Origin of the sequence: Herbidospora solisilvae (assembly GCF_009901565.1) — a bacterium.
GTDB classification, from domain to species: Bacteria; Actinomycetota; Actinomycetes; order Streptosporangiales; family Streptosporangiaceae; genus Herbidospora; species Herbidospora solisilvae.
Genome location: NZ_WXEW01000003.1, coordinates 555,799 through 613,116 on the forward strand (window position 1 = coordinate 555,799; position 57,318 = coordinate 613,116).

Consider the following 57,318-nt stretch of genomic DNA (forward strand, 5'->3'; position numbering starts at 1 on the left):
GAACACATCGTCGTCCAGCACGGCAAGGTCGTCATGGATCCGGAGACCGGCTCCCCGATGGCCGACCTCGCGCCCCGCCTGGCAGCGCTCGACCGGCTGCTGCGGATCTCCGAACGCCGGTCTTGCCTGCTCAGCCTCGATGCCATCGTGAAGTACGACGTCACCGTCACGCAGGTCGACCCCACCGACCTGGAGATCGTGCAGATCCTCACAGAGGCCCGAGTCAAGGACGCCGTCGAAGAGGCCCGGCTGCGAGGCGAGATCCAGTGAACATCTACATCGAAGGCGGCTGGCTCGCCAGCGTCATCAACGAATGCTTCGCCCTCCGCGAGCAGGCGGCCGAACCGCTGGAGCCGCTGAGGGGCATGCAGGCGCTTCCGCTCCTGGACGGCTGGTCCGCGCTCATCGCCGCTCACCACCTCGCCGACCCGTGCATGGCTCCAGCCGAAGGTGGGGTTCTGGTCATGCGATAACGGACGACGATCTCTCATGTTATGTGACTCTGATCACACCGAGATCGCTCCGAAAGGCCCCTGACTTCCCCGTATTACACGCTGTGTGCATTTTGTCGCATGTGTCGGATTTTGTCCCTCTTTATCTTTCCCTTATCTCCATGCATGATCACGCTGGCATCTGACGGTGCCTGTGGTGCATAGGGGTGTTGCGTGGTCAGAACGCAGGGCAGGGTCGTCGCGACGGCGATCGCGGTCGTGGTATCAGTATTCGTCTCCACGATCGGAGTACCCGACGGGCTGGTCACAGCCGCTTCGGCGGCCGAGCTTCCAGAACCCATGAAAGAGACGTCCGTGGGCGGCACGCCCGTCCCGGTAGTCCCTGAGGTCAAGGGGGCCGAGGACGTGCCGCCACCTCCCAAGCCGCCGGTCGTCGCGATGCCCAAGGCGGGCATCGCGGACGTCGCGGTGCCGTCTGGCAGTCAGGAGGTGGACACTCCGGGGCTGCCGATCAAGATCGGTGCGCCTCGGCCCCTGCGGGGAGCCATCGGCGGTGTTCGGGTGAGCCCTGAACAAGCCAGGAAGAAGGCCGCCGTCGTCCCCGCGCCTGCGAAGGTCCGAGTTGAGAACCTCGGTGAGACCGCGGCGAAGAAGATGGGCGGCCGGGGGATCGCGATGCGGGTGACTCGCGCCGACGGCGGCACCGGCACGGCTCCTGTCACCGTCACCGTCGACTACTCGGCTTTCCGCGGCACGGCTCCGGCGCGGCTGGCCCTGGTCGAGCAGCCGGCCTGCGTTCTGGAGGCCGCCCTCACCGATGACTGCCGCTCGAAGGTCGCCAGAGAACGCCGCCAGTTGCCCGTCGTCAACAACACCAAGGCTGGGACGCTGACTGCCGCCGTTCAGGCCGGGTCGGGGCAGACCGTGCTGATGGTCGCCCAGACGTCCGCCGCCACTGACGGCTCCGCGGCCGGTTCCTTCCAGGTGACGGACCTTAAGCCGTCGGGAAACTGGCAGGTGGGCCTGTCCGGTGGCGCGTTCTCGTACTCGTACCCGATCACAGTGCCGCCGCCGCTCTCCGGAGAGGCACCGAAGCTGGCGCTCGAATACTCCTCGACCGCCGTCGACAGCTTGAGCGGTGGAACCAACAACCAGTCGTCAGTGGTCGGTACCGGCTGGGACTTGAGCGTGGGTTTCATCGAGCAGGCGTTCACGTCCTGTGGAGACCGCTGCTGGCAGTCGGGGTCGGCGGCGGAGCCGTACAACACCTCGCTGGTGGACCTGACACTGTCGCTCGGCGGGCGATCGTCCAAGATCGTTAAGGACAATACGACGGGAGGATGGAAGACCACCGAGGACTTCGGCTGGAAGATCGAGAAAATCCAGACCGGCGCTCCTTCGGGTCAGCCTTACTGGCGCATCACGGCTCAAGACGGCACCACCTACCGCCTGGGATATCGGCGAGACGCCAGCCTGCAGAACCCGTTCTTCGCGATCAGCGAGGGCGAGCCCTGTCATGACCTCTACGTCCCGCCCGGCGAACTCGCCGACGAGGTCTGCTACGCCCCCTATCGCTGGATGCTCGATCAGGAGACCGACGCCCGGGGCAACGTGATCGAGTACAACTACCAGCGCGACAGCGAGACCTACTGCTCGACCCGCATGTACTTCGACGACTGCTGGCTGAGCTATGACCGCAGCGCGTTCCTGTCGTCGGTGACCTACGGCTCGAACAAGAACGTCGCAGGATCGGCGCCGACCTCCCGGGTGCTGTTCGGCTCTGGACCGCGGCATTTCAACGGCGAAAACGACGCGCCCGTCGAGGAATGCGGCCCCACCCAGCCGATGTGCGGGGATGGCCCGAAGTTCTACCTCGACAAACGGCTTACCTCGATCACCACCGAAGTCGCTGACGGCACGGGCTGGGATCAGGTGATGCGGTACGACTTGACGCATCGCTGGATGCACACCTCCGGCGGCTGGTTCACCGAGCACCCGATCCTGTGGCTCGACAAGATCCAGCAGACCGGCAAGGCCGGTGGTGCGGCAGAGGTGGCGCTTCCCGCCCTCAAGTTCTCCTCCGTGCTGCTGGACAACCGCGACAACTATGACGTCCTGGAAAATACTCGGTCGGAGTTTCCGCGCATCAGCTCCATCACCAACGAGATGGGCGGCCGGATCGACGTCTCCTATGGCCAGCCGACCGGGTGCACGCTGAACACCGAATCCTCTCCACAGACCATCGACAACGCCAACGAGGACTGTTACTGGAGCTACGAGAGCCACTACACCGACGCGGCCGGCAATTATCACGAGGAGGGCGGCGTCTGGAACAAGTGGGTTGTCACCAAGATCGTCGAAAAGGACCTGGTGGGTGGGTCTCCTGATCTTGTGACGTCCTACCAGTACGTCGGCCGGCCCGCCTGGACCATGGAATCACTCGACTCCGATGTGGGCTTCTTCTACGGAGGCTGGGGCCGTTATCGCGGGTACGGCACCGTGCGCACCGTCAAGGGCGCCGGAACCGATCCGGCGGGGTACAGCGTCACCAGTTCGACGTTCTACCGGGGCACGTACGAGGACCCCACCTACAACGGCACACCGCGGAACACCCAGATCACCGACTTCGAGGGCAACTCCTTCCCCGACCGCAACAAGCTCGCCGGCAAGCCTCTCTACGAGCAGACCCTCAGCGTGCTGACCATGAACGGCTCCACGCCGGCCACCTTCGCCGAAGAGGAAGGCGCCAGGTATGAGTACCAGATCGTCACGACCGGGAACAGCACCGGACTCGACGACCCTGCGTACGTCAACACGACCAAGGAGGTCGGCCGGGAGAAGGTCACCGCGGGCTGGCGGTACACCGAGAAGGCCACCACCTACAACAGTGACGCGCTGCCGATCCGCGTCAACGACTACGGCGAGCGCGGGGTTGCCTCCGACAACACCTGCACCGCGGCCACTTATGCCAAGAACATCGCCAACAGTGCGTGGATGATCTCCTACAAGGCTTCGGAAGAGAATCGCAAAGGCGACGACTGCACTGAGGGTGATTTCTTGGGCCGTACTGTCACCCTCTACGACGGTGCCACCAGTGAGGCGGCAAATATCCCTACAGAGGGCCTCTCAACGGAAACCCGCGTCTACACCAGTCCGACTGCCTTCACTTCGACGAAAACGACTTATGACGAGTACGGCCGGTCGACCTCATCGACCGACCCGCTGAACAAGACCATGACCACCACCTACAGTCCGGCCATCGGCTGGCCCACCGGCGGCGTGACGGTCACCAACCCGCTCGGTCACACCACCTCAACCTGGGCGAACCCCGAGTTCGGCCAGCCGATCGGCCTGCGCAACGAGGCCGGGTATGACACCAACATCGACTACGACCCCCTCGGCCGCACGATCGCACTGTGGACCCCCGCCCAGCCCAAGGTCGCCGGTGGGCTGCCGGCGGCCACGGTGACGTATACGATCCCCGTCGACAGTTCCGGCGTGGTGAACGGCCCCGCGCATACCGCGTTGTCGAAGATCCAGACCGCGACGTCGTACGTGACCACCTACACCTATGACGACGGCCTGGGCCGCACCCGCGAGACCCAGGTCGCCTCGCCTGCGGGCGGCCGGATCGTCAACGCGACCGTCTACGACGCCCGCGGCCTGACCTCGGCGACCAGCGGCGCCGCACACAACAGCGCCGCACCCGGGAGCGGCCTGCTGAACGCGGCGATGACGACACTGCCCCAGTGGACCAAGCAGACCTACGACGGCGTCGGCCGCGTGGTCGTCTCGGCCGATATGACCGGCTCCAGCGAACTGCGGCGCACCACCACGAACTACTTCGGCGACAAAGCTGAGGTCATCCCGCCGGTCGGCGGTAAGACTGTCAGTTACACCGACGCCGAGGACAAGGTCACCAAGATCGAGGAGTGGCTGACCGGAGCGGGCAGCGCCCCAGCCGCCATGCAGGGACCGGTGGCAGCCAAGGCGGACACGGGTCGCACTCTGCTCGCGGACCGTACGACCGACGACTCCCAGACCTTCCGCAACTCCGACGGCACGTTCACCACGGAGTTCTCCTCCGGCCCGGCCCGAGTGCGGCAGCCCGACGGTGGCTGGGCGGCCATCGACACGACGCTGGTCGAGGTCGGTGGCGTGTTCAAGCCCAAGGTCGCCGCAGCGACCGTTGAGATCTCGGCTGGCGGGAAGGGAACCCTGGCTCGCCTGGAAGGCCTGTCCGGCGAGCGGTTCGCCGTTGAGTGGCCAGGCACGCTACCCCAGCCGCAGGTCAAGGGCAACGTCGCGACCTACGCCAACGCCGCCGGACCCGCCGCCGACCTCGTGGTCACCGCGTTGAGCAACGGCTTCCGGCACGACGTGGTGCTTCGCGAACGGCCGACCGGACCGGTCGAATACCGCTTACCGGTATCCGCGCAGGGCATGACCCTCGCCAAGTCGCGCGGGGGCGGACTGGTGCTGCGGGACGGCGCGGGCAAGGCCGCAGTGTCGGCCCCCGAGCCGGTGATGTGGGACGCGTCGGGAACACGGGCGCGTACCGGCAAGATCGCGACTGAGGTCGTGAACGAGAACGGACGCCAAATTCTGGTGCTCCGCCCCGACCTTGCCTTCCTCGCGGACAAGGCGACGAAGTATCCGGTCACCGTTGACCCGACGACCACGCTGCCCGTCCTCACAGACACCTACATCGACAACTTCGACAGCACGGGCGCGGACTTCCAGTCCGACACCACCCTGCGGGCCGGCACTTTCGAACTCTTTCCCGGATTCAAGCTGTTCCGGCGTTCCTTCCTCCGTTTCAACACCACGGCCCTGTCGGGTGCCACGGTGACCGCCGCCACCCTGAGCCTGCACCGATCGAGCGCCACCGGATGTGGTGACGCCAGCGCTGGGATCCAGGTTCGGCGTATCACCGGCAGTTGGACACCGAGCAACCTGACCGCGGAAAACATGCCCGCCTTCACAACGAGTGGCCAGGTCACCACCAACGACTCGGCGACCTGTGGCGCGGCCGGCGCCATGACATGGAATGTGCTGCCGTTCGCGCAGGCATGGGCCTCCGGCACCGTCAACAACGGCATCATGGTGCGGAGCGTGGACGACGAGTCGACGACCCGACCCGTCTACGAGCGGGTGTTCCACTCCAACGAGACGACGGCCGGCGCGCAGTACAAGCCCGCTCTCTCCGTGACCTATAGCGTCACCTCCTCGCCCTCGGTGGCCGACCTTGCGGTCGCCCCCTACCGGACCATCTCGGGTATGACCACCGCGACCTCGCTCACCCCCCAGCTCGCCGCCATCGTCAGCGACCCCTACGGTGGCCCGTTGACGGGTGAGTTCGAGGTCGAGCACGACCCGTCCGTGCCCGCGCAGGGCACCGGCCAGATCTGGACGGGCAGTGCCTCGGGCATTGCATCGGGGGAGTCGGCCGCCGTCGTCGTACCGGGCCTGCAGCAAGGCTGGCTCGTCAGATGGCGGGTCCGGGCCACCAATCCCAGCCAGTCGACGAACTCCGCCTGGTCCTCCTGGCAGACCTTGCGCGTCGACCCGACAGTCGCACAGGCCCCGACGTCCACACCGATCGCTCACTGGAAGTTCGACGGCGACGGCGGCGACGCGACTGGCACATCCGGCCGGACCGCGACGCTCGGAGGCACCGCATCGTGGACGACCGGTGTCTTCGGTGGCGCGCTGGCCGCGACCGGCGGCGCCAACAGCGCCTCGACCCAGAGCTGGGTGATGCGCACCGACCAGTCGTTCACGATCTCGGCCTGGATGCGGATCGAGAACATTGGCGGCTGGTTCGACCCGATCCGCCAGAACGGCACCAACGTGCCGCCGTTCTTCCTGGGCGTGAACCCCAACAACCAGCTCCAGATGGTGCTCAACAACACCGACGCCGTGGGCGCCATCGCGTATGGCGCCTGGGCGGGCAGCTACCCAACCAAACGCTGGTTCCACATCACCGGCGTGTACGACCGCGCCAACGGTCTTGTCCGCGTCTACCGCGACGGCGTCGAGCAGGGCAACAACACCGTGCCGATGCTTGGCTTCCAAGGCAACGGCCAGGTCAGGTTCGGCGCCAACTACAACGGCCAGATCGACGACGTCCGCATCTACCAGAAGGTCCTGACCGCCACCGAGATCGCAGCCATCGCGGCCGGTTCGCCCGCCCCCAACAGAACTCCGGTCGCCGACCAGTTCGCTACCACCGGCACGAACACGCTCACCCCGACCCTGGCGGCGCGGGTCTCCGAGCCGGGCGGCCAGGCGCTGCGGGCCGAGTTCCAGGTCGAGCACGACGGCACCCAGGTCTGGACCGGAGCCAAGGACAACGTCACCTCCGGCAGCACCACCACGATCCAGATCCCGTCGGGAAACCTGCAGGACGGGTGGGAGGTCCGCTGGCGGGCCCGCGCCGTCCGCGGCGACACCTCCTCGGCGTGGGGTGCCTGGCAGACCTTCACCATCAACACGCCCAAGCCCACCGTCAGCGCACTCCAACTGACCCCCTCCACGGTGGTCGGCGGCCAGACCGTCACCTCGACGGTCACGCCGCAGCTCAAGGCCACCGTCACCGACCCCGGCGGCGCTGCCGTACGGGCCGAGTTCGAGCTCGAGCAGCCCCACGGCACCTCGGCCTGGACCGGGAACGTGGCCACGGTCGCCTCCGGCGCCCAGGCGTCGATCACCGTCCCGAGCGGCGAACTGGTTGACGCGGTCGCGGCGCGCTGGCGCGTGCGGGCGGTGAACCCCAACGGAAACATCACCGGGACGTGGTCGTCGTGGCAGGACTTCGCCGTCGACACTCCCGACCCGGTGATCAGCAACCTCCAGACCGACCCCTCGATGGTTTCCGGTACGGAAACCATCACCCAGACCCTCACCCCCACCCTGCGCGCGACCGTCACAGATCCCGCGAACGGCCAGGTCAAGGCCGAATTCGAGCTGGAACACGACGGCCAGCAGATCTGGACCGGCGTCTCCGGCGACGTGGCGTCGGGCGCGGTCGCGTCCGCGGCGGTGCCCTCGGGCGCACTGACGAACGGCTGGACCGTCCGCTGGCGCGCCCGCGCCGTGACGGTCTCCACCGCGGCGGCCTCGGCCTGGTCAGACTGGCAGACCGTCAAGGTCCAGACCGAGCCGATCGACCCCGACCCGGCCGTCGGGACCCTGGAGATCACCCCCTCTGAGCTGGTCACTGGCGAACGCGTTGCCACCAGCGTCACCCCGACCCTGAAGGCACAGGTCAGCGACCCCGCCGGGGGCACCCTGCGGACCGAGTTCGAGATCGAGCACAACGGGGCCCAGATCTGGGCTGGCGCCGATGATGCGACCCCCGCCGGCCAGCAGGCCTCCATCGCCGTCCCAGCGGGAGAGCTGACCGACGGCTGGACCATCCGCTGGCGCGCCCGCGCCCTCAACGGGACCATCGCCTCGGACTGGTCGGCATGGCAGGATGTGCGCATCGATCGCCCCGACCCGGCGGTGAGCGACTTCTCCTTCACTGAGTCACTGACGCCGGAACTCAAAGCGAAAGTGTCCCACCCCGACGGCGGCACCGTGACCGCCGAGTTCGAGCTCGAACACGACCCCTCGGCACCCGCCCAGGGCACCGGCCAGATCTGGGCCGGGACGGACAACGACGTGCCCTCAGGCGAGACGGCGTCGGTGACAACCTCACCGCTGACGGAGGGCTGGAAGGTCCGCTGGCGGGTCCGGGCCGTGACGACCGACGCCGGGACGTCGGCATGGTCGGCGTGGCAGATTTTCACGGTGACCGACGAGACGTCCATCCCGGTTGTCACCGGCGCCCGGACTCAGCCTGCCGACTTCCGCTCACTTACGCCTGCGTTGATCGCGAAGTTCTCGGTGCCGCAGGGGCAGGTGGGCGGCGAGTTTCAGGTCGAACACGACCCGGCCGCCACCGGGCAGGGGACCGGGCTGATCTGGTCGGGGAGCGTCAGCGCGGCCGTCTCCGGTAAGGATGCAGCGGTGACGGTGCCAGCGGGCCTGCTGCAGGACGAGTGGAAGATCCGCTGGCGTACCCGTGCAGTTCGGGGTGCGACGGCTTCGGAGTGGACCTCTTGGCAGACCGGGACGATCGACGCGCCGGCTTTCTACACCACGACCTTTGAGTACGACCTGCACGGCAACCTGATCAAGCACACTGACGCTCACGGCAATGTGCGGACCTTTACGTTCGACCTGGCGGGGCACCGGATCGCAGGCACCGATCCGGACGCGGGTGACTCCACGTCGGGCTATGACGCGGCAGGCCAGATGATCTGGGCCGTGGACGCCAAGGGTCAGAAGGTCTCCTACGTCTACGACGACCTTGGGCGAAAAACGTCGATGTGGTCCGGTGAGCCGACGACTGGAACGAAGATCGCCGAGTGGCTGTACGACACGGTCCAGGTCGGCAAGCTCACGTCCGCGACGCGCTTCGTGAATGGCAAGCCCTACGTCGACGCCTTCACGGCCTACGACACCATGGGCCGCGCCATCGAATCGGCTCTCACGATCCCGAATGACGAAGGGCTGCTCGGAGGTACCTACGACTTCAGCACGACGTTCCTCCCGTCAGGCCAGATCGGGAGCATCACGATGCCGGAAGTCGGCGGCCTGCCGGAGGAGAAGATCACCTCGACTTATTCCAACCTTGGCATGTCCCAGGGGCTGACCTCCGACTTCGGGAGCGGCTTCACCTATGTGAAGTCCACCACTTACTCAGCAACGGGTTTCCTCTCAGAGCGGGAGTATGGCCCTACCGGTAAGATCAAGCGGTCGATGTCCTGGGACGCGGGCACCGGCTGGCTGACCAGGTTGACAACCGACAACGACACCGCAGCATCGGGCCTCGCTCAGGACGATCAGTTCTTCTACGACCCATCAGGGCAGATCACCCGGGTCCTCGACGGAGCCTCCGCTATTCAGGGTTCCACGATCGGGCAGTCGGAGTGTTTCTCCTACGACGGTCTGCACCGCCTGGCCTCCGCGTACACAACCACCGGGAATTTGTGCGCGACGGCACCTGATGGCCTTGGCATCAACCCCTACAGCGAGAGCTACGCCTACGACGGAGTGGGCAACATTACGGCTTTGACAAAAGACGGCGAGACATCGACCTACGCGTATCCGGCGGCGGGCGATGGTCGCCCGAATGCCGTTCGCACCATCACGTCGCCCGATGGTATGGACATCTACGGGTATGACGAGGTAGGCCAGCTCATCAGCCGTACTGATGGCACCTTCGAGTGGGGCGAACAAGGCCAGCTTCTCAAGGCGACGGTCGACGGCGCCGACACGTCTATGGTGTACGACGCCGATGGTGAACGCCTGCTCAGGCGTTCACCGGGGGGCAAGGTGACCCTTTTCCTCGGCTCGATGGATGTAGAGGTCTCGGGTGATGAGATCAGCGCGACCCGATACTACTCCTCTCCGGATGGCGCGACGGTCGCTCTTCGCTCGTCGGAAAACGGCCTAAAGTGGCTTGTTTCCGGCCTTCACGGAAGTGCTCAGCTTGCGATTGACGACGTCAGCGGCACGGTCAACCGGGAGCGTTACCTCCCCTTCGGTAAGCGCCGTGGGGTCGATGACCTGCCCTTCACTGACAGAGGTTTTCTCGGCAAGGTCGAGGACGACTCGACGAGCCTGACGTATCTTTCGGCGCGATATTACGATCCAAGTCTCGGCAAGTTTATCTCCACCGACCCGTTGCTCGACCGTCGGCGTCCCCAGTGGGCCAACGCGTATGCCTACTCAGGTAATAATCCCATCGGATTGTCTGACCCGAGCGGTCTGGCACCTGACCGTGGAGCGGGTGGGGGAGGCCTTGCAGCTCCTGCTTCCGTCATGAATGCGCTTCCCAGTGAGGCAGCCAAAGCAGAATTCAACAGATTATGGCAGAAGCGTCAGCAGGAATATTTGAAGAGTACTGACTATCGCGATGCCATACGCGCGGAAACCACTCGGGAAGCGCAAGCGCTACGAGCACTGCAAGCGGCTCAGATGGCTTACGACGTATGCAGTCAAATGGATTGCGGCGATAAGGCTTGGACGGCGTCCGTCAATGAGATCTTAAATGCGAGAAACCTTGACGATGTTCCCCTTTATGGAGAGGGGGTTCGCCCGTCCGGAAAGAAGCCCACTGTGCGTTGTCGCAGTAGCTTTCAGCCTGGGACCGGGGTTCTGATGGCGGATGGTACCGTCAAGGCAATCGAGGATATCGAAGCTGGCGACCGTGTTCTATCTACGGATCCCGTAGAGGGAACGACTCGCTCGGAGACCGTGGTCGCGCCGCTCAGCAGTAGGGGAGAAAAGAAGCTGGTCAGGCTGTACATTCGGGATGATGGTGCCGAGAAAACTCGGGCTTTGGTGGCCACAGATTCACATCCGTTTTGGGTGGAGAGTCTCGGCAGGTGGCTCCTTGCTAGTCAGTTGAAACCTGGCATGGAACTGCGCACCTCATCCGGATCGGGTGTTCGGATTGGATCACTCCAAGAGTGGTCTGAGATCAATCAACCAGTACACAACTTGTCCCTAACGGGTAACAGCACATATTATGTGCTGGCAGGCGATGATTCAGTCCTGGTACACAACTGCGATGGGGAGGTTCACTGGGTAAACGAAAACGCGAACATGCCCGCTGACGCCCGAAAATACGACAGTGGTGCGATCGGATCGCGGGCCGGTCTGGCGCCGGCCCTCCAGTACTATAAAGTCGGCGGCACTAAGCTCAGTCAGGTCAAATTCGACGGTTATGATGCTGCCAATAAGGTCATGATCGATCGAAAGACGGCCATCCCAATGAGAAATAAGACCTATGGCCAGGCGCTTAATCAATCGCAGGCGTTGGAGCAGAACGGAATGACAGGGGTTTGGGAAGTTCCGAACGCTCGTGAGGCGAAGAGGGCGAGAAAGATAATGTCCGACCTGGGCATCACCAATATCACGGTTAGGATTGTTCCGTTTTGAGCGATGTCAAGAGAGTGCTTGCGAGAGCACTCATGAGTCTCATGATATCAATCGAGCTAACTGAGGACGATGACATAGATCCGGATGTGGCCACGGATATCACTGAGCCAGTTGCTTATTTGCTCACTAATGTGACTGACGAAGTCAAAAGGGAATTGATCCTCCTGTTTTCGGAAGTTGCCGAGGAGGAGAGCTTGCCGGCTAGGCACAGTATGGCTCTAGAGTTTTCTGAATACCTAGGGCTGTTGTCGTTGGAATAGAATTACGCGCCAAGCCGATGCGCATGGGGGTCCTTCCCGTCGCCCGGGGCCGCTGGGCGAGGGAGAGGAGATGTGACACCCACTGGCGGGAGACGCCGGTCATGGCTCCGATCTCAGCGGCGGTGTATCCGCTGGCGACCAGTGCGGCGATGCCGGGCAGCCGGGGATCCAGCCGGCCGAGGTCCTGCACCGTGTCCGACAGGTCGACGACGGCGCCGAGGTCAGGGGCGTCGGCCGGGACGGCGTCGAGGTGGTCGGCGAGGTCCACCACGGCCGGCTGTTGACCGCATCGGCGGGATCCGCTCCGACTCCGCATGCCGTCGATCTGCCGGTGGCGGATACGGAGGCGCAGGTAGCCGAGCAGGTCTCGGCGGGCCGGGTCGAACCCGGAGAGTGCCTGCCAGAGCGCCAAGGTGCCGTCGCTGATCAGGTCGTCCCAGTCGCTGTTGCGGGGCGACGAGAGGCGGATGGCCTGCTCGCGAACGAGGTGTTCGTGCCCCCGGATGGCGTCGTCCATCGACCGATGGCAGGGGCAGGGCCCCTCCGTGACGTCCCCCATCGTCGTGCTCCCGTTGCAATCCGAGCCCTCTGTGTCGATCTCCCACAAGAGGGACCATGTGTGTGCTGCGGGAATTGTAGGGTTTCAACAGGTTAGGCGGGGTTCGGGTCCCAACCGCCCGATCTTGACCACTTGGGGGTCATGTGGATGGGCCGTCCCTGGGTGAGCTGGCACGACGGATCGGGGACCTGACGACGCTCATCACGGGGCTGGTGACGCGTACGGAGTACGCGGGTGATCGCCGATACGACGACCGCCGATTCAACGAGGTGGAGGCCGACATCGCAGCCATCAAGGCCGAACAGGCCGACCTCCGGAAGACGCTGGCCGATGGGCTGAAGGCGCTGCGCGCCTCGCTCGACGCCGCCCAGGAGAAGCGCGGCGGGCACTTCCGCCAGGCGATCTACAGCGGCATCTTGCCGAGCATCTTCGTGCTGATCACGGTGGTCGTCACGATCTGGACGTCGAGGGGGTAGCGATGGTCCGGCACGCGCTCCGGCGGCGGAACTGGCCGCTCGTCGCCATCATCCTGACCTTCATCACCCTGGCGTGGTACGTCTCGTCCCAGATCCGCTCCCTGGCGGATCAGCTCCAGCAGGCGGAGGAAGACCGAGTCGTGCTCGCGCAGCAGGTCGAGCAGCTCGGCGGCGTGCCGCGGGTGACGCCCCCGCCGGGCCCACAGGGTGAGCCCGGTCTGCCCGGCGCTGCAGGTGAACCAGGCCAGCCGGGGCCGCGGGGTTCCGCCGGGCCGAGTGGTGCTCCTGGCCAGGCGGGGGAACCCGGTCCTTCGGGTCCGTCAGGACCTCCCGGCATCCAGGGTCCGTCGGGGCCGCCGGGGGAGCGCGGCGAACCGGGCCCGGCTGGCGAGCGCGGGCCACAGGGCGAGCGGGGCGAGCAGGGCCCACGCGGTGAGACTGGGCCGCCGCCGACGTCGTGGTCCTACACCTGGTTGGGAATCACGTACGGATGCACGCCGGATCAAGCGGGGTCAACGAACTACGTGTGTAACCCGTCGTGATAGCTGACCTGGGCGGGCTCAGCGCCTCAGGCCTTGGGGACTGTGGGGTCGTAATCGGGCCATTTGCCACATAAACCGCCTCGTAGCACATAACGCACGATAACCATGAGGCGATTGATGCTTGCGTGTAAGAATTGTTTAAAAGTGCCAGAAAAGGTTGCAGAGGAAGTAGTGTTCCGTGTTGAGTTATCTCGGCAATCCCGGGCAAACGCTCCATAACGGGACGTGATCTCGTTGTGGATCCTGGGGTCGAATTCGCAGACGGCAGATCAGCACACGTCAAGGAATGGAGAAATGTGAAGACGCTGTTCAAGCGCCTGGTCATCTCTGTGGCCACAGCCGGAGTACTGACGTCCGGAATGGTCGTTCTAGGCACTTCGGCGGCCATGGCGGCACCGTGCGGTCTCAGCTACACGACGGGGGACTCGCCGTACGGGCCTCTGAAGATCGTCTACTACACGATTCGTAATTGTCACTCCTTCACTGTCAAGCGCAAGCTGGATCTGGCTGGGACCACCGATGAAGGGTGCATAACCCTCCGTCCCGGAGCGGTCGTGTCAAGATCGCGCATTATCGCGGGATGGGCGGGCGTTAGAGGGCTGAAGGCCTGCTAAAGCCTCGCGCTGACGCGTAAACGCAAAAGGCTGAATCTCATTCGGCCTGCTCAATGGGTGCCGCTGCTGGGGGCGTTCGTGCTCAAGGCCGCACTCTTGGTCAGTGAGAACTGGCTGAATGGAGCCGGGCCCCAGTAGGCGACGCCTACAAGGGCCCGTGAGCGGGGAACCCCGGTCTTAGCTATGGCAGGCGGGCCGGGGCTTCCTCATGTCTGAAGGTACACGCTTCACGGCGCTGTATGGCGGTGAGCGTCGTTCGTTGGGGTGATGATCGCACGCATTCGAACACCACCCCATAACTAGAAAAATCTTGGATGCTTGGAACACCCAGACCGAACCCCATTCGGCAGTAACAAGCCAGGCGGACGCCGCGATACACACGCCATGCAGAAACGGAGACTCATACCCAGCATAGCCCGCGCCTTCGTATACGGCCTCCTTGCAGCCGTCGTCATCTTCGGCCTGCCCTACCTCACGAACGACGACGGCACCCCGCTGATTCCGGCCCCAACCTGGCTGATGGTCCTCATAGGAGCACTCATCTTTGCAGTGGGCCTCATTTTGGAATTAACTGCCGAGACATCACACAGACTCGCGGACCCAGCGCAGATCTTGCGCGAGCGCATCACCAACGTAAACAGAGCTTTCGACGACGCCGTGAACCTCATGGCCGACCTCCAGGCCGAACTGACTCGACAACAGGTCGCGCACCAGGCAGTCATTGCCGCCGCCGAGAAACAGAAGCGCCTCCTCGAAGTCGACCTGGAACAAGCTGAGAAGATCAACCAGCTCCTTCGAGGAGACGCCATCCGAGCCCGCCGCCGCGAGATCGCCCTCTTCGCCGCCGGCATGCTCTGCTCAATCCCCATCGGCTTCGCCGTCAACTGGCTGAGCTAGCCTGGCCGTCGCCAGGCCCCGGCCAATCCACCGCCTCAGGGGGTTGTGATGATTACGCGCCCGGTCGCCGCGAGGTTGCCGTCGTTGTCCGCTTCGTTGCATCGGCTGGTGCCACAGGTGCCGCCGGATGTCCTGATCGACGGGCCGGCGCGCTCTATCTGTCATGAACGACATGAACCCGCTCTCCGCTTTGCCGCCCGAGTTGCTCGCTGAGATGGGCCCCGGGGAACGCCTCACATACCTGTTGGCCTTGGACGAGGACCCGCCACCAGTGCCCTGGTGGGCCGCCATGCTGCTCGCTACTCGAACATAGTCGCAGGTCAGTTACATTGTGGCGTGGCAGTCTGGCGTGGGCCTCGCGGTATCGAGGTGGAAGTGATCGTGCTCGGCAAGGCCGCGCGCCTCCGCGTCACCCAGGTCCTCGGCGGCCGGCGCTGGCACGTCGCCAACTGCCGAACGATCCGCGAGGTTGAGCAGCACGTCGACCTGGCAGACCTGGTCGAGGTCATCGCGTTCCCGGCCGGGGCCACCCTAGGCGATTAAGTGATCAATTACTTTGGTCGGTAATTCCGCATATAAGTGGATATGTTCAGACTCGGGCGCTTTTCGTATGGCGGCGCAACTGCCGAGTCCGATGATTCAAAAGCGGGTATATGGTGTTTGATCGTGAACACTCTTCGCGATCAAGGGATCTCGACGACCGATAGCGAGATCCTCGAACACCGGGTGTTGTTCATGCTCGATGAGCACGAACGCAACCACCCGGGGACGGCCCCTCGACTGGGGGAGCTCGCCGAGGCGGCGACGGACGAGCCGACGCTCTGGTCGAGCATCGACGACCATGGGGCGCTGGTCATGTCCACCCTTGAAACTCAGGGTCTTGTGCGTGTGGGCCGCACCATGGGGCCGCCGTCATCCCATGCCCTCCGACTCCTCCCTCTCGGGAAGACGGAGGCAGCACGCCAGAAGCAGCAGCGGGAATCAGTCGCAGCACGCAGGAATGCAGGCCGTTGCGCCCTGCTTTTCTGGCTCTATAACGAGGACGCGGCAGGAAACACGGGGCCGGTCGAGTTCACGCGCTTCTTGGAGTACCCCCTCTCTTACTTCTGGGGATTCAAGCTGGACGCAAGTGACGTCGAACACTGCGTGCGTTGGCTCTCGGAAAAAGGTCTCGCCACCATGGTGGCCGCCTGGGGTAACGGTGGAGGAATCGCCCACATCACAGTCGAGGGCATCGACTGCATCGAACAGTACAGCGGAGAGATCGGGGCATACATGAAGGGGCGATCTGGCAGCGGGCAGAGCATCTCCATCGGAGACAACTTCACCGGCCAGTTCGGAGCGGCCCACCAGGGGTCGGTTCAGCAGACACAGAACCAGAAGGTCGACGTCGAGGGGATTTCCAAGGTCCTCGGAGGCATTCGGGCCGGCATCCCCGCGCTGGGGTTGGACGCCGAAGACGCCGCCGAACTCGAAGGCGTCATCGTGGACATCGAAAAGCGTGGCGGTTCCGGTGAGCTCGACGCGCCCACTGCCAAGACGCGCATGGAGCGCGTGAGGGAGATCGTCGGCCGATCGACCACCGCCCTCGGGCCAACCTTCGTCGCTGCCGCTGAAGCGCTGATCACGAACATCGGTGCATGACCCGACGACGAAACACCAGCTCACAACCAGTGTCGCCCTCAGACCGCCAGCAGAAACGCTGACGGTTAATGGCACGGAAAGGCCCCGGCCGGAACGAATCCCTCGGCCGGGGCACGGCTAAGGCCGTAACATGGAACTGTGCAGCACCTTTAGCAGGGCGCTGGATCAGTCAGAATCGATCACCTCCAGAGAGCACCTCAGGAGCGACGACGATCTGACAACTCGTCGGCTCGGCGGGAACCGAGCTCGGCGAGAGCAGGGCATACAGCGCGGCTCCAACCGCGATGAGCCCAGTGAGGCGGACGGTCGCGGGCGTGCTCCTCAGAGCCTCCCGCACCGTCCGGCCTCCCTCCTGAACCGCAGCAACAGCCGCATCGGCCGGCTGCTCACCTGGCGGCGCTCCTGTCTCCTCCGCTGGTCTGACCAGCGGAGACTCCTCAGAATCCATCGTCGGTACGATTCCCTTCCACGACGTCGTCAACGGCGTCGTAAAGTTGCTGCGCTGCCCTAATACGCGAAAAGCGCCCCGGCGACCCCTCTTCAAAACGGCTGTCCGGTCAGCCAGAAGAGAAATACGCACGCAGCGCTTCTTTCTTATTAAGTTGTATTTAACCCCGGTTACTGCAGGCTGACCTGACCCTATGACCGGAAGGGCCTGCCTGTTTCCCGTTCCCTACAGGCAAGGTCTCACCACCTCCAAGTGTGCCACACCCGTCCCCATGCTGCGCGCCGAAAACCCTTACCTCGTCGGCGATACCGCCAATACCAAGATCAACAACCTTTGGGAGGGCGACGCCAACCGCACACGCCGGACCCGTATGGCCGGCCCTGAGGCACGCCAAAACCCCGCCCCCACGCAGTCGGCGCGGGCGGGGCATCGTGTTCTCCATCTCTCGGTGAGGGCTGTCACTCGTCTGTGGCGAGGCGGCTGACCATCTCGTCCAAGGAAGGGAGCCGGTTGATGGCGTCCCTCTGTCGCTCCATGCGCCGTTCGTAGTCGTGTTCAATGCCTTCAGGTCCGGCGTGCCACAGCACCTTGTGCATGAGCGGAGCTGGGTCGGAGCCCATGAGCGGGACGTATCTCTCGCGCAGGCCCATCACCGCCGCCGGTGGCCATTGCGTGTAGAGCACCATGACCTGTGTCATCCGCGGCATCAGTGCTCGGCCAACGTGCCGGGCGGTCGACGGCATGACGCCGTTGCATGATCGGCAGAGCAGACCCCGGACCAGTCCCGTCGAGTGGTCATGGTCAAGGAACAGGCGCTCGTTCGTTAATCGGCATGCGGCACATCGGCCGTCGTGCGCGGCGCGGAAGGCAAGCTCTGCGTCCTCCCGTTCTTGGGTGCTCAGGTCCGGCAGCGCGTTCCGCCAGCGCAGATAGGCAATGACGTTGTGGCGCATCAGGCCGGCCCGCTCGCTGGGGTGACCTGCAGGAGTCCACCCGGCTGGAGTTCAGGGATGTGGCGGTAGAGCGTGGCCCGCGATACGCCGAGGAGCTTCGCGATGCTCGACACGGTTTCCTCGGGCTGGGTCAACAGCCGGCGGGCGCGCGCGATCGTCTCTGCGTCCATAGCGCGGGGTCGACCGAGCTGCTGCCCGCGAGCGCGTGCGGCCGCGAGGCCTTCCTTGGTGCCCTCGACGATGAGTTCGCGGATGAACTCGGCGAGCGCGGCGAACACGTGGAAGACGAGCCGGCCGCCGGGGGTGGTGGTGTCGAGCGCTTCGTGGAGGGACCGGAAGCCGACGCCGCGGCGTCGGAGTTCGGCCACGATGGTGATGAGGTCCTGGAGGCTGCGGCCGAGCCGGTCGAGGGAGAGTACGACGAGTGTGTCGCCGGGCCGGAGGTAGTCGAGGCACGCCGCCAGCTCGGGTCGGTCGGTGTTCTTGCCGGAGAGCTTGTCGAAGAAGACGCGGATGCAGCCGGCCTTGGTGAGCGCGATGTCCTGCCGGTCGAGGTTCTGCTCGCGGGTGGAGACCCGGCCGTAGCCGACGAATGTTCCGGTGAGGTTGATCGGTTCGGCGAGGTTGAGATCGTCGGGCGGATTCATGGCTCTCCGGTGTCGCTCGAAGGGGGGTTGTGGGCTTCTGAGACATCAAGATTTCTGAACACGTCTGTGAAACACGGATCGGGCCTCGGATGGGCTCCGGACAGAGCCGCGCGGATCTTGTCCGGAAACGGTCGATTCCGCACAAGATCGAGTCCGTCGGGTCACTCCGTCCGTCCGGGTGGGAGCGCCCGATAGTTCCGTGGGCGACGGACCGAAGCCGAGCCCGGCTCGGATTCATCGACACGTTCGGCCTCAACTCGCACCGGGCCCCCGCGCCGGGAGAGCAGCACCTCGAAGACAACCCGTCCGCCGCCGCGGCGGTGCTCCAACGTGGTCGGCCCCCCGACGGCCAGATCGGGGTGGCTTCGAAGGTGGGGGAGAAGGATGGCGACGATGTCGCCGACCTCGTCGGGGTCGTCAGACATGATGCGTACCTGGGCCATGACGGTCGCCTACTTCCGGTCGGCCATGACCTCGACGTCGTCGATCAGCGGCTCTGCGTGCGCCTGCTCGGTCAGGAACGTGTGGACCTCGCGCCAGTCGGCGAGGGGGTGAACCTTCTTCGAGTTGGCGATGGTGCGCCAGCCAGCCAGTTGGCACCGCCACGTGCTGCTGTCGGAGTCGGGGTACCAGGTGGTTCCCACTTCGATGTGGTCGGGGCCTTCCACGAGGAAGTGGACCTCGGCGAAACCGAGCTCGTCCAGCCAGTCCGGGCTGCTGTGCTTGACGGTCACCCGGGGGAGGCTGCGCCCGGCGTCGATCGCCTCCTGGATGGGGGTCGGGAGTAATCCGGTGGTCATCAGGATCCGTTCGGTTGGGGTTACATCTCGGACAGGGTGCGCTGCACTGCTTGCTGTGGGCCGCCCTGGGCGCCCCGCCCGGCCGGCCTCCGAGAGGTGGCCGGGAGGGGACCCGGAGCGACCGCCGCTACGCGGCGGCGGGAAGCTGCTTCCGCTGCTGCTTCTTGCCGCCCTCGTTGACCTGGTCCTTGAAGTCGGCGCCGGGCCGGAACTTCGGGGCCCAGCTCTCGGCGACCTGGATCGGCTCGCCCGTGGAGGGGTTGCGCCCGGTGCGGGCCGGCTTGTGCGCCATCTCGAAGGCGCCGAAGCCGGTGATGGTCACCTTGTCGCCGTTGGCGACGGCCTGCTGGATCGTGTCGATGACGGCGTTGATGGCTTCGGTCGCCGTCTTCTTGTCGCCGACGCGGTCGGCGATGGCGTCCACGAGTTCCTTCTTGTTCATGTTGTTCCTTCCGTGGTGGTGGGTGGTGGGGAAGTCGGTGGGTGTGCTGGCACCTACTCGGCGTCGTCGTCCTCGAAGTCGTCCTCGAAGGGGTCGGCGGAGATCGGGCTGAATCCGCCGCCGAGGCCCAGCATGGCCAGGGCGTCCTCGTTGGATTCGGGGCGATAAGGCGTGGTCATGTCGATCTCCTGTGGTGGTCGGGGTGGGTGGCGTCGGCTTCGGCCCCCCGGACACCCGCCCGGCCCGGGGAAGTGGGTCAGGCGGGTCTCCGCAGGGTCGGCGCTTACGGCAGGGCGTACAGGCCATGGCCTTCGCGGACGACAAGCTCCTGGTCGGCCAGCGCGCCGAGGGCGTTGCGCACCGAGCCGAGCCGGACGGCCTTGCCGCCGTCCTCGGACACGGCGGCGAGCACCTCGTCGGCAGTGGAGGGGCCCTCGAAAGCGGCGAGCGCGGCGAGCACCCGGTCTTCCAGACGGGACGAAGGCTTTCGCTTGCCGTTGGCGAGCGGGGGGACGGCCTTCGCCTCCTTCTCCGTCTCGTCCCTGAGTTCGGCGCAGAGTTTCTCCATGGCGGCCGGGTCGTTGCGTGCGGCGTAGGCCGCGCCGGCGGCGTCGCGCGAGGCGTCTTCGAGGCGAGCCGGCTCACCGGGCCCGTACAGCGCGAGAATCTCCGGGTCCAAGCCGGGGGTAGGCGCGATCGAGCCGATCCGGAAGTGCCGCATCATCGAGGTCGGGTGCGGGCCGGACAGCAGGTAGGCGGTGCCCTGCGTTCCCGGTGCGTCGTCCTCGTCCTCGGCGGCCGGGTCGAACTGGCTGACGAGGGTGTGCGGCCGGAGCGTTTTCGGGATCGGCATGAGCTGGGCGTCGGCCGGGAGCAGGCCGTCCCCCACGAGCTGACGCATCATGCTGCTGCTCCAGCGGAGCAGGGTGACCTCGCCCTCTTTCAGCATCGCGCGCAGGGTGTCGCTGCCGCCGAGCTCTTCCAAGTGCGACGCCTGGGCGTCCAGCTCGACGCCGACGCCGACCGAGCGGCCGGTCCTGCCCAATTCCTTGATGAGCCTGGTCGCCTCCTCGCGGTATGGCGAGCCCCGCTCCAGCAGGCGGTTCGCCTCGTCGATCCGCACGGAGATCAGCGGGTCGGGCTGGCCGATGAGGAAGGCGTTGCGGCCGAGCGCCTTGTAGCGGCGTTGCCGCTCCTCGGCGATGGCGACGGCCGCGCGCAGCATCAGGATCGCCTCCTCCTGCGTGGTGGCGTGCCAGTCGACCTGACCGGCCGCCTCGGGAGCGGACTGGCCGCCCTTCAGGTCGGCGAACCAGGAGACGATCCGGTTGCGCTTTTCGCACGCCAGCACGTACTGGACCACCCGCGACTTGCCGGCCCCGGTCGTGCCGAACACGAGGGCGCGCTGGGCGGAACCGGTGGACGGGTCGAACAGGCGCCGGCGGGCGGGACGCCCGTTGTGGTAGCGGCCCACGACGATCCGGCCGTGCCGGTCCATCAGCATGTCGTCAGGGGAGGGAGGCGGCATGACGGCCAGCGGGTTGGCCGGATAGATCGTCACCAGCGCCCGGCGGGAGTCGTCGGTCTCCACGACCACGCGGGTCGGATCGTCGACCCCCAGCGCCGAGCACAGCTTCCTCAAGTCGTAGCTGATGACCTGACCTTGCGGCACTTCGAGCGTCAGCTCGACGACGTCGCGGATGGCGGCGAGGTTCACGAGTCCTGCCCTCCCTGTCCGCCAGGCTGGCCAACCCGAACGCCCGTCAGGACGGCTCCGGGCATGGCGGCCGGGGCGATGCGCTGGGCCCAGACCGCCGCCGGATCGCGGGTCTCCGCCGCAGCGCCGATCGTCAGGGATCGGACACCGGAACCGCGGCCCGGGATGGGCTTAACCGCGATCTGCTCTTCGGGGACGTCGGTGAGCGCCGACAGGGCGCGGATGTTGACGTCGGGTACGGCCGTGCCGGGCATCGCGGCGCGGATGACGGCCCTGATCACCGACTCGCCGATCCACTCGATGTCGTCCAGGAAGGTCCCGGCCGCTGGACCGCCGTCGACCGCGACCTTCCGCGCCCACCACGCCGCGACCGGGTGCTCGTCGACCGGGCCTTGCTCGATCGGCAGCGACGGCCGGAGCCGGGGCGGGGGAGGGGCGACCATGTGGCGGGCGTACCGGGCCGGGCGAAGCACCCACGTGCCGGTCACCCAGACGCCGAGGCCGAGTGCTTCCAACCAGTACGGGCCGGATAGCAGGAGCAGGCCGGCCAGGCTGACCCCGGGTCCTGCGTAGAGGGCGGTCGCGGCGGCCCGCTGGTGCCCGTCGGTCTTCCAGACCCGAAGCGTCCACAGGCCGCCCGCGAGCAGCGCCGCGTCGGCGAGCAGACTCACGCCGGTCAGCGAGTCGGTGAACATGCCGATCGCCGCCGCGGCGGCCCCGGCCAGGGTCGTCACCCGGCCCACCGCGCTGCGGATCGTGTCCAGGCGGCGATGGGCCCGTGTCACGATCTCCCACTGCGGGACCGTCACATCCACCCGCGGTAGGGGTGGGGGCGCCGACGGTCGGCGTTCGAGGGTCACGGCAACCTCCTCAGCGGTTGGAGTAGAAGCGGGCGTCGGCCATGGGGACAGGCATCGTTCGGGCGGCCTCGGCGACCGTCCCGTAGTCGGCCTTGTGCGCATCCGACGTCCGGATGAATGCGGCGGCGAGTTCCTCCGCGGCTTCGGCCATCGCGTCGGCGTCGGCCAGCACCGACCGCATGACGGCGGCGGCGTCCCGGTGCTCGCCGATGGTGTCGACGTCGACCTCCAGCGCGGCCATCTGCTCGGCCAGCCGATCGGTAGAGGCGGCGCAGCCATCGACGTACCGGTAGGTGGCCCGCACCTGCTGGCTCAGGCCCTTCAGCTTGAGGCCGGCCATCGCGAGCTGGACCACGAGGACGGTGAACTTCACTGCGTCCTCGATGAGGCTGCCGCCCGCTGCGACCGCGTTGCCCGTTGAGGCTCTCTCCATGTCCATCGGGGTCTCCTACTCGCCGTGGTATTCGCGTTCGGCGGGCCGGGTGTGGCCGGCGTCGCGGACGGCGTCGGCGAGCGGTCGATGCCGTGCTTCGGCGTTGGCGCCGGCGGTCCGGATCGCCTCGGCGGCTGCGGGCAGCTTGGCGGCGATGGTCTCGGCCTTGGCTTTGACCGTGAGGGTGATCTCCATGAGGGTCGTCACCATTCCGGCCAGCACGCCGGGCACCTTCAGCTCGACGACCTTGGCGTGGAGCATCTCCAGGCGGGTCATCAGCAGCTCGCACCCGGCGACGGTCGCGCGGGCCTCGTCCACTCCGGCCGTGATCTCGTCGGCCATGTCGGCGTCGGCGTCGATGACGTCGTAGACGGTGAGCTCGGCGTCTCCGTACTGCGTCGGCTTGACCGGCGTGGTGGCCATGCTCGGCGTTCCTTCCTGGTGGTGCGGCGTCTCGGCGGGGGGCAACTGCAACTGGGACGGCTCCAGCGCCTGTCGCTGCGTCGGCTCTGGCCGCACGACCTCCACCTCGACCTCGAAGTGGTCGGCCTGGTCGGTCCACGGCGGCGGCCGCATCCACTCCTCCCACGGCCGCCACGACTCCTGGTCGCCGTCGCCGCTGGGCCCGGAGTCGACGATCGGCTCCTCTTCTCGGCGCCGACGCCACCGTGCCAGCCAGTCCGGGGTCGCCCGCCACCACCGACGACGGCGGCGCTCCGGGCCCTGCTCGCGGTTGGACTTCCGTCGCCCGTCGCGTTCGCGGCGGCGTTCCCGGCGGTCACCGGACGACTCGCCGCGGCGCCGGCTCCTGAACCATCGCTTCTTCTTGCCGGTGGTGTCCGTCTCGGCCTTGGCCCGCTTCCAGCGCTTACGACCGGTGAGTTCCGGCTGGGCGTCGGCGTTGGCCGGGTCCTTGGGCGCCGCCTTCCATCTCCACCTGCCGCTCCCGGCCCCGGGCTTGTCGCCGCCGCGGCGCCGCTTCTTGTCGCGCTTCTTCTGGTCGCTCTGCTCTGTGGTGGTGTCCGGCGTCTCGTTCTGGATGCAGGGCTCAGTGTTGGCGCGCTTCAGCTTGCGGCGTGCCTTCTTCCGGCCGCGCCGCTCTGCCTTGGCGAGCTTCCGGGCGAGCGACTTCGACTTCGAGTCGCGCTCCTGAGACTGCCGCTTACCGTCCTTATCGGCCTTCGGCGCCGGGCCACCGCTCGGCGAGGCAGCCGGACGGCCGGGCGGGCGCCGATCCCCGGGACGGCTCGACGGCCCGGTGCCGCCTCCGCCGCCACTGGGTCTGCGCCCGGACGGCGACTCCTGGCGAGAACGCGACGTGCCCCCGGCGCCGCCCCCTCTGGGAGCGCCACTGCCGCCGCTGGATCCGGAGGCGGACCGGCCGCCAGCCTTATCGGCATTCGCCCGCGCACGGTCGGCCTGCGCCTGGCGCTGCCGGGCCCGATGCCACATCCCCTGCGCCGCGGCAACACCCATCGCGGTGACCAACGCCATCGCGAGCTGCACCGTCTCCCGGGCGGTCGGATTGTCCGGGTCCTCCATGGCCACCGGGGAGAAGGCTCCGTCGTCCTCGGCGAGCTCGCGCGGGCTCGGGACCGCGGGCAGGGTGAGCGTCGGCGGGGGTGCCATCTCGTTGGCCCACGGCAGCTCTGGCCACGCGTCGGCGGGACGCTCGCCCCCGGCGAACGGGCGCGGGCCCGGCGAATCCGAGGTGTCGAACGAGCTCGGCATGAAGACGCGCGGGAAGTTAAAGACGTTGGCGCCGCCGTTCTCGTCGTCGTTTCGGGTCATCTCCTCCTCCTTCCTGGGTGTTGCTCTGGGTGACCGGATCGGGGATACTCGCGCGTCGCGCGTACGCGCGTCGCGCCTTACGCGTACGCGAGGGCCTCGCGGCGGATGAACATGAAGATGCGCTTCACGCTGCGTGACGCGCGATCTCTGCGCGCTCCCGCTGCTCGGCCCACGTCGCGAGCAGCGTGGCGAGCTCGTGCATCGCCTGCTGATCGCCAGCGCGCTGAGCCCGTCGGGCCGCCGCCCGCGCCCGGTCGAAACACACCTGGGCGAGAGCGGCGTCCGACGTCACGCCCTGAAGTCGGCTGTTCCAGAACTGCGCCAGGTTGTCGAGTCGGCGGCGGGCGGCGGGCGACAGCTTGGTCACGCGGACCTGCCTTTCTTCTGGATGAGGTCGAGGAAGCTCTCGTCGGCCGCCGGCCGGGCCGCTGGGCGTGCCGACGGCCTGGAGCTGCTGCTTCGCGCGGGCTGGGCCGGCGACTGCGGGAGTGCCAGCCGCCGACTTACTCGGGCCTCCTTGGCGGCGCGGCGCCGGGCCGGAACCTCGTGGTAGTTGCGCCGGTAGCGGGCCTCCAGTTGGAAGGTCGCCCTCGCCGCGTCCTCCATGAATCCCTGGATGTCGCGGAAGGCGGCGACCGTGCGACGGTGCCGCCACCCGGCTTCGGCCGAGCCGTACTCCTCGGGCGGGTTGGCCTCCCACATGGCTTCGGCTTCCCGGCGGATTCCGGCGATGTAGTCGGCGTACTCCGTCAGGGCCCGGCGAATCTGGGCGGTGAGCGTGGCCACGGCTTCCGGGCTTTTCAGCATGTCCCCCGACCACTTGTTCACGCCGGACGCCTCCCCTCGGCGATCAGACCGGGGCTGGACAGCAGCGCCATCGGGACCGCGCCCACGGGCGGGAGCTGCCCGTGCCGGTCGAGCTCGTGCCGCAGGTATATGAGCGGGTCCGCCTCCCCGAGTTGGGCTCCCGCGACGGCCGCCCTGGCGGCGGCCAGGAGCCCGGCGTGCTCGGCGGTGAGCAGAGCGAGTCGGTCGGCGATGGTCATCGCGTTGACCTCGGGCATTAGATGTCCTCCTCATCAGAGCAGTCGCAGACGATCCACTCGTCGTGCCAGTCGTAGAGACCCCGGCCGGCCAGGTAGACGATCAAACCGGCCAGGGTGACGGGGATACCGAGCAGCGGGTGAGCCCCGTAGAAGGCGCAGGCCCAGGTGACGCAGATCAGCGCAGTCCAGAACTCCCACCAGGCGGGGGCGTGGTGCAGGGCGAGTAGCCGCCAGAGCGTGTAGTGCGGGAAGAAGGGCATCACGCACCTCGCCGACTGCGGCGCTGGTCGTGCAGGGCAAAGTACTCGGGCGTCCCGAACTCGGGGCAGGAGCACGGGGCCATCTGGCAGAGGACGCACCGGATGTGCGAGGCGTCCAACGCGCCGGAGGTGTAAGCGTCGAAGTCGGGTGACCATTCGGCGCCGAGGGCGGCCAGGATCTCGATCGGATTCACCGGACACCCCCAGCCGCCAACACCGGAAGTGAGCACTGGGCGATCAGGGTCTCGGCGAAGTACCGGAAGATCTCGGCGACCACAGGGGCGCCGAGCAGGTCCACCCACGACTCCGCGCTGAGACCGGCGGCCTGGGCGTACTGGGCGAACGTGGTCTCGTAGAGGCGGGCTTCGGGACCGAAGTCTGCCTCCATCTGGCGCGGGATGGCGTTGACGGGGCGGTCGCCATGGATGTCGAGAAACCTGCCGTCGGGGGTGACGACGCCAGCGTGCGCCCACATCCACTCCCCGTTCACGAGCTGGTCCACCATGCCGAGTGGCCAGCCGACAAGCTCGTGCATTGCGGCAGCGAGATAGAAGCACTTGGCGAAGCCGAACAGTTCGACCGCATCCTCGTTGATAACGCCGGGGCGGATCCAGAACTCTTTCCAGCCATACCGGCAAGAGGGCTCGTCCATCGTGAGGGTGATGGACACGTCGGTCAGCAGGCGACCGGCAGCGAGGCGGCTCAGCTCGGGGTAGCGGGAGTTGATGTTCATGCCGAGGCCGCCTTCTTGCTGGCGGGCGTGAGGGCCCGGCGGGTGCGCCCGTCGAGTTCGGCTTCCCACTTCGCCCGCATGGTGCGCCCCCAGGACTCGGCGCACCCTCCGGCCTTGGCGAGTTCGACGCCGCTCGGGATGCGGCGGTCCTCTTTAACCACGCGGTCGAAGTAGGCCTTCATGGCGTCAGTGGCGTTCTGGCTGACGGGCTCGGTGACGGGGGTGTCGCCCCGGAGGGCCGCGATGACCTCGTCGGCTTCCTTCTCGGCGTCGCCGCCCGTCACCCCGACCGTCAGGTGCCCGTCAGTGACGGTCCGGGTGACGCTCTCGGTGACGGCGTCGGGCTCGATCGGGGGCACCAACGCCATCCGGCGCGTCACCTCCTCCGCCACCCTCCCCGTCAGTTCGTCCGTCATGGGGCGGTCGAGACTTGCCCACGGCGGGACAGCGACGCGGTCGACGAGCGTCGCACCGCCAAAGAGCGCATCGACCTGAGCGAGCATCGCGCGCTGCATCGTCTCGTCCTGGGCGAGGCCGGTGTGCTCCACGGCCTGGTCGATGCGGCGGTCGAGCTTGGCCAGCGCGCGGGCGACCTGCTTGTCGGAGGCCCCGGCCGCCTTCAGCGTGCGGGCCTTCTTCGCGGCTAACGCGACCCGGGTCAGGCGACGGTGAGCGTCCACCTGGGAGGCGGTGCGGTCGGACGACTCGGCAAGTCCGAGGAAGACCATCGCGCGCTCGGGGGTGAGCCGCCAGTGGATGCGGCTCTTGCCAGTGAGGCGGGCCCGCTCGATCGACATGCCGCGCTCCCACAGCCAGGCGGCGATCAGGGGAGCGGCGATACGGAAGAGAACCTCGGGCAGGCTGTGGGCTTCGGTCGCGGCGAGTACGGCGGAAACCGCGGTGAGGATCCAGACGGCCAGGCCGTCGATGCCGGCGGGCCGCTTCTCGCGCATGTTGCGGCGGGCCCGGATCGCCGACGTCACGACGGCGATCTCGACGAAGGCGAACATCAGGGCTCGCAGGGCCCAGTGCACGTGGGGGAGGACCTGCTCCAGGAACGACCACATGCCCTGGCCGGCCACGATGGTGGCGATCGTGGCCGCGACCATGGTGAGCCGGTCTTCGATCGGGTTGTCCGCCTGGCGGGCCTTACGGCGCTCCGCCTTCCGTGCGTCGGCCTCGTCCTTGAGGCGCTGCTTCTCGGCGCGGCGCGCGGAGTCGAGGGCGATACGCGCCTGCTCGGCCCGGGTCGCAGCCTCGGCGGCGACCGCCTGAGCTGAGGCCTTGGCGGCTGCACGCTCTTCACGGCTGCGCACGAGGGGCCGTCGGCCCGTGCTCGCGGTTTCGTGTGCGGTCTGAGTCATATCTCCGCGTCCTGGACGGTTGCTTCGGGGTGCGGGAAGGGCTAGTGGCCGTGACCCAGGCGGGCCTGTCGGATCTCCTCTTCGACCTGCCAGATCTCGCGCGAGATCTCCCGCGCGGCGTCGAAGCGGCCGTTGGCGAACAGATCGCGGTGGTGATCGGACAGCGAGTAGAACTCGGCCTCCAAGTCCGCGATCTGGTCGGTGCGCTCGTTCTGCGGCACGGCTCTCTCTTTCTCGGTTGGTGACCCGCCCGCCACCGGGTGGGGCGTCCAGTGACGGGCGGGGATCAGTGGGTGATCTGTTGAGTCGGGGAGTTGAGCGATCGGCCGCCCGAGGCCACGAGCCGCAGCCGAGGCGCGGCCGCCGGTCGCGGAGCCAGGCCCAATGCGACGTCGACACGGGCGGACAGCCCGAGGACGGCGTCTCCGAGGGCGATCACGCCCGCGAGCATCTCGGGGCGGACGATCCCGTCCGCGATCAACTGCCGTGCGTCGGCGATGGCGGAGGCCAGTTCGCTAGGTTCGCGCATCAGGCAGACCCGCCTTCTTTCCGGGACTGTCCATGCGCAGAAGTGCTTCAACCTCGGGGCGGTCCATGCGCAGAAGCGCTTCAACTGCCGACTGGCACACCCGGTAGTGCTGGCCGCCGGGGGTTTGGAAGCCGCGCAGCTTCCCTGTCCGCACCCACTCGATGACGGTGCGGGGCCGGACGTCGAAGATCTTGGCAACAACGCCGGGCTTTAACAGGCGCTGGCGCCGACGCTCCAAGGGGACGCCGCTCACACAAACCCCCAAATCAGACAACTTGTAGGTACTTGCGTGTACTGCCTAGTTCTCCGTGTTAATCAACCGTGCTAGCACGGTTCTCATGGAAGCGTGAACGACTGGGCCGCGCTCTGTCAAGTGGCCCGTGTAGAACGGCGGGCTAGCACGCTAAATTCGTGGGGAGTCCGTGACCGAGGAGAGCGATGGCCAAATACCGCCAGATACGCGAGGATCTGCGCGCTTTGATCGAGTCGGGCGAATACGGGCCCCGCGCATTGCTCCCGTCGTTGACCGACCTGACCGCGCGATATCGCGTGGCCAGGAACACCGCGACGCAGGCACTGAAGGAGCTGGAGCAGGAAGGCCTGATCCAGTCCGAGGGTGGTCGAGGCTGGATCGTCAGGCCTCGGCCACGCCCTCGACGGCATGGGATAGACCGGTACTCGCGAAGCACGTGGGCGGCAGGCAAGGCGATTTTGATCGCTGAGACCGCCAGCCAGGGCATGGTCGCCCGACAGCAGATTCGCGAGCTCGCCGAGGTCGAGGCACCCGAGGTCGTCGCGGTCCGTCTCGGCATACCCGTCGGCACCACCGTGTGGGTCCGGCGGCGAACCACGTTCATCGAGGACCGTGCCCACCAGCTTGCGGACTCCTACTACCCGCTTGACCTCGTCGAAGGTACGGCGATACGCCAAGTCGACACGGGGCCCGGCGGCGGATTCGCCCGTCTCGAAGAGTCCGGGGAGCGCCTTGACGAGATCAACGAAGAGCTCGCAGCGCGCATGCCGACAAGCCGGGAAGCGATAGACCTGTCGCTTCCACCGGGGACGCCCGTCGTTGAGTTAATCCGGACCACGTACGACATCTCCGGCCGCGCCGTCGAGGTCATGTGGTCGATCATCGCGGGCGACATGTCGAGCTTCAGCTACCGATTCAAGATCCCGGACTAGGGCGGCCGTGCGAATCACCTACGAATCCAGGCCAGCGCCTGATCGGCGGAATGAGGACTTCGTCATCGGCGGGCCGACATGGGTCGCCGTCCTCGATGGCGCCACCGCCCCGGCCGGAGTCGACTCCGGGTGCGTGCACGACGTGCCCTGGCTCGTCGCCCAACTGGCGAGCGACATCGCCCGAGGGATGACCACTCGCCGGGAGGCAGCGCTCGCCGACATCCTTGAGCAGGCCATCCGGTCCACCACGGCCGCTCACAGCGACACCTGCGACGTAGCGAACCCCGACTCGCCGTCGTCGACCGTCGCGATCGTGCGGCGGCGCCGCGACCTCGTCGACTACCTGGTGCTGTGCGATTCCCCGATCGTGCTGCGCCGGAGCGACGGCACCCTCACGGTGGTCGACGACGACCGCACCGACCACCTGCCGGGCGGGCGGCCGTACAGCCGCGAACTCGTCAGGTCGCTCCGCAACAGACCCGGAGGATTCTGGGTCGCGAGCACTCGACCGGAGGCAGCCCGAGAGGCGCTGACGGGCACGATCGACGCCAGCCTCGTCACCGGGGCACTGGTGATGACCGACGGAGTGTCCCGGCTGGTGCAGTGGTTCGGAAAATCCTGGGGCGACTTGGTCGACACCGCCGAAGGCCTCGGCCCGGCCGGTCTCATCGAGCAGGTCCGCGAAGCCGAACAAGGTTTCGAGCCGCCGCATCGCGCGAAGCGACACGATGATGCCACGGCCGCCTGGGTGGTGTGGCCGCCGCTGACGGGCTGACGGCAGCCATCCGGCGGCGTACCGTCGAACACATGGCCAAGGATGACGACCTGCCCCCGATCTGCGGCACGTGCATGGGCGCTGGCGGGGAATGGGTGGACCGCAACGGGAACGGGCCCAAGCAGACCGTCTGGGTCTCCTGCACCACCTGCAGCGGATCGGGCCGCGTCTCGTGACCGACCCGATCACCTGCCCAGAGTGCGGCGGGGCGAAGGGTGACCGCCTCGGGCGGCTGTTCCTCGCCTGCCGGTTCTGCCAGGGCCGGGGCTGGGTTGGCGGCGAAAATGAGCCTGCCGAGCCGACGCCCCCGCCGGCGCACCGGCCGCCGGCATGGGCGCATCGATCACTCGTCGGCACGGGCCTGTGCGGGCATTGCCTAGGTGCGGGCCAGGTGTTCCTGCTTGGCGGTGGGGACGGCGTCCCGTCCGCCGCACGTACGGCGCCGTGCCCGACCTGCGCTGCTGCCTGATCGGCCTAGCCTGCTGTTCAGAGGGCGGTGACCGACAGGACCCACGGGAAGGGCATCAACTGGCCACGCCCGCTTCGATCTCACGAATGTGGCCGCTGGGAACACATTCAGCCTCCGTGATCCGGCCGTCTTCGTCGAGTTCTATCAGAAGCGTCGTGACGAGTTTGAAGGCGACATTGAAGTCTTTGGAGGGCATGCCTTCCCGATCGATGAAACTCGCTGTAACACGCTCGCTAATGCGCCAATCGACGGTGGCAGCAGCCCATAGCTTCCCGTCAACCTGATAGCCGATGATCTTATGAACGGCAAGAAGATTCAGCGTCTGCTCGCCCACCCTTGACGCGACGTATCCCCTCCCCGTCAGGCCAAGCCCCGATATTAGCTGGAAGAAGGCCTCACTTCCTGTGAGGACGCGACGGAGTGCCTGCCGTACTGGTTCAGCGGCACCGATCGCATTCCGCGTAGGTACACGGTCATGCTGCTGGGCAAACTCCTTCAACAGAGATTCGATACCGCAGCAGTAGTGAAAACTTGTTGCACCATCTCCAAGGTAATCTCGAAGATCCTGCTGCAACTCTGGGAAGAGAGAGTTGGCGCCGAACGCCTTTTTGTCCATGGACACGAAGTAGACCGGATCGTCGGAGCTTCGGGCGGCATCGATGGCGGTAAGCCAGATCGCGACATCGCGGGCACCCTCTCCTTTTTCGCTCCACTCCCGGCTCGCAGGTGGTCTCCGACGCGCTTCACGTATGAGGGACTGCATGGCGGCCCACTCCGGCGTTGGGAGAATGCGAAAGGTAGCCCTCAAACTCTCGGCGTAGCTCGCCTCAGCAGCCGCAGAGTCGAGGGGCGGGACCTCATCGCTGTTAGGCCAAGGCAGCTTCGCCCGGTAGACCCGCAGTGCTTTCTGGGCGTTGTGATGAAGTGTCTCAAGATCGTGTGTAAAGCGGGCCAGATGTTCTTCGAGAACTATTTCAGGGAGCGCAAGCTCCAGGCCTGCGTGCTTCGCCACGACCTTGAGCATGCTGAGGAACGGCCCGTTGGGAGGCTTGGCTTGGACCAGTTGGTTCGTGTCGAGGACGATCATGGTGGGATCCTAGGGCGAGAGGCCTATTCTGTAAGAGCACTTCACAGGTAGATAGGGCTAGGCGGGTTCCTAGGGGATCGCCCACTCGCCTTTCTCGCTGGCGAAACCGGTATTCAGGGCGAACTGCAGCTTGGCGAGTTTGGCGCCATCCGGCACCTCGAACAGCACTACGCCCTTGCGTGTATCCCCCGGATTGGCCGTGATGGAAGAGAAGACCTCGCCTTCCTTGACGTCCCCGAAGGTCTGCGAGTACTGCTGCCCCTCTGCGTCGATCAGCTTGAGACCGATGCTGGGTGCGTCGGTGTAGACGGCCGTCCCGGTGTTCTTCAGTTGCATCTCCACCGCCACCCAGCGGGCCCCCGCTTTGGGCTTGATGAAGTCGTTTTCAGACGTGGCGGGGTCGAAGATCTGCGTCACGGCGGCGTCGACCTGCACGTCGGAATCCAGCCCCTGCAGGGTGATCGCGGAGCCGATGGCCGCCGGGCCATCTCCTGACGCGTCGCCGGCTGGCTGCTCCTCTGGTGCGGTAGCAGCGTCGGAGGGCGGGGCGGTTGGCTTGCTGGTGGCCGGGCCGCGGTTTGGGGTTGCCAGCGTTTCCCGACCTGCGGTCTCGGTGTCGATGTTGAGGACGACCGCGAAGCAGCCACCCACGACGAGAACGAAGACCACTGTGGAGATCATGAGGATGGCCGCCGTGTTACTCCGCTTCGGGGGCGGCGGAGGTGGCGGGTACCCATACCCGGGAGGCGGGTAAGGCTGCTGGCCGTACGGCTGCTGCGGCGGAGGCTGCCACGGCTGAGGTTGCGGCCGGTTTGGGTCGTGAGGGCCCGGCTGAGTCATCGCGGGACTCCATGATCAGGGGACTCGGAACGTTCCTGTGACGGATGGTGCGCCTTGCCGGGTTACCTCGGCCATCCTGGGAGACCAGATCGTTAGGATCGCTGACCTGCGGACATGCCGATTTCCCATTTACAAGCGGCCCGCGCTCAGAGTTCAGAGGGAAGTGACCTCGACAGTCCACGGGCACGGCGCCGACACGTCGAGGACGTATATGCCCACCTCCGTTCGCTGCACGCGCCTGTCGATCTGGTCGCCGAGGTCGTCGACCAGGCCGGCCACGAATCGCGCCCCCTCCAGCAGGGTGATGCTAATCCCGCCTGCTCCTTCCGGGACCGCGGTGCCGGAGCAGTTCAGCGTGTAGTGGAGCTCCCACGGGCCCGCCGTGGTGAACGGGTCGGTCTTCCCGGCGGCGCTACCGGAGGCCGAGAGGCGGACGCCGGCGACCTCGGGGAGGGGAGTCGGCGGAGCCTCCTCGACGACGGCAGTGGGCTGGTCGGGTTGAGGCGTGGAGACGGCGGCCTGAGGCTCGGCAGGGGCTACTGCTGGGGACGTGGGGCTGAGGGCGACCGCGAGCGCGGCGATCCCTGCGGCGCCAAGGGCTATGACTCCGACTGTGATTCCGGCCAGAGGCGCGATCTCAGACCAGCGTGCAGGCATGTGAGAGAGACGCGGGAACGGCCCTGGTCGATGGCGTCTGTGGCCCGATTGTGATGCCAGGCAAAGTGTTGGTGTTTTCTGACCTTTGAGTGACCTTCTCGCGGCTCTGAACACGGGGCACGAGGGCGGATGCGGGACCTTGCATGCCAACACGGCGGCTGACGTGCCGCCTCGGCTTGAGGCGCTGGCGTGTGCGGCGGGGCTGAGCCGGGAGGCGGTGCACAGCCAGTTGGCGGCAGCGCTGGATGCGGTGATCCACGTGGTGCGGGACTCCGGGACGGGGGTGCGGCGGGTGGCGGAGATCTGTTTGTTGCGGCGGGGGGTGGGTGGGTTTGTCGAGGCGGTGCCGGCGGTTTCGTTCGACGGGCGGGGCGGGGTGCGGGAGGGGGCGGCGTTCGAGGCGCTGCGGGAACGGTGCCTGGGGAGGTGAAGCGGGCCTTCCGGCTTGTGGCTGCGATTGGGATCGGGTCTGGGGTCTTTCTTCGTTACGGCTTCGCCTGGTCGGCACCGCCCGCCGCGTCCGGATCTCCTCTGCGAACGGCGGCAACCGGCCGCTGTGGTGCTGCTCCGCTACGGCGGCAGGGTCTGCGCGGAGCCAGGAGGCGAGCATCGACGGCCGGGCCTTATCGATGTTCATGGCGGTCGTCATGGAGGCCCCGCGTGTGCAGCGTGGCTTATGCGACGTGGCTTTTGCGCGTCAGCTGTGCAGCGTGCTGGCGGGGCGTTCGTCGGGTGGCGTGGCGTTGGCGCGTGGACTAGCGGCGTAGCGGCGTTGCCTATGAGGCGAGGTCTGTGCCGCCTGGTCCATAAGGCGTGGCGTTGGGGCGTCGCTGTGCAGCGTGGCCGATGCGGCGTCTGTCGTGCGGTAGGGCGTACGCGGCTTGGCCTTTGGACATGCTATGGGCGGTTCCGGTCTGCGCGGTGGTTAGTGCGGGCCTGCGCCGCCCGGTGTTTGGGGCGTGGCCTGAAGGCTGGGTGTTTGCGCGTGGTCTGTGGGCGTGGTCTGTGCTCCGTGCCTTGCGTGGTCTGGCGGCGCCGGTCTGGGCGGTGGTTTGTGCGCGTCTGCGCCGCCCGGTCCTTAGGGGTGGCCTGCAAGCCCTGATGGTTGCGGCCCGGTCTGTGGGCGTGGTTTGTGCTGCGGCTGTGGAGTGACCGCGGCGGTCTGCGCGGTTGCTGCGGCGTAGGTCTGTGTGTCCCTCTGCAGCAGGGTCTTTGGGCGTGACTTGTATGGCGTGGCCTGGAGCGTGGCCTGCGTCGCCTATGTGCGGGGCCGGTGCGCGCGGTTCGGCGTGCCTATGAGCGAGGTCAGTGCGAACGGCCTGGGGCGTGTCTCTGCGCCAGATGGGCGTTGGGCGATTGGAGATGGCGTGATCACGTTGTTGGTTGGGTTATGCGCCGGGCTGGCGGTTTGGGTGTGGTCCGGGCCCTCGGTTCCCGAGGTGCGGCTGGCGCAGTTGACGCGGGAGGCCGGGCCCGGATTCTCTTTGCCCGACCTGCTGAAGGCCAGGCGGTCGCGTAAAGGGCTGGTGCGGGCCTGGCGGGGTGGAACCGTTGAGTTGTGTCAGGCGATCGTGGCTGAGCTCGCGGCCGGGCGGACCCCTGGTGAGGCGCTTTCCAGGGCCATCGGTTCCATCGAGGGACCGCCGGAGATCGTCGCAGCGCTTCGGCCGGTCGCGCGGGTGGCTCGTGATGGCGGGGATGTCCCGGCGGCGTTGACCGATGCGGCGCCTCCCGTGGGAGGTGAAGGGTTGCGGCGGCTGGCGTCCTGCTGGGAGGTGGGGGTCAGCGTGGGTGGTGGGCTTGCGCCTCTCGTCGAGCGTGTGGGTGGGGCGTTGCGGGACATGGAGAACCACCGTCAGGAGATCTCGGCGCAACTCGCCGGGCCTCGGGCCACTGCCCGGCTGCTTGCGGGGTTGCCCGCGCTCGGGTTGTTGATGGCGGCCGGGTTGGGGATGCGGCCGCTTCCGTTTCTCTTCACGACTCTGCCGGGGATCGGGTGTCTCGTCGTGGGGTTGCTGCTCAATGTGGCCGGGCTGCGGTGGACGGACCGCATGGTGCGGAAGGCCGAAGACAGTGTCCGCTGATGGGGCGGTGCTTCAGGTTCCACTTCAGTGATCTTTCTCCGGGGTGCGATGTCGGTATCGATGTGGGTTGGGCTGTCTTCAGACACGAGGTGGCGTAGAAGCCCAGGATTCGGCTCGGACGGTTGGCCCAACGCTCGTCTCTCAGCCCCGCGTCGGGCTAAAACCCGGCTCGGGCGGTTGGCCAGACGCTCGTGAAGCCCGGCGTGGGGCTAGGACCCCGCTCGGGTGGTTTGCCAGAAGCTCAGGGTCGTAGCCCGGCGTCGGGCTCGATGAGGCCGGTGCACGCTTCAGGAGTTTCCACTTCAGGGAGTGCCTCCGGACCTCTGTGAAGTGGGCGCCGGTTCCCCGTGGTTGAGATCGGCTCAGGAAGGATGGCGTGGTGGTCGAGGTTCTTGCCGGTCTGTGTGTGGCGTTGTCGATCATGTGCTGGCCGGTTCGGCGTACTGCCGCTGAGCGGCTCAAGGCGGTGGTCGATCCTCCGCAGGCGAAAGGTCCCGCGGTCGAGAACCCGGCGGGCCGGATCGCCTTGGTCGCGGGGCCGGTGCTCGTGCTGGTCATGCTCGTGGTCGGTGGGGTGGCCGGGGTCGTGTTGGGGGTGCTCCTGGCCGGGGCCGTGGTCGTCCACTTCAGGCGGAAGGAGGCTCCCCAAGATCGCCGTCATAGGGAGCTCGTCCGTGCCGATCTGCCGTTCGCCGCCGATCTCATGGCCGAGTGCCTGCGGGCCGGTCAGCCGCTCGTGGGGGCGATCGAGATCGTCGCGCGGGTCGTCGACGGTCCTCTGGGTGAGCGGTTGCGGTGGGCGGGTGGGCAGATGCGGTTGGGTGCCGATCCCGTCGAGGTGTGGCGGGGGCTCGCCGCCGAAGACGCGCTCGCTCTGCTGGCCAGGGCCATCGCGCGGGCGGTCGAGTCGGGCGCGCCGGTCGCCGATGTGCTGACCCGGGTCGCCGAGGATGCCCGGCAGGCCGGGCGGGCCGCCTCTTCGGCCGCCGCGCGGCGGGTGGGGGTTCAGGCGGTGGCGCCCCTGGGGGTGTGTTTCCTGCCGGCGTTCTGCTTTCTGGGCATCATCCCGGTCGTCGCGGGGCTGGCGACCCAGGTTCTCGCGCCCTGATCCCGGGCAAGCTGTCATGATCTTTGCGCGAGGTTTTCCACACCGGCAGGCGGTACTGCACAGGGTGTGGACGGAAGTTATCCACAGGTGTGGATAACGCTGGCTCTCCATGTGGATTTTGAGCTCGGTTTCCCCGTACACACAGGTCTTTTGAGTTATCCACAGGTCTTTCGTTTTCCACAGGCCGAGGCTGATCCCGGTGGAAAGGCCGGTCCGATCGGCAGGCTGGCACCGCCGGAACGGACGGTCCGGGCCGGTGTCAGGAGGACGCGTGAACGTCAAGACCCAAGGCATCTCGTGGACCCGCGCGACCGCCGAGGCCAAGCGGGCTCAGGCCGCCGAGCGGTTGCGGGAGGCGGCCGCCCGGGCGGCTCGGGTGCTGTCGGAGCCCAAGGGAGATCGGCGTGCCGACGCGGGGATGTCGACCGCCGAATACGCCGTCGGCACCATCGCCGCCTGTGGGTTCGCGGGGCTGCTGTTCAAGGTGGTGACCTCGCCCGACGTCCAGCAGATGCTCGTCTCGCTCGTGCAGAAGGCGCTGGCGCTGGCCGGATGAGCCGGCGTGAGCGCGGTTCGGTCACCGCCGAGATGGCCGCGGCGTTGCCCGCGCTCGTGGTCGTCCTCGGCGCCGCCCTGTGGGCGGTGAGTGTGGTCGGGGCCCGGCTGGAGTGCGTCGACGCCGCCCGGGCCGGTGCGCGGGCCGCGGCCAGGGGAGACGAGGTCTCCGCCGTGCGCGAGGGCGCTATGGCGGTGGCGCCGGCCGGGGCCACGGTCGAGGTGACGGTGGGGGCGGCGGTCACGGAGGTGACGGTGCGGGCTCGGGTCCGGCCTGCCTGGGCGGTGGTGCTGCCCGAGGTGGCGGTGTCGGCGTCGGCGAGTTCGGCGACCGAGAAGGGCGTGACGGTCGGTCGGTGAGAAGGCGGGAGGCGACGGGTGATGGTGAGTGCCGGTGAAGTGAGCGGGCGACGTGATCGGGGGTCGGCGACCGTCTGGGTCGTCGCGGTGATGGCCGTGGTGTGGGGGGTGGCCTATGTGCTCGTCCAGGTCGGGATGGCGAGAGTGGCCGTGCACACGGCCCGGACCGCCGCCGACCTGGGCGCCCTGGCCGCCGCCGAACTGGCCGTCGCGGCCCCCGGTGAGGCGTGTGGGCGGGCGGCGGAGGTGGTCGCCGCCAACGACGCCCGGATCGCATCATGCGAGATCGAGGGCGGGGTGTCGGAGGTGACGGCGCGGGTCCGGTTGCGGTTTCCGGGGTTGAAGGAAAGCGAGGCGTCGGCCACGTCGCGGGCCGGGCCCGTCTACCTCAAGGCGGAACGCTGAGCGGGATCGCCCAGTAAAACGTCCAGCAGCTCCAGGGCTCCGCGCTTGCTCAGCGGCTCGTTGCCGTTGCCGCACTTCGGCGACTGGATGCAGCTCGGACACCCGTGGCCGCACTCGCACGACGCGATCGCGTCGCGTGTCGCCGTCAGCCAGGCCACCGCGTTGCCGAAGCCGCGTTCGGCGAATCCGGCGCCGCCGGCGTGCCCGTCGTAGACGAAGACCGTCAGGCGTCCCGTGTCGGGGTGCAGTTCGGTCGAGACGCCTCCGATGTCCCACCGGTCACATGTCGCGAACAGGGGCAACAGACCGATCGACGCGTGTTCCGCCGCGTGGGCGGCCCCGCCCAGGTCGCCGATGCCGGGCGGCAGCGACTCGGGCGGCAGCGTCCACCACACCGCCTTGGTCCGCAGGCTGCGCGGCGGCAGGTCGAGGGGCTCGTCGCCGAGCATCTCGCCGGTGGACGTCCGCCGCTTCATGTAGGACACCACCTGCCTCGTCACCTCGACCGAGCCGAAGTGCAGTTCCCCGGGGCCGAGGGCGTGGGAGCGCAGCGACTCGATCACGGCGATGTCGGTCACGTCGCGGGCGAAGGTCGAGTAGTCGGGGGTGCCGGGGGTGACCAGGGCGACGCCCATCTCCAGGTCGAGTTCGTCGACCACGAACGTCTCGCCCTGGTGGATGTGCACCGCCCCGGTGTGCACCGAGGTGTGCGACGACGCCTCGTCGCAGGTGCCCAGCAGCCGTCCGGTGTCGGTCTCCACGATCTGCACCGGCGACCCGCCCGACCCCCGGATGTCGGCCAGGCCGGCGGCCAGGTCGCGGCTGGTCCAGAACCAGCCGGTCGGGCGGCGGCGCAGCAGGCCGTCGGCCACCAGGTCGTCGAGCACCCCGGCCGCGGAGGGGCCGAAGATCTCCAGGTCGGCCTCGGTCAGCGGCACCTCGGCCGCCGCGGCGCACAGGTGAGGGGCCAGCACGTAGGGGTTGTCGGGGTCGAGGACGGTCGCCTCGACCGGGCGGCCGAAAAGGGCCTCCGGGTGGTGGACGACATACGTGTCGAGCGGGTCGTCGCGGGCGATCAGCACCGCGAGGGCGTCCTGCCCGTCGCGTCCGGCGCGGCCGGCCTGCTGCCACAGGCTGGCCCTGGTGCCGGGCCAGCCGGCGATCAGGACGGCGTCGAGGCCCGACACGTCGACGCCGAGTTCCAGGGCGTTGGTCGTGGCCACGCCGAGCAGGTCGCCCGACCGCAGGGCCTTCTCCAGAAGGCGGCGGTCTTCGGCCAGGTAGCCCGCCCGATAGGCGGCGATCTTGTCGGCCAGCGGGACGCCCGCGTCCTCCAAGTGTCCGCGGGCCGTGAGTGCCACCGTCTCGGCCGACCGGCGGGAGCGGACGAACGCCAGTGTCCGCACCCCGTCGACCACGAGGTCGGCCAGCAGGTCGGCGGCCTCGGCGGTGGCGGCCCGGCGAATTGGAGCTCCACCTTCGCCGCGTAGATCGGTCAGGGGCGGTTCCCACAACGCGACCGTCGTCGTGCCTCTCGGCGAGGCGTCCCGGGTCACCTCGGCCATCTGGAGGCCCGTCAGGCGCATGCCGGTCGTCGCCGGGTCGCTCGCCGTGGCCGACGCCAGGAAGAAGACGGGGGAGGCGCCGTATTTGGCGGAGACGCGCCGAAGGCGGCGCAGGATCTGGGCCACGTGGGAGCCGAAGACGCCCCGGTAGCCGTGGCACTCGTCGACGATCACCAGGCGCAGGCGGCGCCAGAACGACGTCCAGGCCGAATGCCTCGGCAGGATCGAGCGGTGCAGCATGTCGGGGTTGGTCAGGACGTAGTTGGCGTTCCGCCTGACCCAGGCCCGTTCCTCATGGGGCGTGTCGCCGTCGAAGGTCGCGGCGCGCAGGCCCTGGACGCCCAGCGCGCTCACCGACCGGAGCTGGTCGGCCGCCAGGGCCTTGGTCGGAGTCAGGTAGAGGACGGTCCCGCCCGACAGTGCCTCGGTCACCGCCGGCACCAGATAGGCCAGCGATTTCCCCGACGCGGTGCCGGTCGCGATGATCACGTTTTGGCCACGATGCACCAGGTCGGCGGCCTCTGACTGGTGACTCCACAACCCCTGTATCCCGAGTCCCTCGAATCCCTCCCGCACCTGCGGCGGAACCCAGGATGGCCACTGGGCTTGACCTGCCTGACGTGCCGGAACATGCTCCACATGAGTGACCCGCCCGTGGCGGCCCGGGACCGTGACCAGACGGTCGAGAAGGGGGCCGCCCCGGTTTGGCGTACGCTCTCGGGGAAGAGCTGGGGATGTCGGCGAAGTCATGGGTTTCCATCCTGGCATCTCGGGGGAGAGTCGCCCGGAGTCGTGATTTCGTATAGACACAGGGGCGTGGCGTGGTTGAATGCCGCGCGTCGGGGTCGTGCTTTCCTAGGATGCACGATCCGCATCGGGACCTACGCAGGCAAGGCGCTGGAGGATCAGTGGATCTGAAGTTGGACCACCGTACCGAGGACCGACTCACCATCGTCGAGGTTGAGGGTGAGATCGACGTCTACACCGCGCCCAGATTGCGTGAGCTGCTCATCGATTTGGTGAACAAGGGGAACTTCCACCTTCTCGTGAACATGGAGAAGGTCGACTTCCTCGACTCGACCGGCCTTGGTGTGCTGGTCGGCGGGCTCAAGCGGGTGCGGGCGCACGATGGCTCCCTGGAACTCGTCTGCACTCAGGAGCGGATCCTGAAGATCTTCCGGATCACCGGACTGACCAAGGTCTTCGGGATCTACGCCTCTGTGGAGGAGGCCAAGGAAGCCCACGGCCGAGACAAGTAGTCATGGCCACCGTCGAGCTGACGTTCAGCGCGCTACCGGCCCACGTGCGCACCGCTCGGTTGGTCGCGACGGCCATCGCCCGGCGCACCGGGGTGGCCGAGGCGCTGCTGGACGAAGTAAGGCTCGCCGTCGGAGAGGCGTGCTCCCGGGCCGTGGAGGCACATCGTCTCCACTGTCCGGGGGAGCCGATCCGGATCGAGCTCAAAGACGACTCGGGGCGGTTCGAGGTCACCGTGACCGACGCCGCCCCCAGCGACGACCTCAAGGCCGTCGACTCCTCTGACGGCTACCGGCTGGTCGACGCGATGCTCGGGATAGTGCCCGAGATGCCCGGCCTCGGGATCGCGGTGATCGCGGGCCTGGCCGACGACGTCGAGGTCTCACCCGGCCCCACCGGCGTGAAGATTCGAATGAGCTGGCCGGCCGCCCCCACCCCTAACGGGTTGGCTGCCGTCTAAGCAAGACGCAGACACGAGACGCGGCCGGCGGAAGGCCGGCTGTGGCTCGCGCCCTGACTTTGCTGCAAAGACACGAGATCCGGCCGGCCCCAGGCCGGTCGTGTCTCGCGACTTGGAATCTGCCTCGAAGTCACGTCTCCCTGTCATGCGGGAGCCTCTTTTTACCTGTGCGCAATCCCCTCGACATACGGCGATGCCCAATCCGCAGCCGATCTGTTCACCAATTTGCGGGGCGCAGGGGGTTCATATATGGCGAAGCGCTGCGTAGAGTACCCGGCACCGGCCAAGGTATTGCGGAACGCAACCGGAAGCGGCACTGCCAATGACCCGGAAGTGCGCCGCCGGAGCTCTCCTCCTACGGGGCAGCCGTAACATTTTGGGGCAGCCACTCCCGGGCAGGACCTACCCGTCTGGCCGAGGAGGACGGATTGTCTGTTCCTGCACATTTTCTAGCCGTGGATGACGGCGCGGCGGTTTCCCTGAGCGGTGGTCACCTCACCCTCGTGGTCGTGGTGGCGGCCGTGGCCCTTCTCGCCCTCGCTGTCGCGGGCGGGCTCGTACGCGAGGTCCTCGCGGCGGGTCAGGGCACCGAGCGCATGCAGAACATCGCGAAAGCCGTTCAGCAGGGCGCCGCCGCCTATCTCACCCGGCAGTTCAAGACGCTTGCCATCTTTGTCGTGTTGATCCCGCTGGTGCTTCTGTTGCTCCCGGCGGAGACGACGGGGGTGCGTATCGGGCGCAGCGTCTTCTTCGTGATCGGCGCGCTGTTCTCGGCGCTGACCGGCTTCATCGGCATGTGGCTGGCGGTGCGCGGCAACGTCCGCGTCGCCGCGGCGGCCCGTGAGTCCGGTGAGAAGACGGCGATGCGCATCGCCTTCCGCACCGGTGGTGTGGCGGGCATGTTCACCGTGGGGCTGGGCCTGCTGGGCGCGGCGATCGTGGTGTTCGCCTACAAGGGCGACGCGCCGAGTGTCCTCGAAGGGTTCGGTTTCGGCGCCGCCCTCCTCGCGATGTTCATGCGAGTCGGCGGTGGCATCTTCACCAAGGCCGCCGACGTCGGCGCCGACCTGGTCGGCAAGGTCGAGCAGGGCATCCCCGAAGACGACCCGCGCAACCCGGCGACCATCGCCGACAACGTGGGCGACAACGTCGGCGACTGCGCCGGCATGGCGGCCGACCTGTTCGAGTCGTACGCGGTCATGCTGGTCGCCTCGCTGATCCTGGGCAAGGCGGCGTTCGGCACCGAAGGCCTGGTGTTCCCGCTGATCGTCCCGATGATCGGTGTCATCACCGCGATCATCGGCATCTTCATCACCGCGCCCCGGGCGGGTGACCGCAACGCGATGGCCGCCATCAACCGCGGCTTCTTCATCAGCGCGATCATCTCGGCCGTCTTCGTGGCCGTGGCGGCGTTCCTCTACCTGCCGGGCAGCTTCTCGGAGCTGAACGGCGGCGTGCAGAACCTCGACGCCGACCCGCGCTGGATCGCCATCGGCGCGGTGCTCGTCGGCCTGGTGCTGGCCAGCGCGATCCAGATCCTCACCGGCTACTTCACCGAGACGAACCGCCGTCCGGTGAAGGAGATCGGCGAGAGCTCGCTGACCGGCCCGGCGACCGTCATCCTGTCGGGCATCTCGGTCGGCCTGGAGTCGGCCGTCTACTCGGCCCTGCTGATCGGCGGCGCCGTGTACGGCGCCTTCCTGCTCGGCTTCGGCAACGTCACCGTGGCGCTGTTCGCGGTGGCCCTGGCCGGAACCGGTCTGCTGACCACGGTCGGCGTGATCGTGTCGATGGACACCTTCGGCCCGGTCTCCGACAACGCCCAGGGCATCGCCGAGATGTCGGGCGACGTCGAGGGCGAGGGTGCGCAGGTGCTGACCTCGCTCGACGCCGTGGGCAACACGACGAAGGCGATCACCAAGGGCATCGCGATCGCGACCGCCGTGCTCGCGGCGACGGCGCTGTTCGGCTCGTTCCGGACGGCCGTCGAAGGGGCGCTGGCCGGCGCGTCACCGGCGGTGAGAGACATGCTCGGCGGGTTCTCCAACTTCTCGCTGAGCGTCGACTCGCCGAACGTGCTCGTCGGTCTGATCGTCGGTGCGGCCGTGGTGTTCCTGTTCTCCGGTCTGGCGATCATGGCCGTCGGGCGCGCGGCGATGCGGGTGGTCTTCGAGGTACGCGACCAGTTCCGCAGCAAGCCCGGGATCATGGCGGGCACCGAACTGCCCGACTACTCCCGCGTGGTCGACATCTGCACCAAAGACTCGCTGCGTGAGCTGGCGACGCCGGGTCTGCTGGCCGTCATGACGCCGATCGCGGTCGGTTTCGCGCTGGGATACGCCCCGCTGGGCGCCTTCCTGGCCGGCGCCATCGCGGCCGGCACGCTGATGGCGGTCTTCCTGTCGAACTCGGGCGGCGCCTGGGACAACGCCAAGAAGCTCGTCGAAGACGGCCACCACGGCGGCAAGGGCTCCGAGGCCCACGCCGCGACGGTCATCGGCGACACCGTCGGCGACCCGTTCAAGGACACCGCCGGTCCGGCCATCAACCCGCTGATCAAGGTGATGAACCTGGTCGCGCTGCTGATCGCCCCGGCCGTGGTGACCTACTTCGACAACGTCGCCCTGCGGGTCGGCGTGACGGTCGTGGCCGTGGTCGTCGTGATCGGCGCGATCGTCGCGTCGAAGCGGCGCTCGGTGACGATCGACAAGCCGAACACCGACAACGAGCAGAAGCTGGAGCCGGTGGTCAGCTAGACCTCCGGCCGGCGGCGGGCCCCCCCCCCCCCCCGGGCCGGGGGGGGCCCCCCCCGCCAAAAAGCCCCAATGAGGTAACCAAACGGGGGCCCCCCACCCCCCCCACCCCCCCCGCGGGGGGGGGGGGGGTCCCCACCCCCCCCGGGGGGGGGGCCCCCCCCCCCCCCCCCGGGGGGGGGGGCCCGCCCCACGTCCATAGACTCGACTTTCATGAACGACAAGGGTGGCCGCGGCCTGGCAGTCATTCTGCTCGGCATGGCTCTGATGTTCGCCGTGATCGTCGGCCTCGCCATGTGGGCGATGCCCTGAAACGGGGAGTTGACCGCGTGAAGAAGCTCATCGTGTTGCGGCACGCCAAGGCCGAGCACACGCCCGGCGTGCTCGACTTCGACCGCGTGCTGACCAACCGTGGCGAGCGCAACTCCCGCGAGGCCGGTGAGCTGATCGCGCGGCTGACGCCCGACCTGATCGTGGCGTCGCCGTCGGCCCGCACCCGGCTCACGGCCGAACTCCTCGGGCTCGAAGGGGTGCCCATCGAGTTCGAGCGGGACGTCTACGAGGCCTACACCGACGACCTGATCGAGATCGTCCGGCGGACCGATCCCGAGGTCGACACGCTGGTGCTGGTCGGGCACAACCCCTCGGTCCACGACCTGGTCGTGCAGTTGTCGGGGCCGCAGACCGAGACCTTCAAGCCGGGGGCGTTCGCGGTGATCGAGCTGCCGGGGCCGTGGGAGGAGCTCGACCTGGGCACCGGCACCCTGGTCGATGGCCACCAGCCTTAGAGACCGCGGCCTCGCCGTCGGCTACGGCCTCGTCGGCGCGGCCGGATTGCTCATCCCGCTCATCGTCGGGCTGGCCGCCGGACACCCCGCCAAGGGCGGCGTGGTGGCGCTCGGCGCCTTCCTGGTGACCATCAGGGCCAACCCCGATCCGCCGGGTGTACGTCTGCCCTTCATGCTCGCCGGCGTGCTCGTGCTGGCCGCCGGGTCGGTGCTGGGTGCCCTGCTCGTGGGGCAGGACTGGTTGCTGGTGCCCGTGGCGACGGCGGCGGCGGCGCTGGCCATCCGGTTCCCGGTGGTGGGCTTCACCGCGCCGCTGGCGCTGCTGCTGACGGCGGCCAACCCGCTGCCGGTCGACCCGGTCCCCCACCTGGTCCTCCAGGTGGTCGGAGGGTTGCTGGCGGCCTTCCTGCTGACGTTGCCGTGGGCCTGGCGGCGGACCCGGCCGCTGGCCGCGACCCTGGCCGAGGCCTCCGGCCTGCTGGCCGACCTGCTCGACGCGACGTTCGACGGCGAGCGCCGGGAGGAGCTGCGCGACCAGGTCGCGGCCGCCCTCCACAGCGCCCGCACGGCCTGCGCCCGGCACCGGTGGGAGCGCCGCTCCCGCGACGCCGAGCGGGTCACCACGGCCCTGCGGAGGGTCTTCTACGAGGCCATCACGCTGCGCGAACTCGCCGAGGCGGCGGGCCTGCGCGCGGAGATCGAGCCGCTGACGGCCGAGCTGGCCGCGCGCACCCGCGCCCTGTTCCAGGACGACGTCGAGATCGTCGAGGTCGACTTCGCCGCCCGCGTCGACGAACTGCGCGGCGAGCGGCCCGACGACGAGCGGACCCTGCTGCGGCTGGTGCTGCTGCGGCAGGTCGACCACGCCGCCACCCGGATCAGGGCCACGCTCGACCAGGCGAGGATGCCCGCGATGAAGCTGAGGTCGGGGCTGATCCCGATCCCGCGGCTGCCCGTGGAGAGCCCGGTCACCGACGCCATCATGATCGTTCCGAGATCCCCATCGATGCGCCTGACCAGGGACGACCCCGGCTTCCGGCATCTGCTGCGGGCCATGCTCGGCACCGCCACGGCGTGCGTGATCATCGCGATCTTCACGCCGGAGCACGCGCAGTGGCTGGCGCTGGGCGTGCTGCTGACCATCCAGCCCACCTACGGCGAGACCCTCGACAAGGCAGGAGCCCGCGTCGGCGGCAGCATCGCCGGGGCGCTGGTCGCCGCCGTGGTGCTGGTGATCGCCCCCGGGTACGGCTGGCTCGCCGCCCTGATCGTGGTCAGCGCCGGCCTGGGATTCGGCCTGTACGCCGTCCACTACGTCTACTGGGCCACGTTCATGACCATGTGCGTGCTGCTGCTGATCGACATCCAGGCGATCCAGACCTGGGAGATCGCCGGGTTCCGGATCGGGCTGAACGTGCTCGGCGGGGCCATCGCGCTGGCCTGCGTGCGGCTGCTCTGGCCGCGCGGCGAGGCGGTGCGGCTCCGGCGGCGGCTGGCCGACCTGCTAAGGGCGCACGCGTTGGCAGCCCGCACGCTGGCCGAGACCACCCGCGGCAGACGGCCCGAGGGGTCGGCCGAGCTGGCCATCCGGCGGGCCGCCGACATGGCCGACGCGGTCGGGCAGGGCATCGCGGCGATGGCGCACGAGCCCGGCGCGGGGGAGACGGGGCACGTCGCCGAGTTGCTCGAAGAGGTGACCAGGGTGCGCGACGGCCTCATCACGCTGACCTCGGTGTTGCGGGAGGACCCGGGCAACGACGTCGGCCCGGCTCCGGCCGTGCTGCACGCGGTGGCCGATCGGCTGGAGGGCGGGGCGGTGGCCGTACAGGAGGGAGAGCCCTACCAGTCACAGGGTGACGTCGACCAGACGCTGTCCGACCTGCGGAAGTGGCTGGGAGAGCTGGCTCTGCGACGGCTCGACGAGCTGAAGACCGACCCGGTCGACTCCCGCACCGAGGTCAGGAGGGCCCTGCTGCACGCGGCCGCCGCCGACCACGCGCTCAAGGCCCTCGCCGACGACTCGGCGCGGGTGGTGACCCTGGCTACCGGAGACCGGTGAGGCCGTCTTCGGCGTCGGCCGCCTCGACCTCTTCGCGGGAGATGCCGAGCAGGTAGAGGATCGAGTCGAGATAGGGCACGTTCAGCGCGGTGTCGGCCTTGGCCCGGACCACCGGCTTGGCGTTGAAGGCGATGCCGAGCCCGGCGACCTCCAGCATGTCGAGGTCGTTGGCGCCGTCGCCGACCGCGACCGTCTGGCTGACCGCGATCCCGGCCTGGGCGGCGAAGCGTTCCAGGGCGCGGGCCTTGCCGGGCCGGTCGACGATCTCGCCGACGACCTTCCCGGTCAGCCGGCCGTCGACCACTTCGAGGGTGTTGGCGGCCGAGTAGTCGATGCCCAGGTCGGCCACCAGCGTGTCGGTGATCTGGGTGAACCCGCCGCTGACGATGGCGAACTTGTAGTCGAGCCGCTTCAGCGTGCGGACCAGGGTGCGGGCGCCGGGAGTGAGCACGACCTCCTTGGCGACCTTCTCGAAGACCTCCTCCGGCAGGCCCTCCAGCAGCGCGACCCGGCGGATCAGCGACTCGGCGAAGTCGAGTTCGCCGCGCATCGCCGCCTCGGTCACCCGGGCCACCTCGTCGAGGTTGCCCGCGTGACGGGCCAGCAGTTCGATGACCTCGCCCTGGATGAGGGTCGAGTCGACGTCCATGACCACCAGGCGCTTGGCGCGGCGGAGGATGCCGGTGCGCTGCACCGCCACGTCGACCTGCTGGTGGCTGGCCTCGATGGCCAGCTCCGACCGCAGCGTCTTCGGGTCGGCGCCGGAGACGGCCATCTCGATGCAGGTGACCGGGTAGGACGACAGGCGTTCGATGCGGTCGATGTTGGCCCCGCTGGCGGCGATCCGGCCGGTGATCCCGGCCATCGCGGCCGGGGTGAGCGGGTTGCCGAGCACCGAGATGTGCAGGCGCCCTCGCCTGCGGGCCTCCTTGGAGGCCGTCCCGGTGGTGAGTTCGAGGTCCATGTCCAGGTCGGCGGCGACCTGCTCGATTGCGGTCCACAGGCCGCCGATGGTCTCACCGGTGCCCTTCGGTTTGCCTCCCGCGTAGGCCACCAGGACGCCCAGCGTCAGGCGGCCGCGGATGACCACCTGCTCGACGTCGGCGACGGTCACGGGGAAACCGGAGAGTACGGAGAAGAGTCGGGAGGTGACCCCAGGGCGGTCAGGACCGGTGAGCGTGATCAGAAGAGTGCGCTGTTTCATCCCGGATCTCTGGGCGTAGGACGGTTCCGTCGCCTCAACGCTACTGGGCCTGGTACCGGGGCCGTACACCAGGTTCACCATGCGGACGCCGACACGCCCGAAAAGTGAGAGATCTTCGTCACTTCCTCATGTCGTCATTTCAGTCATGAAGACTGAGAGGGAACTCCACCTCACGGACGCCCGCGGACGGTACTCCGTCAGCCTCGCCACCAGCGCCGCGGACGTCCAGGCGGCCCAGCGGCTGCGCTACGAGGTGTTCGCCGGGGAGATGGGCGCGCGGCTCGACTCCCCGGTGTCCGGGCTCGACGCCGACCGGTTCGACGCCTACTGCGACCACCTCATCGTGCGTGCGGGCACCGAGGTCGTCGGCACCTACCGGATGCTGCCCCCGGGGCGGACCGACCGGATGTACTCCGACGGCTACTTCGACACCGGCCGGCTGGCGGGCGTCCGCGACGGCCTGGTGGAGGTGGGCCGCACCTGCGTGCGCGCCGACCACCGGGGCGGTGCGGTGATGGGCCTGATGTGGGCGGGCATCGCCCACTACATGGTCGGCGGCGGTCACTCCTGGCTGGCCGGATGCTGCTCGGTGCCCCTCGACGACAACGGCGCGGCTGCGGCCGGCGTGGTCGCCAACATCGACCTCGGGCCGGAGGAGTACCGCGTCACCCCGCGCAGGCCGTGGGTCGGCGGCGTCCCGCCGGAGCGGTTCGTCATCCCGCCGCTGCTGCGCGGCTACCTGCGGCTCGGCTCGTGGATCTGCGGCGCGCCCGCCCACGACCCGGATTTCGGCACCGCCGACTTCTTCGTGCTGCTCTCGCTGGCCAACGTCGACACCCGCTACCTGCGGCACTTCCTGGGAGAGGCGGCATGACCATCACGGCGCCGGTCAGGGCGCTCACGCCCTGGTTGCCGCTGGCGCCCTGCGAGCCGGACACCTGCGTGGCGCCCGCCCGCCGTCCGGCCGGGGTGGTGCGCCAGGCGGCACGGCTGACCGGCGCCGTCGTCGTGCTCATGGCCGGGGTCGTCTTCGCGGTGTTCGCGCGGCGGCTTTCGGCCGAGACCCTGGCCCGGGTGACCATGGCCTGGTCGCGGCTGCTGCTGCGGGCCCTCGGCATCAAGGTCACGGTGGCCCAGGGCTTCGCCTTCGTCGGCGGCGCGGCCGTGGCCGTCAAGACGGTCTCCGACGGGGCCGGCGCCCTCATGGTGGCCAACCACATCTCCTGGCTCGATCCGCTCGTGATGGCGGCCGTCATGCCCGCACGCCTGCTCGCCAAGAGCGAGATCGCCCGCTGGCCGCTCATCAACACACTCGTCGCCGGCTCGGGCGCCATCTTCATCGACCGTGAACGGCTCAGCCTGCTGCCCCGCACCGTCGGCGAGGTCACCGTGGCTCTGCGCGCCGGCGACACCGTGGTCGCCTTCCCCGAGGGCACCACGTGGTGCGGCCAGAGCATGGGGGGTTTCCGCCCGGCCCTGTTCCAGGCCGCCATCGACGCGGGCGCGGCCGTCCGCCCCGCGACGATCCGCTACCTGGAGGACGACGCCACCTCCGCCCGGCCCTGTTACGTCGGCGGCGACTCCCTGATCGGGTCGATCACCCGGGTGGCCGCGACCAAGCACATGACCGTCGAGGTGACGATGTTCCCCCCGGTCGCCGGGACCGGCCAGACGCGGCGGTCCCTGGCCGGAGTGGCCGAGGCACAGGTCAGGACCGCCCTCGGCACGTCGTTCACCGGCCCGCACTCGTAAACGAACAGGCGACCAGGCCATGAGGCCTGATCGCCCGTCCTCCTACTTCACGATCAGCCGTTCGGCGGCGTGTGGTTCACGAACGGCGAGCAGTTGCCGGGCCACGCCGGGTTCATCCCGGTGCCCGGAGTCGGACGGACCCGGCACGCCGTCTGCCAGATCTGGCCGGTGGCGGTGACGACGGTGACGTGCACGTCACGACCCATCCGGGCCAGGGAAACCCCGGTCACGTTCCCGGGGTAGTTCTGCACGGTGCCGAGGCTGTGCCACGTCGGGACCGTGCGCGGGTCACGGATCAGCGTGGAGCCGTTACCGGGGGCGTAGCCGATGAACTTCAGGTTGCCCTGGAACACGGTGTCGATCGAGCGCGCGGTACCTCCGGGAGGTCCGGGAGGTCCGGGAGGTCCAGGCGGTCCGGGCGGTCCGGGGGGGCCGGGACGGCCCTTGCAGATCACGCACGGCGGCTTGGGCTTGTACTTGTAGTGGTGGTAGCGGTCGCAGCTCCAGTGGTTGCAGCTGGACGTCTGCGCCTCGGCCACGTACTGCGGCGTGACCGGCTGGACCTCGCTCGCCTGCGCCGGCGTCGCCATCGCGAGGAGGCCGCCGGCCATCAGCGCCGCCGTCGCCACGGCGGCCGCGAGGGACCCCTTGGCCGGCGAGCACGAAGACCCGATCTTGAGTCGGTGAATCACTGTTTTTCCTTTGGGTTGTCTGAGAGAAGCGCCCCGTACGTTCGGCCTCGCAGGGGTGCAAGATCAGAAATACCCGTCGACGCATGTGAATCCTGTGACGTCGGTTACCGATAGTGCAAAATCCACACTCAAGGGCTGGAGGGGGCTTCTGGGGCAGGTTGGGGCGAATCGCCCGTCGACCTTCATACGTGGGTAGTCTTCGCCCCATGGGGTCCACGATCATCGTCAATGATCTGCGAAAACACTATGGTCAGGTGCGCGCCGTCGACGGCGTGTCGTTCTCCGTCGAAGAGGGCGAGTTCTTCGGCATCCTCGGCCCGAACGGCGCCGGGAAGACCACCACCCTGGAGATCGTCGAAGGCCTCCGCGAGGCCGACTCCGGCGCCGTCGAGGTCCTCGGCATGCGTCCCTGGCCCCGCAACCCCAAGCTGCTGACGCGCATCGGCGTACAGCTGCAGGCGACCTCGTTCTTCGAGCGGCTCACCGCCCGCGAGCAGATCAGGACCTTCGCCTCCCTGTACGGCGTCGCCGCCAAGAAGGCCGACGAGATGCTCGCCCAGGTCGGGTTGGAGGACAAGGCCGACACCCCGGCCGAACGGTTGTCGGGCGGTCAGGGGCAGCGGCTCTCCATCGCCTGCGCGCTCGTCCACGATCCCGACATCGTCTTCCTCGACGAGCCGAGCGCCGCCCTCGACCCGCAGGCCCGGCGCAACCTGTGGGACCTGCTGCGCCAGATCAACGACAACGGCCGCACGGTCGTGCTGACCACCCACTACATGGACGAGGCCGAGTCGCTCTGCGACCGCGTCGCCATCATGGACGACGGCCGCGTCCTCGAACTCGGTCCCCCGGCCTCCCTGGTCAGGGGCCTGGAGTCGGTCACCAGGATCAGCCTGGAGACCGGCACGCTCAGCGTCGAGTCGGCCGCCGAGATCGCCGGCCCCGGCGCCTCCGTCGACGACGACGGGGTCTCGGTCACCATCGGCACCGACGACCCGGCCCGGGTGCTGACCGCGCTGGCCGAGCGCAACCTGCTCACCGGCATCCAGGTGCGCGGCGCCACCCTCGAAGACGTCTTCCTCAACCTCACCGGACGGGAGTACCGCGCGTGACCGCCTTCACCTCCCTGTCACGGGCGATGTTGCTCGGGTGGTTCCGCGACAGGTCGGCCCTGTTCTTCTCCATCCTGTTCCCGCTGATGTTCCTGGTCCTGTTCGGCGGCATCTTCAGCGACATGGGCACCTCCAAGATGGCGGTCATCCAGGTCGGCAGGGTGCCGCTGCTGGAGCAGAGCGCGGCCGGGCTGGGCGACGTACTGGAGATCCAGAAGAGCGACGACCCGGCCGCCGCGCGGGAGAAGGTCAGGGAGGGCGACGTCGTCGCGGCGATCAGTCAGCAGGGCGACACCCTCCAGGTCTCCTACTCGGCCGCCGACCAGGTGCGGTCGGGCACCGTCCAGGGAGTGCTGCGGCAGGTCGTCACGCAGGCCAACGCCGTCGGGGTGCCGCAACGTTTCACGATGACCGCCCAGCAGGTCGAGGACGACTCGCTCAAAGCCATCCAATACGTCACGCCCGGCCTGCTGAGCTGGGCGATCGCCATGGGCGCCGCGTTCGGCGCGGCGGCCACGCTGGTCACCTGGCGGGAGAAGCGCATCCTGCGCCGGTTGCGGCTGGCCCCGGTCGCACTCGGGTCGGTCGTCGGCGCCCGGGTCGGCGTCAGCGTCGCCATCGCCCTGATCCAGACCGCGATCTTCCTGGTCGTCGCCTCGTTGCCGTTCTTCGGGCTGCAGTTGTCGGCCTACTGGTGGATGGCGATCCCGCTGGTCGTCGCGGGCACCCTGACGTTCATGGCGATCGGCCTGGTCGCGGGCGGGCTGGCGAAGTCGGCCGAGGCCGCGTCGGGCATCGCCAACCTGATCGTGTTGCCGATGGCGTTCCTGTCGGGCTCGTTCATCCCGCTGGACGCCGCGCCCGGCTGGCTCCAGACGTTGTCGAACGTCTTCCCGCTCAAGCACCTCAACCAGGGCCTGCTCGATGTGATGGTGCGCGGCCAGGGGCCGTTGTCGGTGCTGCCCGAACTGGGCATCGTGCTGGCGTTCGGGCTGGTCATCGGCCTGATCGCCATGAAGGTGTTCCGCTGGGACAGCGTCTAGAAAGCGGCGACCCGCCGTCGCGGCCACGACGGCGGGTCCTGGGGGTGCCTTGGGGTGCCGCTACTTCTTCTTGACCACCGCGGTCTTGACGGTCCGCATCATCTCCCAGCCCTTGAGGTTCTGCTCGCGCAGCCGGGCCCGGTCGAGGTTCTCCGCGCCGGCGGGGATGTCGTACACCCAGGCGCCGACCTTGCCGGTCTGGGTGCCCTTGGCGGTCTTCTTGAGCTGGAACCGCAGACTCACCCAGGTGGAGTCGCCCACCTCGAGGATGAAGTCGTTGGGGCAGAAGAAGTTCCGTCCGTCGATGTAGCACTTGAGCTCGTCGCCGGAACCGTAGGAGATCTTCTTCTTGAGGTCGACGTGCGGGGGCAGGACCCCGCCGACGTCGAAGTAGTCGGCCGCGTGCGGGCCCTTGTTGGTCACCTCGAAGGTGTAGGTGACGTAGCCACCCGGCTTGGCCTTCTTGGTGTACGACAGCTTCGTGATCTTGAACAGCGACCACGGGTCGTCGGCGGTGGTGGCCGAGGCGGAGGCCGGGGCGACTAAGGCCGCCGCAGCCAGCAGGGCGACCCCCGCGATCGCGCGCGTGACAGTGCGCATGTGTTGTGTTCTCCCAATGAACAGACGGGGAGAGAGAAGGAACCCCCGTGATACTCGAGAGGATTTCCTACCATTCCCCGGCTGAACTTCGAAAGATCTTTTATGCGTCGATTCGGTGCGTTCCAAGGATGAGGTGGACATCGCCGAACTCGTGCCACAGATAGCCGTTGTCGAGCGCGGCCTCGTACGACTTCATGACGAGATCGGCGCCCCCGACGGCCGACAACATCATGAGATGCGTGGACCTGGGCTCGTGCAGCCCGGTCAGCAGCGCGTCGACGACCTGGGGCGGGTGTTCCGGCGAGACGATCCGCGACGTCCAGCCCTCGTCGTGGGCGGTCTCCAGCGCCCGGACCACCGTCGTGCCGACCGCGACGACCCGGCCGCCGTTCTCCTTGGTCATCGCGACGAGCCGCCGGGTGGCGGCCGGGACGTCGAACCGTTCGGCGTAGGGCGGTTCGTCCTTCTCCGGTGAGGCCACCCCCGTGTGCAGGGTGACGGGCGCGATCGTGATCCCCCTTGCGACCAGGTCGGTGACCAGGCGGGTGGTGAACGGCCGCCCGGCGCTGGGCATCTCGGCGCTGCCCGGGATCCGGCCGAACACGGTCTGGTAGTCGTCGATGGGCCAGTCGCGGTCGACGTAGGAGTAGCGGATCGGCGTGCCGTGCCGCTGCAGGTAGCCGATGACGTCGGTGTCGAGCCGGGCCTTCCACAACCGGGGGGTGGAACGTTCGACCAGCCGCAGCGTGGCCCCGCCCGGGAGCGGCAACCACTCGCCCGGTGCGCCGCCCCTGTAGGTGGTGCCCTCCGGGCGCCGGAGCTCGACCAGCCACTCTCCCCAGGGCAACTCGGTCGAGAAGTGCACCCAGAGCCGGTCGAGCTTCACGGCGGCCGGGAGGGTGCGCGAGTTGTTGACCACGACCAGATCGCCGGGGTCGAGCAGTTCGGGCAGATCGGTGAAGGCGTGGTGGGTGATCGCGCCGGTCCGCCGGTCGGAGACCATGAGCTTGACCGAGTCGCGGGCCTCGGGCGGCCGGTGGGCCTCGTTGACCGACGGCAGGGCGAAGTCGATGCTCATGCCAGGCTCCCCCGGGTGTGGCGTCCGCTGGGCCGGCGCTCGGCGACCAGCTTGACGATCAGCGGCGCGACCTCGTCGGGGAGCGGCGCCTCGCCCGCCTCCTGCGGCCCGATCGCGTCGGCCAGCATCCGCGTCCGCATCTCGCCCGGGTCGAACCACCAGACCGCCACGTCCCGCTCCTCGACGGCCAGCACGTTGGAGATCTGCTCCAGCGCGGCCTTGGAGGCGCCATACCCGCCCCACCCCTCGTAGGCCTCGACGGCGGCGTCGGAGGAGACGTTGAGCACCGCCCCCTTGCGCCGGCGCAGCGCGGGCAGTACCGCCTGCGTCAGCGCCAGCGGCGCCACCACGTTGGTCTCCAGCAACTGCCGCAGGACCGGGACGGGATAGTCGCCCAGCGGCGGCAGGGGCACGGCTCCCAGCCCACTGGCGTTGTTCACCAGCAGATCCAGGTCCGGTACGGCCTCCGCCAGCCGCTCCCGATGCGCGGGATCGGCCACGTCGCCCGGAATCGCGGTCGCGCCGAGACGCCCGGCCGCCTCGGCGAGGTCGTCGGCGCCCCGGGCGGTCAGGGTCAGGCGCCATCCGTCCTTGGCGAGCTCGGTGGCCAGCGCCAGCCCGAGCCCTCGGGAGGCCCCGGTGATCAGTGCGTTCTTCATGCCGTCAACGCTAGGAACGCGGGCGTTCCGGCACATCGGGCCCGAGACCCGCCGGACCTAGGCCTTCCGGGCTAGGACTTAGGGTTGCAGCATGCGGGATAGTCAGGACGCGCTGCTGAACGCCGTCAGCGCCGCCGTCCTCGCGGTCACCCGGCACCTCTCCCCGCGGGAGGTGCTGCAGGTCATCGTGCGGTCGGCCCGGGAGCTCCTCGACGCCCGCTACGCCGCCCTCGGCGTGCCCGACGACGACGGGTCGTTCGCCGAGTTCGTCGCCGACGGCATCACCCCCGAGCAGTGGGCGGCCATCGGGCCCACCCCGCGCCAGCACGGCCTGCTGGGCGCGATGTTGCGGGAGGCCACGCCGGTCCGGCTCGGCGACGTGCGCCGCGATCCCCGCTTCGACGGCTGGCCCAAGGCCCATCCCATCCTGAAGGACTTCCTCGGCGTCCCCATTCAGGACGGCGACCAGGTGCTCGGCATCATCTTCCTGGCCAACAAGGCCTGCGGCCCGTTCACCGCCGACGACCAGGACGTGCTGACCCTCTTCGCCGCCCACGCCGCCATCGCGCTGACCAACGCCCGCCTCTACGAACGGGGGCGAGAGCTGACGGTCATCGAGGAGCGCCAGCGCATGGCCCGCGAGCTCCACGACGCCGTCACGCAGAAGCTCTTCTCGTTGCGGCTCACAGCCCAGGCCGCGAAATCGCTGGTGGCCACCGATCCCGAACGGGCCGCGCGGGAGCTCGACACCGTCCAGCGGGTGGCCGGTGAGGCGCTGGCCGAGCTGAGAGAGGTCATCGTCGAGCTGCGGCCGGCCGAGCTCGACAGCCACGGGCTGGTCGAGACGCTGCGCAAGAACGTCGGGCTGCTCGACCGGCTCCACTCCGCGACGGTCAGCTTCGAGGGACGTTTCGACGGCGACCTCCCGGCCGAGACCGAGGTCGCGGTGTTGCGGGTCGCCCAGGAGGCCCAGCACAACGCGCTGCGCCACTCGGGGTGCTCGTCGTTGCGGGTGCGGCTCTGGCGGGAGCACGCCGACCTCGTCCTGGAGGTCGTCGACGACGGCGACGGCTTCGACGGCGAGCCCACCAGGGGCCTGGGGCTCGCGTCGATGCGCGACCGGGCGGCCGGGGTCGGTGGCAGGCTTGACGTGATCTCCCGGCCGGGGGCCGGGACGACGGTGAGGATGGTGGTGCCAACATGATCCGGGTGCTGATCGCCGACGACCATCCGATCGTGCGCCAGGGCCTGCGCACGTTCCTTGAGGTCCAGGGTGACATCGAGGTCGTGGCGGAGGCCGGCGACGGCGCCGAGGCGGTCAAGCTGGCCCGCGCCCTGTCGCCCGACGTCGTGCTGCTCGACCTGAAGATGCCCGTGCTCGACGGGCTGGGCGCGCTGGCCGAGCTCGACGGGGCCGCCCGGGTGATCGTGCTGACCTCGATGACCGAGCGCGGCGACGTCTCCCCCGCGATGCGGGCCGGGGCGGCGGGCTTCCTCTACAAGGACGTCGACCCGGCGGCGCTCGTGTCGGCCATCAGGGCCGTCCACGGCGGGCAGGTCGCGCTGGCCCCCGAGGCGGCCGAGGCGATGCTGACGCCCACGTCGGAGGCGGTGGCGCTGACCGACCGGGAACGCGAGGTGCTGGCGCTGATCGCCGGCGGGCGGTCGAACCGGGAGATCGCGCGGGCGCTCGACGTGGCCGAGAAGACCGTCAAGACGCATGTGTCCAACGTGCTGATGAAGCTGGGCGTACAGGACCGGACACAGGCGGCCCTGTACGCCGTGCGGCACGGATTGGCCTAGAGCGAGACGCGGACGGCCGGAGGCCGGCCGTGTCTCGCGTCGTGAATCTGCCCTGGGTTCACGTGCCCTTCTTGCGGTTGCGCGTGGGGGCGCGATCGGGCTTCGGCGGGGGCGGGGGCGGCGGCACGTAGACCTGCTTCGTGCTCTTCTTCGTCTTCTTGACCGAGGGGGCGACGATCTGGGTCTTCACGGTCTTGGTGTAGATCCAGCCCTTGATGCCCAGCTCGCGGAGGCGCTTCTCGTCGAGGTCGCCGGCGCCGGTCGGCACGTCGAAGGTGATGCCGCCGAGCTTGGCGGTGGCGGTGCCGCGGGTCTTCTTGTTCAGGGTGACCTGGATCGTCAGCCACGTCGTGTCGGTCTGCCAGTCCTCTTCCGGGTTCGGGTAGAGGATGGGCGGCGGCCAGCACCAGAACTCGTTGCCCTCCCACGTGCACGTGGTGTTCTTGGGGCCGTTCCACTTCAGGGTGCTGATGATGCCCTTCGGCAGGATGCCCCCGATGTAG

The 57,318-nt window shown here is 68.2% G+C and carries 56 protein-coding genes and 1 pseudogene (2 of these 57 cut by a window edge); 27 read left to right on the top strand and 30 right to left on the bottom strand.

Going from position 1 to position 57,318, the window contains the following annotated elements:
- From GT755_RS12375 to GT755_RS12385, 3 genes are all read left to right on the top strand, one after another.
- Positions 1-270, top strand: the 3' portion of a protein-coding gene (locus GT755_RS12375; protein ID WP_161479848.1) for a helix-turn-helix domain-containing protein. The gene continues 261 nt to the left of window position 1, outside the view; only the last 270 of its 531 coding nucleotides appear in the window; its start codon lies beyond the left edge, outside the window; its stop codon occupies positions 268-270.
- Positions 267-473 carry a hypothetical protein gene (locus tag GT755_RS12380; RefSeq protein ID WP_161479849.1) on the top strand — a complete coding sequence of 69 codons (207 nt, stop codon included), beginning with the start codon at positions 267-269 and terminating at the stop codon, positions 471-473. Before GT755_RS12375 ends, GT755_RS12380 begins: the two co-directional genes overlap by 4 nt.
- Before the next feature lie 192 nt (positions 474-665).
- Positions 666-11,450 carry a DNRLRE domain-containing protein gene (locus tag GT755_RS12385; RefSeq protein ID WP_161479850.1) on the top strand — a complete coding sequence of 3,595 codons (10,785 nt, stop codon included), beginning with the start codon at positions 666-668 and terminating at the stop codon, positions 11,448-11,450.
- Between the two features lie 201 nt (positions 11,451-11,651).
- Here the strand turns inward: GT755_RS12385 and GT755_RS12390 are convergent, their stop codons facing one another.
- Entirely contained in the window at positions 11,652-12,227 is a 576-nt protein-coding gene (locus GT755_RS12390) for a sigma-70 family RNA polymerase sigma factor (RefSeq protein ID WP_161479851.1), read from the bottom strand.
- A 185-nt stretch (positions 12,228-12,412) separates the two neighbouring features.
- Here GT755_RS12390 and GT755_RS12395 point away from each other — a divergent pair, with 185 nt between their 5' ends.
- The 4 genes from GT755_RS12395 (at position 12,413) to GT755_RS12415 (ending at position 16,442) form a co-directional block, all read left to right on the top strand.
- Positions 12,413-12,745 (top strand): hypothetical protein, encoded by a 333-nt coding sequence (locus tag GT755_RS12395; protein WP_161479852.1) that lies wholly within the window; start codon positions 12,413-12,415, stop codon positions 12,743-12,745.
- 1,540 nt (positions 12,746-14,285) lie between these two features.
- A complete protein-coding gene (locus tag GT755_RS12405; RefSeq protein ID WP_161479854.1) occupies positions 14,286-14,798 on the top strand; it encodes a hypothetical protein in 513 nt (170 codons plus the stop codon).
- Positions 14,799-15,134: 336 nt separating this feature from the next.
- Positions 15,135-15,341: a hypothetical protein gene (locus GT755_RS12410; protein WP_161479855.1), complete on the top strand. Its 207-nt coding sequence runs from the start codon at positions 15,135-15,137 to the stop codon at positions 15,339-15,341.
- Positions 15,342-15,464: 123 nt separating this feature from the next.
- Positions 15,465-16,442 (top strand): hypothetical protein, encoded by a 978-nt coding sequence (locus tag GT755_RS12415; RefSeq protein WP_161479856.1) that lies wholly within the window; start codon positions 15,465-15,467, stop codon positions 16,440-16,442.
- Between the two features lie 906 nt (positions 16,443-17,348).
- Here GT755_RS12415 and GT755_RS12420 read toward each other — a convergent pair.
- From GT755_RS12420 to GT755_RS12505, 19 genes are all read right to left on the bottom strand, one after another.
- The gene (locus GT755_RS12420) at positions 17,349-17,843 is read right to left on the bottom strand and encodes an endonuclease domain-containing protein (protein ID WP_161479857.1); all 495 of its coding nucleotides are present in this window, start codon (positions 17,841-17,843) and stop codon (positions 17,349-17,351) included.
- Entirely contained in the window at positions 17,843-18,490 is a 648-nt protein-coding gene (locus tag GT755_RS12425; protein ID WP_161479858.1) for a recombinase family protein, read from the bottom strand. Before GT755_RS12425 ends, GT755_RS12420 begins: the two co-directional genes overlap by 1 nt.
- Before the next feature lie 452 nt (positions 18,491-18,942).
- Positions 18,943-19,290 carry a hypothetical protein gene (locus tag GT755_RS12430; protein WP_161479859.1) on the bottom strand — a complete coding sequence of 116 codons (348 nt, stop codon included), beginning with the start codon at positions 19,288-19,290 and terminating at the stop codon, positions 18,943-18,945.
- Between the two features lie 127 nt (positions 19,291-19,417).
- On the bottom strand, positions 19,418-19,732 hold the full coding sequence (locus GT755_RS12435; RefSeq protein ID WP_161479860.1) for an HU family DNA-binding protein: 315 nt from the start codon (positions 19,730-19,732) through the stop codon (positions 19,418-19,420).
- A gap of 53 nt (positions 19,733-19,785) precedes the next feature.
- The gene (locus GT755_RS40530) at positions 19,786-19,911 is read right to left on the bottom strand and encodes a hypothetical protein (RefSeq protein ID WP_268903222.1); all 126 of its coding nucleotides are present in this window, start codon (positions 19,909-19,911) and stop codon (positions 19,786-19,788) included.
- A gap of 104 nt (positions 19,912-20,015) precedes the next feature.
- On the bottom strand, positions 20,016-21,449 hold the full coding sequence (locus GT755_RS12440; protein WP_202609913.1) for a DNA/RNA helicase domain-containing protein: 1,434 nt from the start codon (positions 21,447-21,449) through the stop codon (positions 20,016-20,018).
- Positions 21,446-22,309, bottom strand: a complete 864-nt coding sequence (locus GT755_RS12445; protein WP_161479861.1) for a hypothetical protein — start codon at positions 22,307-22,309, stop codon at positions 21,446-21,448. Before GT755_RS12445 ends, GT755_RS12440 begins: the two co-directional genes overlap by 4 nt.
- Before the next feature lie 10 nt (positions 22,310-22,319).
- Positions 22,320-22,748 carry a hypothetical protein gene (locus GT755_RS12450; RefSeq protein WP_161479862.1) on the bottom strand — a complete coding sequence of 143 codons (429 nt, stop codon included), beginning with the start codon at positions 22,746-22,748 and terminating at the stop codon, positions 22,320-22,322.
- 9 nt (positions 22,749-22,757) lie between these two features.
- Complete coding sequence (locus GT755_RS12455) at positions 22,758-24,533, bottom strand: hypothetical protein (protein ID WP_161479863.1); 1,776 nt, start codon at positions 24,531-24,533, stop codon at positions 22,758-22,760.
- A gap of 124 nt (positions 24,534-24,657) precedes the next feature.
- Entirely contained in the window at positions 24,658-24,900 is a 243-nt protein-coding gene (locus tag GT755_RS12460) for a hypothetical protein (protein ID WP_161479864.1), read from the bottom strand.
- Positions 24,897-25,361 (bottom strand): hypothetical protein, encoded by a 465-nt coding sequence (locus tag GT755_RS12465; protein ID WP_161479865.1) that lies wholly within the window; start codon positions 25,359-25,361, stop codon positions 24,897-24,899. Before GT755_RS12465 ends, GT755_RS12460 begins: the two co-directional genes overlap by 4 nt.
- On the bottom strand, positions 25,358-25,597 hold the full coding sequence (locus GT755_RS12470) for a hypothetical protein (RefSeq protein ID WP_161479866.1): 240 nt from the start codon (positions 25,595-25,597) through the stop codon (positions 25,358-25,360). Before GT755_RS12470 ends, GT755_RS12465 begins: the two co-directional genes overlap by 4 nt.
- The gene (locus tag GT755_RS12475) at positions 25,597-25,839 is read right to left on the bottom strand and encodes a hypothetical protein (RefSeq protein WP_161479867.1); all 243 of its coding nucleotides are present in this window, start codon (positions 25,837-25,839) and stop codon (positions 25,597-25,599) included. The genes GT755_RS12470 and GT755_RS12475 overlap by 1 nt, the downstream gene beginning before the upstream one ends.
- Positions 25,839-26,033, bottom strand: coding sequence for a hypothetical protein (locus GT755_RS12480; RefSeq protein ID WP_161479868.1), 195 nt, complete (start codon positions 26,031-26,033; stop codon positions 25,839-25,841). The genes GT755_RS12475 and GT755_RS12480 overlap by 1 nt, the downstream gene beginning before the upstream one ends.
- On the bottom strand, positions 26,030-26,572 hold the full coding sequence (locus tag GT755_RS12485; protein WP_161479869.1) for a hypothetical protein: 543 nt from the start codon (positions 26,570-26,572) through the stop codon (positions 26,030-26,032). The genes GT755_RS12480 and GT755_RS12485 overlap by 4 nt, the downstream gene beginning before the upstream one ends.
- Positions 26,569-27,888, bottom strand: coding sequence for a hypothetical protein (locus GT755_RS12490; protein WP_161479870.1), 1,320 nt, complete (start codon positions 27,886-27,888; stop codon positions 26,569-26,571). The genes GT755_RS12485 and GT755_RS12490 overlap by 4 nt, the downstream gene beginning before the upstream one ends.
- A gap of 89 nt (positions 27,889-27,977) precedes the next feature.
- Positions 27,978-28,157, bottom strand: coding sequence for a hypothetical protein (locus tag GT755_RS12495; RefSeq protein ID WP_161479871.1), 180 nt, complete (start codon positions 28,155-28,157; stop codon positions 27,978-27,980).
- 65 nt (positions 28,158-28,222) lie between these two features.
- Positions 28,223-28,465 carry a hypothetical protein gene (locus GT755_RS12500; protein ID WP_161479872.1) on the bottom strand — a complete coding sequence of 81 codons (243 nt, stop codon included), beginning with the start codon at positions 28,463-28,465 and terminating at the stop codon, positions 28,223-28,225.
- A complete protein-coding gene (locus GT755_RS12505; protein WP_328794315.1) occupies positions 28,452-28,718 on the bottom strand; it encodes a helix-turn-helix domain-containing protein in 267 nt (88 codons plus the stop codon). Before GT755_RS12505 ends, GT755_RS12500 begins: the two co-directional genes overlap by 14 nt.
- A gap of 185 nt (positions 28,719-28,903) precedes the next feature.
- Here GT755_RS12505 and GT755_RS12510 point away from each other — a divergent pair, with 185 nt between their 5' ends.
- Genes GT755_RS12510 through GT755_RS12520 form a run of 3 tightly spaced genes read left to right on the top strand, consistent with a single transcriptional unit; the run spans position 28,904 to position 30,601 of the window.
- Positions 28,904-29,650, top strand: a complete 747-nt coding sequence (locus tag GT755_RS12510) for a GntR family transcriptional regulator (protein ID WP_161479873.1) — start codon at positions 28,904-28,906, stop codon at positions 29,648-29,650.
- 7 nt (positions 29,651-29,657) lie between these two features.
- Positions 29,658-30,425, top strand: a complete 768-nt coding sequence (locus tag GT755_RS12515) for a protein phosphatase 2C domain-containing protein (RefSeq protein WP_161479874.1) — start codon at positions 29,658-29,660, stop codon at positions 30,423-30,425.
- Positions 30,426-30,457: 32 nt separating this feature from the next.
- On the top strand, positions 30,458-30,601 hold the full coding sequence (locus GT755_RS12520) for a hypothetical protein (RefSeq protein WP_161479875.1): 144 nt from the start codon (positions 30,458-30,460) through the stop codon (positions 30,599-30,601).
- Positions 30,602-30,949: 348 nt separating this feature from the next.
- Here the strand turns inward: GT755_RS12520 and GT755_RS12525 are convergent, their stop codons facing one another.
- The 3 genes from GT755_RS12525 to GT755_RS12535 all read right to left on the bottom strand — a co-directional run bounded on the left by GT755_RS12525 (position 30,950) and on the right by GT755_RS12535 (position 33,478).
- The gene (locus tag GT755_RS12525) at positions 30,950-31,981 is read right to left on the bottom strand and encodes a PIN domain-containing protein (protein ID WP_161479876.1); all 1,032 of its coding nucleotides are present in this window, start codon (positions 31,979-31,981) and stop codon (positions 30,950-30,952) included.
- 69 nt (positions 31,982-32,050) lie between these two features.
- On the bottom strand, positions 32,051-32,650 hold the full coding sequence (locus GT755_RS40535) for a DUF4352 domain-containing protein (RefSeq protein ID WP_161479877.1): 600 nt from the start codon (positions 32,648-32,650) through the stop codon (positions 32,051-32,053).
- Between the two features lie 324 nt (positions 32,651-32,974).
- Positions 32,975-33,478, bottom strand: coding sequence for a hypothetical protein (locus tag GT755_RS12535; RefSeq protein ID WP_161479878.1), 504 nt, complete (start codon positions 33,476-33,478; stop codon positions 32,975-32,977).
- A gap of 91 nt (positions 33,479-33,569) precedes the next feature.
- Between GT755_RS12535 and GT755_RS12540 the strand changes: the two are divergent.
- From GT755_RS12540 to GT755_RS12565, 6 genes and pseudogenes are all read left to right on the top strand, one after another.
- Positions 33,570-33,908: pseudogene (locus GT755_RS12540) on the top strand (ATPase, T2SS/T4P/T4SS family); the annotation flags it as partial.
- Between the two features lie 937 nt (positions 33,909-34,845).
- Entirely contained in the window at positions 34,846-35,562 is a 717-nt protein-coding gene (locus GT755_RS12545) for a type II secretion system F family protein (protein WP_328794316.1), read from the top strand.
- A 379-nt stretch (positions 35,563-35,941) separates the two neighbouring features.
- The gene (locus GT755_RS12550; RefSeq protein ID WP_328794317.1) at positions 35,942-36,670 is read left to right on the top strand and encodes a type II secretion system F family protein; all 729 of its coding nucleotides are present in this window, start codon (positions 35,942-35,944) and stop codon (positions 36,668-36,670) included.
- A gap of 271 nt (positions 36,671-36,941) precedes the next feature.
- A complete protein-coding gene (locus GT755_RS41090; RefSeq protein WP_328794318.1) occupies positions 36,942-37,226 on the top strand; it encodes a DUF4244 domain-containing protein in 285 nt (94 codons plus the stop codon).
- On the top strand, positions 37,223-37,585 hold the full coding sequence (locus GT755_RS12560) for a TadE family type IV pilus minor pilin (RefSeq protein WP_161479879.1): 363 nt from the start codon (positions 37,223-37,225) through the stop codon (positions 37,583-37,585). Before GT755_RS41090 ends, GT755_RS12560 begins: the two co-directional genes overlap by 4 nt.
- A 39-nt stretch (positions 37,586-37,624) precedes the next feature.
- Positions 37,625-37,990 carry an Rv3654c family TadE-like protein gene (locus GT755_RS12565; protein WP_328794319.1) on the top strand — a complete coding sequence of 122 codons (366 nt, stop codon included), beginning with the start codon at positions 37,625-37,627 and terminating at the stop codon, positions 37,988-37,990.
- Here GT755_RS12565 and GT755_RS12570 read toward each other — a convergent pair.
- Positions 37,969-40,305 carry a DEAD/DEAH box helicase gene (locus GT755_RS12570; protein WP_407929405.1) on the bottom strand — a complete coding sequence of 779 codons (2,337 nt, stop codon included), beginning with the start codon at positions 40,303-40,305 and terminating at the stop codon, positions 37,969-37,971. The genes GT755_RS12565 and GT755_RS12570 overlap by 22 nt on opposite strands.
- Before the next feature lie 158 nt (positions 40,306-40,463).
- Here GT755_RS12570 and GT755_RS12575 point away from each other — a divergent pair, with 158 nt between their 5' ends.
- The 5 genes from GT755_RS12575 (at position 40,464) to GT755_RS12595 (ending at position 46,872) form a co-directional block, all read left to right on the top strand.
- A complete protein-coding gene (locus GT755_RS12575; RefSeq protein ID WP_030456213.1) occupies positions 40,464-40,814 on the top strand; it encodes an STAS domain-containing protein in 351 nt (116 codons plus the stop codon).
- 2 nt (positions 40,815-40,816) lie between these two features.
- Positions 40,817-41,272 (top strand): ATP-binding protein, encoded by a 456-nt coding sequence (locus tag GT755_RS12580; protein WP_030456212.1) that lies wholly within the window; start codon positions 40,817-40,819, stop codon positions 41,270-41,272.
- A 455-nt stretch (positions 41,273-41,727) separates the two neighbouring features.
- The gene (locus GT755_RS12585; protein WP_161479882.1) at positions 41,728-44,028 is read left to right on the top strand and encodes a sodium-translocating pyrophosphatase; all 2,301 of its coding nucleotides are present in this window, start codon (positions 41,728-41,730) and stop codon (positions 44,026-44,028) included.
- Between the two features lie 326 nt (positions 44,029-44,354).
- A complete protein-coding gene (locus tag GT755_RS12590) occupies positions 44,355-44,813 on the top strand; it encodes a SixA phosphatase family protein (RefSeq protein WP_328794320.1) in 459 nt (152 codons plus the stop codon).
- A complete protein-coding gene (locus tag GT755_RS12595) occupies positions 44,797-46,872 on the top strand; it encodes an FUSC family protein (RefSeq protein WP_161479883.1) in 2,076 nt (691 codons plus the stop codon). The genes GT755_RS12590 and GT755_RS12595 overlap by 17 nt, the downstream gene beginning before the upstream one ends.
- Here GT755_RS12595 and serB read toward each other — a convergent pair.
- Positions 46,856-48,076 (bottom strand): phosphoserine phosphatase SerB, encoded by a 1,221-nt coding sequence (gene serB, locus GT755_RS12600; protein WP_030456208.1) that lies wholly within the window; start codon positions 48,074-48,076, stop codon positions 46,856-46,858. The genes GT755_RS12595 and serB overlap by 17 nt on opposite strands.
- 145 nt (positions 48,077-48,221) lie before the next feature.
- On the opposite strand from serB, the gene GT755_RS12605 reads away from it, so the two are divergent.
- Together GT755_RS12605 and GT755_RS12610 are read left to right on the top strand one after the other, a co-directional pair.
- Positions 48,222-48,950 (top strand): GNAT family N-acetyltransferase, encoded by a 729-nt coding sequence (locus tag GT755_RS12605; RefSeq protein WP_161479884.1) that lies wholly within the window; start codon positions 48,222-48,224, stop codon positions 48,948-48,950.
- A complete protein-coding gene (locus GT755_RS12610) occupies positions 48,947-49,828 on the top strand; it encodes a lysophospholipid acyltransferase family protein (protein WP_161479885.1) in 882 nt (293 codons plus the stop codon). The genes GT755_RS12605 and GT755_RS12610 overlap by 4 nt, the downstream gene beginning before the upstream one ends.
- A 53-nt stretch (positions 49,829-49,881) precedes the next feature.
- Here GT755_RS12610 and GT755_RS38570 read toward each other — a convergent pair whose 3' ends face one another.
- On the bottom strand, positions 49,882-50,520 hold the full coding sequence (locus GT755_RS38570) for a hypothetical protein (RefSeq protein WP_202609917.1): 639 nt from the start codon (positions 50,518-50,520) through the stop codon (positions 49,882-49,884).
- A gap of 206 nt (positions 50,521-50,726) precedes the next feature.
- Between GT755_RS38570 and GT755_RS12625 the strand changes: the two genes are divergently transcribed.
- Positions 50,727-51,632 (top strand): ABC transporter ATP-binding protein, encoded by a 906-nt coding sequence (locus tag GT755_RS12625; protein WP_161479888.1) that lies wholly within the window; start codon positions 50,727-50,729, stop codon positions 51,630-51,632.
- Entirely contained in the window at positions 51,629-52,675 is a 1,047-nt protein-coding gene (locus GT755_RS12630) for an ABC transporter permease (RefSeq protein ID WP_161479889.1), read from the top strand. The genes GT755_RS12625 and GT755_RS12630 overlap by 4 nt, the downstream gene beginning before the upstream one ends.
- Positions 52,676-52,735: 60 nt before the next feature.
- Here GT755_RS12630 and GT755_RS12635 read toward each other — a convergent pair whose 3' ends face one another.
- From GT755_RS12635 to GT755_RS12645, 3 genes are all read right to left on the bottom strand, one after another.
- Positions 52,736-53,275, bottom strand: a complete 540-nt coding sequence (locus GT755_RS12635) for a DUF11 domain-containing protein (RefSeq protein WP_161479890.1) — start codon at positions 53,273-53,275, stop codon at positions 52,736-52,738.
- Between the two features lie 100 nt (positions 53,276-53,375).
- Positions 53,376-54,353 carry an S-adenosylmethionine:tRNA ribosyltransferase-isomerase gene (locus tag GT755_RS12640; RefSeq protein ID WP_161479891.1) on the bottom strand — a complete coding sequence of 326 codons (978 nt, stop codon included), beginning with the start codon at positions 54,351-54,353 and terminating at the stop codon, positions 53,376-53,378.
- Positions 54,350-55,012: an SDR family NAD(P)-dependent oxidoreductase gene (locus tag GT755_RS12645; RefSeq protein ID WP_161479892.1), complete on the bottom strand. Its 663-nt coding sequence runs from the start codon at positions 55,010-55,012 to the stop codon at positions 54,350-54,352. The genes GT755_RS12640 and GT755_RS12645 overlap by 4 nt, the downstream gene beginning before the upstream one ends.
- A gap of 91 nt (positions 55,013-55,103) precedes the next feature.
- Here GT755_RS12645 and GT755_RS12650 point away from each other — a divergent pair, with 91 nt between their 5' ends.
- Both GT755_RS12650 and GT755_RS12655 read left to right on the top strand, forming a co-directional pair.
- The gene (locus GT755_RS12650; protein ID WP_161479893.1) at positions 55,104-56,216 is read left to right on the top strand and encodes a GAF domain-containing sensor histidine kinase; all 1,113 of its coding nucleotides are present in this window, start codon (positions 55,104-55,106) and stop codon (positions 56,214-56,216) included.
- Positions 56,213-56,815, top strand: coding sequence for a response regulator (locus GT755_RS12655; protein ID WP_161479894.1), 603 nt, complete (start codon positions 56,213-56,215; stop codon positions 56,813-56,815). The genes GT755_RS12650 and GT755_RS12655 overlap by 4 nt, the downstream gene beginning before the upstream one ends.
- Positions 56,816-56,873: 58 nt before the next feature.
- On the opposite strand, the gene GT755_RS12660 is transcribed toward GT755_RS12655, so the two are convergent.
- On the bottom strand, positions 56,874-57,318 hold the 3' portion of the coding sequence (locus GT755_RS12660; protein ID WP_161479895.1) for a hypothetical protein. Its footprint extends 239 nt past the window's final position; only the last 445 of its 684 coding nucleotides appear in the window; the start codon falls outside the window, past its right edge — the gene reads right to left on this strand; its stop codon occupies positions 56,874-56,876.

Coding starts and splice junctions, on each gene's coding strand:
- GT755_RS12510 (WP_161479873.1), top strand. CDS start 28,904: ATGGCCAAATACCGCCAGATACGCGAGGATCTGCGCGCTTTGATCGAG.
- GT755_RS12485 (WP_161479869.1), bottom strand. CDS start 26,572: ATGAACATCAACTCCCGCTACCCCGAGCTGAGCCGCCTCGCTGCCGGT.
- GT755_RS12645 (WP_161479892.1), bottom strand. CDS start 55,012: ATGAAGAACGCACTGATCACCGGGGCCTCCCGAGGGCTCGGGCTGGCG.
- GT755_RS12425 (WP_161479858.1), bottom strand. CDS start 18,490: ATGAATCCGCCCGACGATCTCAACCTCGCCGAACCGATCAACCTCACC.
- GT755_RS12435 (WP_161479860.1), bottom strand. CDS start 19,732: ATGAACAAGAAGGAACTCGTGGACGCCATCGCCGACCGCGTCGGCGAC.
- GT755_RS12640 (WP_161479891.1), bottom strand. CDS start 54,353: ATGAGCATCGACTTCGCCCTGCCGTCGGTCAACGAGGCCCACCGGCCG.
- GT755_RS12450 (WP_161479862.1), bottom strand. CDS start 22,748: ATGGACATGGAGAGAGCCTCAACGGGCAACGCGGTCGCAGCGGGCGGC.
- GT755_RS12535 (WP_161479878.1), bottom strand. CDS start 33,478: ATGCCTGCACGCTGGTCTGAGATCGCGCCTCTGGCCGGAATCACAGTC.
- GT755_RS12500 (WP_161479872.1), bottom strand. CDS start 28,465: ATGCGCGAACCTAGCGAACTGGCCTCCGCCATCGCCGACGCACGGCAG.
- GT755_RS12560 (WP_161479879.1), top strand. CDS start 37,223: ATGAGCCGGCGTGAGCGCGGTTCGGTCACCGCCGAGATGGCCGCGGCG.
- GT755_RS12655 (WP_161479894.1), top strand. CDS start 56,213: ATGATCCGGGTGCTGATCGCCGACGACCATCCGATCGTGCGCCAGGGC.
- GT755_RS12605 (WP_161479884.1), top strand. CDS start 48,222: ATGAAGACTGAGAGGGAACTCCACCTCACGGACGCCCGCGGACGGTAC.
- GT755_RS12610 (WP_161479885.1), top strand. CDS start 48,947: ATGACCATCACGGCGCCGGTCAGGGCGCTCACGCCCTGGTTGCCGCTG.
- GT755_RS12580 (WP_030456212.1), top strand. CDS start 40,817: ATGGCCACCGTCGAGCTGACGTTCAGCGCGCTACCGGCCCACGTGCGC.
- GT755_RS12570 (WP_407929405.1), bottom strand. CDS start 40,305: ATGACTTCGCCGACATCCCCAGCTCTTCCCCGAGAGCGTACGCCAAAC.
- GT755_RS12405 (WP_161479854.1), top strand. CDS start 14,286: ATGCAGAAACGGAGACTCATACCCAGCATAGCCCGCGCCTTCGTATAC.
- GT755_RS12470 (WP_161479866.1), bottom strand. CDS start 25,597: ATGCCCGAGGTCAACGCGATGACCATCGCCGACCGACTCGCTCTGCTC.
- GT755_RS40530 (WP_268903222.1), bottom strand. CDS start 19,911: ATGACCACGCCTTATCGCCCCGAATCCAACGAGGACGCCCTGGCCATG.
- GT755_RS12635 (WP_161479890.1), bottom strand. CDS start 53,275: ATGCGCACTGTCACGCGCGCGATCGCGGGGGTCGCCCTGCTGGCTGCG.
- GT755_RS12430 (WP_161479859.1), bottom strand. CDS start 19,290: ATGACCACCGGATTACTCCCGACCCCCATCCAGGAGGCGATCGACGCC.
- GT755_RS12520 (WP_161479875.1), top strand. CDS start 30,458: ATGGCCAAGGATGACGACCTGCCCCCGATCTGCGGCACGTGCATGGGC.
- GT755_RS12475 (WP_161479867.1), bottom strand. CDS start 25,839: ATGCCCTTCTTCCCGCACTACACGCTCTGGCGGCTACTCGCCCTGCAC.
- GT755_RS12455 (WP_161479863.1), bottom strand. CDS start 24,533: ATGACCCGAAACGACGACGAGAACGGCGGCGCCAACGTCTTTAACTTC.
- GT755_RS12390 (WP_161479851.1), bottom strand. CDS start 12,227: ATGGACGACGCCATCCGGGGGCACGAACACCTCGTTCGCGAGCAGGCC.
- GT755_RS12625 (WP_161479888.1), top strand. CDS start 50,727: ATGGGGTCCACGATCATCGTCAATGATCTGCGAAAACACTATGGTCAG.
- serB (WP_030456208.1), bottom strand. CDS start 48,076: ATGAAACAGCGCACTCTTCTGATCACGCTCACCGGTCCTGACCGCCCT.
- GT755_RS12420 (WP_161479857.1), bottom strand. CDS start 17,843: ATGCGCCACAACGTCATTGCCTATCTGCGCTGGCGGAACGCGCTGCCG.
- GT755_RS12525 (WP_161479876.1), bottom strand. CDS start 31,981: ATGATCGTCCTCGACACGAACCAACTGGTCCAAGCCAAGCCTCCCAAC.
- GT755_RS12595 (WP_161479883.1), top strand. CDS start 44,797: ATGGCCACCAGCCTTAGAGACCGCGGCCTCGCCGTCGGCTACGGCCTC.
- GT755_RS12650 (WP_161479893.1), top strand. CDS start 55,104: ATGCGGGATAGTCAGGACGCGCTGCTGAACGCCGTCAGCGCCGCCGTC.